This window comes from Burkholderia sp. AU18528, assembly GCF_002223215.2.
Lineage (GTDB): Bacteria > Pseudomonadota > Gammaproteobacteria > Burkholderiales > Burkholderiaceae > Burkholderia > Burkholderia semiarida.
The window spans coordinates 448,992-505,033 of sequence record NZ_NKFC02000005.1 but is presented as its reverse complement, the minus strand read 5'-3'; the positions used below and the strand labels follow the sequence as shown (position 1 = coordinate 505,033).

Annotated in this window: 52 protein-coding genes and 1 tRNA gene (2 of these 53 cut by a window edge); 28 read left to right on the top strand and 25 right to left on the bottom strand. The window is 67.5% G+C overall.

The features are described 5' to 3' along the window. Positions 1-528: the beginning of a galactonate dehydratase gene (dgoD, locus tag CFB52_RS13950; protein ID WP_059578798.1), read on the bottom strand. Its footprint begins 621 nt before the window's first position; the window shows 528 of its 1,149 coding nt (coding positions 1-528); its start codon is at positions 526-528; the stop codon falls past the left edge of the window. Between the two features lie 146 nt (positions 529-674). Between dgoD and CFB52_RS13945 the strand changes: the two genes are divergently transcribed. Beyond that, positions 675-1,358, top strand: coding sequence for a FadR/GntR family transcriptional regulator (locus tag CFB52_RS13945; protein WP_099316791.1), 684 nt, complete (start codon positions 675-677; stop codon positions 1,356-1,358). A gap of 34 nt (positions 1,359-1,392) precedes the next feature. Here CFB52_RS13945 and CFB52_RS13940 read toward each other — a convergent pair whose 3' ends face one another. Then, positions 1,393-1,638, bottom strand: a complete 246-nt coding sequence (locus tag CFB52_RS13940) for a DUF1272 domain-containing protein (RefSeq protein ID WP_059578642.1) — start codon at positions 1,636-1,638, stop codon at positions 1,393-1,395. Positions 1,639-1,779: 141 nt separating this feature from the next. Between CFB52_RS13940 and CFB52_RS13935 the strand changes: the two genes are divergently transcribed. Then, entirely contained in the window at positions 1,780-2,127 is a 348-nt protein-coding gene (locus CFB52_RS13935; protein ID WP_099316790.1) for a GFA family protein, read from the top strand. Positions 2,128-2,166: 39 nt separating this feature from the next. Here CFB52_RS13935 and CFB52_RS13930 read toward each other — a convergent pair whose 3' ends face one another. Further along, positions 2,167-5,274, bottom strand: a complete 3,108-nt coding sequence (locus tag CFB52_RS13930) for a transglycosylase domain-containing protein (RefSeq protein WP_099316789.1) — start codon at positions 5,272-5,274, stop codon at positions 2,167-2,169. 242 nt (positions 5,275-5,516) lie between these two features. Further along, positions 5,517-6,404: a LysR family transcriptional regulator gene (locus CFB52_RS13925; protein WP_059578634.1), complete on the bottom strand. Its 888-nt coding sequence runs from the start codon at positions 6,402-6,404 to the stop codon at positions 5,517-5,519. Positions 6,405-6,861: 457 nt separating this feature from the next. Between CFB52_RS13925 and CFB52_RS13920 the strand changes: the two genes are divergently transcribed. Continuing rightward, positions 6,862-7,146, top strand: coding sequence for a PAAR domain-containing protein (locus CFB52_RS13920; protein WP_059578632.1), 285 nt, complete (start codon positions 6,862-6,864; stop codon positions 7,144-7,146). A 58-nt stretch (positions 7,147-7,204) separates the two neighbouring features. Here CFB52_RS13920 and CFB52_RS13915 read toward each other — a convergent pair whose 3' ends face one another. Both CFB52_RS13915 and CFB52_RS13910 read right to left on the bottom strand, forming a co-directional pair. Then, the gene (locus tag CFB52_RS13915; protein ID WP_059578629.1) at positions 7,205-7,516 is read right to left on the bottom strand and encodes a cupin; all 312 of its coding nucleotides are present in this window, start codon (positions 7,514-7,516) and stop codon (positions 7,205-7,207) included. Between the two features lie 59 nt (positions 7,517-7,575). Beyond that, positions 7,576-8,259 (bottom strand): DJ-1/PfpI family protein, encoded by a 684-nt coding sequence (locus CFB52_RS13910; protein WP_059578626.1) that lies wholly within the window; start codon positions 8,257-8,259, stop codon positions 7,576-7,578. A gap of 115 nt (positions 8,260-8,374) precedes the next feature. On the opposite strand from CFB52_RS13910, the gene CFB52_RS13905 reads away from it, so the two are divergent. Together CFB52_RS13905 and CFB52_RS13900 are read left to right on the top strand one after the other, a co-directional pair. Further along, positions 8,375-9,349 (top strand): GlxA family transcriptional regulator, encoded by a 975-nt coding sequence (locus CFB52_RS13905; protein ID WP_059578624.1) that lies wholly within the window; start codon positions 8,375-8,377, stop codon positions 9,347-9,349. 175 nt (positions 9,350-9,524) lie between these two features. Continuing rightward, the gene (locus CFB52_RS13900) at positions 9,525-10,499 is read left to right on the top strand and encodes a LysR family transcriptional regulator (protein WP_059578621.1); all 975 of its coding nucleotides are present in this window, start codon (positions 9,525-9,527) and stop codon (positions 10,497-10,499) included. A 104-nt stretch (positions 10,500-10,603) separates the two neighbouring features. Here CFB52_RS13900 and CFB52_RS13895 read toward each other — a convergent pair. From CFB52_RS13895 to CFB52_RS13880, 4 genes are all read right to left on the bottom strand, one after another. After that, positions 10,604-10,680, bottom strand: a tRNA-Met gene (locus CFB52_RS13895). A 158-nt stretch (positions 10,681-10,838) separates the two neighbouring features. After that, positions 10,839-12,497, bottom strand: coding sequence for an MFS transporter (locus CFB52_RS13890; RefSeq protein ID WP_059643034.1), 1,659 nt, complete (start codon positions 12,495-12,497; stop codon positions 10,839-10,841). Positions 12,498-12,724: 227 nt separating this feature from the next. After that, positions 12,725-14,272: a sensor histidine kinase gene (locus tag CFB52_RS13885; RefSeq protein WP_099316788.1), complete on the bottom strand. Its 1,548-nt coding sequence runs from the start codon at positions 14,270-14,272 to the stop codon at positions 12,725-12,727. A gap of 17 nt (positions 14,273-14,289) precedes the next feature. Further along, positions 14,290-15,018, bottom strand: coding sequence for a response regulator transcription factor (locus tag CFB52_RS13880; RefSeq protein ID WP_059578609.1), 729 nt, complete (start codon positions 15,016-15,018; stop codon positions 14,290-14,292). 190 nt (positions 15,019-15,208) lie between these two features. On the opposite strand from CFB52_RS13880, the gene recA reads away from it, so the two are divergent. The 9 genes from recA (at position 15,209) to CFB52_RS13835 (ending at position 24,392) form a co-directional block, all read left to right on the top strand. After that, a complete protein-coding gene (recA, locus tag CFB52_RS13875) occupies positions 15,209-16,279 on the top strand; it encodes a recombinase RecA (RefSeq protein ID WP_059578606.1) in 1,071 nt (356 codons plus the stop codon). Further along, the gene (recX, locus tag CFB52_RS13870) at positions 16,279-17,160 is read left to right on the top strand and encodes a recombination regulator RecX (protein WP_059578603.1); all 882 of its coding nucleotides are present in this window, start codon (positions 16,279-16,281) and stop codon (positions 17,158-17,160) included. The genes recA and recX overlap by 1 nt, the downstream gene beginning before the upstream one ends. Before the next feature lie 146 nt (positions 17,161-17,306). Next, positions 17,307-17,915 carry a DUF2889 domain-containing protein gene (locus CFB52_RS13865; RefSeq protein WP_050014576.1) on the top strand — a complete coding sequence of 203 codons (609 nt, stop codon included), beginning with the start codon at positions 17,307-17,309 and terminating at the stop codon, positions 17,913-17,915. Positions 17,916-17,983: 68 nt separating this feature from the next. Then, positions 17,984-19,150, top strand: coding sequence for an ADP-forming succinate--CoA ligase subunit beta (gene sucC / locus CFB52_RS13860; protein ID WP_006477915.1), 1,167 nt, complete (start codon positions 17,984-17,986; stop codon positions 19,148-19,150). A 69-nt stretch (positions 19,151-19,219) separates the two neighbouring features. Next, on the top strand, positions 19,220-20,101 hold the full coding sequence (gene sucD, locus CFB52_RS13855; protein ID WP_006477916.1) for a succinate--CoA ligase subunit alpha: 882 nt from the start codon (positions 19,220-19,222) through the stop codon (positions 20,099-20,101). Positions 20,102-20,258: 157 nt separating this feature from the next. Next, complete coding sequence (locus CFB52_RS13850; protein ID WP_099316787.1) at positions 20,259-20,963, top strand: TerC family protein; 705 nt, start codon at positions 20,259-20,261, stop codon at positions 20,961-20,963. A gap of 95 nt (positions 20,964-21,058) precedes the next feature. Beyond that, positions 21,059-21,655, top strand: coding sequence for a pilin (locus CFB52_RS13845; RefSeq protein WP_060315093.1), 597 nt, complete (start codon positions 21,059-21,061; stop codon positions 21,653-21,655). Between the two features lie 155 nt (positions 21,656-21,810). Further along, the gene (locus CFB52_RS13840) at positions 21,811-23,589 is read left to right on the top strand and encodes a Wzy polymerase domain-containing protein (protein ID WP_099316786.1); all 1,779 of its coding nucleotides are present in this window, start codon (positions 21,811-21,813) and stop codon (positions 23,587-23,589) included. A 452-nt stretch (positions 23,590-24,041) separates the two neighbouring features. Next, positions 24,042-24,392: a TonB family protein gene (locus tag CFB52_RS13835; protein ID WP_099316964.1), complete on the top strand. Its 351-nt coding sequence runs from the start codon at positions 24,042-24,044 to the stop codon at positions 24,390-24,392. Between the two features lie 29 nt (positions 24,393-24,421). Here CFB52_RS13835 and CFB52_RS13830 read toward each other — a convergent pair whose 3' ends face one another. From CFB52_RS13830 to moaC, 5 genes are all read right to left on the bottom strand, one after another. Further along, positions 24,422-25,570: a glycosyl hydrolase gene (locus CFB52_RS13830; protein WP_099316963.1), complete on the bottom strand. Its 1,149-nt coding sequence runs from the start codon at positions 25,568-25,570 to the stop codon at positions 24,422-24,424. Between the two features lie 303 nt (positions 25,571-25,873). Further along, on the bottom strand, positions 25,874-27,109 hold the full coding sequence (locus tag CFB52_RS13825) for a WD40/YVTN/BNR-like repeat-containing protein (RefSeq protein ID WP_373680946.1): 1,236 nt from the start codon (positions 27,107-27,109) through the stop codon (positions 25,874-25,876). 1 nt (position 27,110) lies between these two features. Continuing rightward, positions 27,111-28,016, bottom strand: coding sequence for a hypothetical protein (locus tag CFB52_RS13820; protein WP_059643057.1), 906 nt, complete (start codon positions 28,014-28,016; stop codon positions 27,111-27,113). After that, positions 28,009-30,696, bottom strand: coding sequence for a type VI secretion system Vgr family protein (locus CFB52_RS13815; protein WP_099316785.1), 2,688 nt, complete (start codon positions 30,694-30,696; stop codon positions 28,009-28,011). The genes CFB52_RS13820 and CFB52_RS13815 overlap by 8 nt, the downstream gene beginning before the upstream one ends. Before the next feature lie 120 nt (positions 30,697-30,816). Further along, positions 30,817-31,305 (bottom strand): cyclic pyranopterin monophosphate synthase MoaC, encoded by a 489-nt coding sequence (gene moaC, locus CFB52_RS13810; RefSeq protein WP_059643063.1) that lies wholly within the window; start codon positions 31,303-31,305, stop codon positions 30,817-30,819. 271 nt (positions 31,306-31,576) lie between these two features. Between moaC and CFB52_RS13805 the strand changes: the two genes are divergently transcribed. Then, complete coding sequence (locus CFB52_RS13805; RefSeq protein ID WP_060011305.1) at positions 31,577-33,271, top strand: M48 family metalloprotease; 1,695 nt, start codon at positions 31,577-31,579, stop codon at positions 33,269-33,271. 39 nt (positions 33,272-33,310) lie between these two features. On the opposite strand, the gene CFB52_RS13800 is transcribed toward CFB52_RS13805, so the two are convergent. The 6 genes from CFB52_RS13800 to CFB52_RS13775 all read right to left on the bottom strand — a co-directional run bounded on the left by CFB52_RS13800 (position 33,311) and on the right by CFB52_RS13775 (position 37,870). Continuing rightward, a complete protein-coding gene (locus CFB52_RS13800; protein WP_099316784.1) occupies positions 33,311-33,898 on the bottom strand; it encodes a DUF2946 family protein in 588 nt (195 codons plus the stop codon). Further along, a complete protein-coding gene (locus tag CFB52_RS13795; RefSeq protein ID WP_099316783.1) occupies positions 33,891-34,928 on the bottom strand; it encodes a hydrolase in 1,038 nt (345 codons plus the stop codon). The genes CFB52_RS13800 and CFB52_RS13795 overlap by 8 nt, the downstream gene beginning before the upstream one ends. A gap of 33 nt (positions 34,929-34,961) precedes the next feature. Beyond that, positions 34,962-35,408, bottom strand: a complete 447-nt coding sequence (locus tag CFB52_RS13790) for a nuclear transport factor 2 family protein (RefSeq protein ID WP_006477934.1) — start codon at positions 35,406-35,408, stop codon at positions 34,962-34,964. A 115-nt stretch (positions 35,409-35,523) separates the two neighbouring features. Further along, the gene (gene waaF / locus CFB52_RS13785; RefSeq protein ID WP_059578574.1) at positions 35,524-36,561 is read right to left on the bottom strand and encodes a lipopolysaccharide heptosyltransferase II; all 1,038 of its coding nucleotides are present in this window, start codon (positions 36,559-36,561) and stop codon (positions 35,524-35,526) included. A 139-nt stretch (positions 36,562-36,700) separates the two neighbouring features. Continuing rightward, positions 36,701-36,895, bottom strand: a complete 195-nt coding sequence (locus tag CFB52_RS13780) for a zinc-finger domain-containing protein (RefSeq protein WP_006482499.1) — start codon at positions 36,893-36,895, stop codon at positions 36,701-36,703. Positions 36,896-36,946: 51 nt separating this feature from the next. Continuing rightward, the gene (locus CFB52_RS13775) at positions 36,947-37,870 is read right to left on the bottom strand and encodes a branched-chain amino acid transaminase (RefSeq protein WP_011546109.1); all 924 of its coding nucleotides are present in this window, start codon (positions 37,868-37,870) and stop codon (positions 36,947-36,949) included. 207 nt (positions 37,871-38,077) lie between these two features. On the opposite strand from CFB52_RS13775, the gene CFB52_RS13770 reads away from it, so the two are divergent. The 3 genes from CFB52_RS13770 (at position 38,078) to CFB52_RS13755 (ending at position 40,629) form a co-directional block, all read left to right on the top strand. Beyond that, positions 38,078-38,833 carry an AzlC family ABC transporter permease gene (locus CFB52_RS13770; RefSeq protein WP_099316782.1) on the top strand — a complete coding sequence of 252 codons (756 nt, stop codon included), beginning with the start codon at positions 38,078-38,080 and terminating at the stop codon, positions 38,831-38,833. Further along, on the top strand, positions 38,830-39,153 hold the full coding sequence (locus CFB52_RS13765) for an AzlD domain-containing protein (RefSeq protein WP_059578569.1): 324 nt from the start codon (positions 38,830-38,832) through the stop codon (positions 39,151-39,153). Before CFB52_RS13770 ends, CFB52_RS13765 begins: the two co-directional genes overlap by 4 nt. A gap of 279 nt (positions 39,154-39,432) precedes the next feature. Next, positions 39,433-40,629: a phosphoglycerate kinase gene (locus tag CFB52_RS13755; protein WP_006481732.1), complete on the top strand. Its 1,197-nt coding sequence runs from the start codon at positions 39,433-39,435 to the stop codon at positions 40,627-40,629. A gap of 154 nt (positions 40,630-40,783) precedes the next feature. Here CFB52_RS13755 and CFB52_RS35060 read toward each other — a convergent pair whose 3' ends face one another. Next, on the bottom strand, positions 40,784-40,912 hold the full coding sequence (locus CFB52_RS35060; RefSeq protein ID WP_023476234.1) for a hypothetical protein: 129 nt from the start codon (positions 40,910-40,912) through the stop codon (positions 40,784-40,786). Here CFB52_RS35060 and pyk point away from each other — a divergent pair. The 6 genes from pyk to CFB52_RS13725 all read left to right on the top strand — a co-directional run bounded on the left by pyk (position 40,911) and on the right by CFB52_RS13725 (position 48,043). Next, a complete protein-coding gene (pyk, locus tag CFB52_RS13750) occupies positions 40,911-42,347 on the top strand; it encodes a pyruvate kinase (protein ID WP_050014704.1) in 1,437 nt (478 codons plus the stop codon). The two genes, CFB52_RS35060 and pyk, sit on opposite strands and share 2 nt — an antisense overlap. Positions 42,348-42,664: 317 nt before the next feature. Beyond that, on the top strand, positions 42,665-43,729 hold the full coding sequence (gene fba / locus CFB52_RS13745; protein ID WP_059578563.1) for a class II fructose-bisphosphate aldolase: 1,065 nt from the start codon (positions 42,665-42,667) through the stop codon (positions 43,727-43,729). 233 nt (positions 43,730-43,962) lie between these two features. After that, on the top strand, positions 43,963-44,853 hold the full coding sequence (locus CFB52_RS13740; RefSeq protein ID WP_099316781.1) for a phosphoribosylaminoimidazolesuccinocarboxamide synthase: 891 nt from the start codon (positions 43,963-43,965) through the stop codon (positions 44,851-44,853). 342 nt (positions 44,854-45,195) lie between these two features. Next, entirely contained in the window at positions 45,196-45,717 is a 522-nt protein-coding gene (gene purE / locus CFB52_RS13735; protein ID WP_060315125.1) for a 5-(carboxyamino)imidazole ribonucleotide mutase, read from the top strand. An 89-nt stretch (positions 45,718-45,806) separates the two neighbouring features. Further along, a complete protein-coding gene (locus CFB52_RS13730) occupies positions 45,807-47,003 on the top strand; it encodes a 5-(carboxyamino)imidazole ribonucleotide synthase (RefSeq protein WP_099316780.1) in 1,197 nt (398 codons plus the stop codon). Positions 47,004-47,014: 11 nt separating this feature from the next. Further along, positions 47,015-48,043 carry an L-threonylcarbamoyladenylate synthase gene (locus CFB52_RS13725; protein WP_059643089.1) on the top strand — a complete coding sequence of 343 codons (1,029 nt, stop codon included), beginning with the start codon at positions 47,015-47,017 and terminating at the stop codon, positions 48,041-48,043. An 89-nt stretch (positions 48,044-48,132) separates the two neighbouring features. Here the strand turns inward: CFB52_RS13725 and CFB52_RS13720 are convergent, their stop codons facing one another. The 3 genes from CFB52_RS13720 to dacB form a co-directional block, all read right to left on the bottom strand. Next, on the bottom strand, positions 48,133-49,269 hold the full coding sequence (locus CFB52_RS13720; protein WP_059643092.1) for an SGNH/GDSL hydrolase family protein: 1,137 nt from the start codon (positions 49,267-49,269) through the stop codon (positions 48,133-48,135). Positions 49,270-49,364: 95 nt separating this feature from the next. Continuing rightward, entirely contained in the window at positions 49,365-50,279 is a 915-nt protein-coding gene (locus tag CFB52_RS13715) for a sterol desaturase family protein (RefSeq protein WP_059643095.1), read from the bottom strand. A 312-nt stretch (positions 50,280-50,591) separates the two neighbouring features. Next, positions 50,592-52,124 carry a D-alanyl-D-alanine carboxypeptidase/D-alanyl-D-alanine-endopeptidase gene (gene dacB, locus CFB52_RS13710; protein WP_099316779.1) on the bottom strand — a complete coding sequence of 511 codons (1,533 nt, stop codon included), beginning with the start codon at positions 52,122-52,124 and terminating at the stop codon, positions 50,592-50,594. Positions 52,125-52,310: 186 nt separating this feature from the next. Between dacB and CFB52_RS13705 the strand changes: the two genes are divergently transcribed. The 4 genes from CFB52_RS13705 to CFB52_RS13690 form a co-directional block, all read left to right on the top strand. Continuing rightward, positions 52,311-52,973 carry a response regulator gene (locus tag CFB52_RS13705; RefSeq protein ID WP_050014536.1) on the top strand — a complete coding sequence of 221 codons (663 nt, stop codon included), beginning with the start codon at positions 52,311-52,313 and terminating at the stop codon, positions 52,971-52,973. A 3-nt stretch (positions 52,974-52,976) separates the two neighbouring features. Beyond that, positions 52,977-54,323: an ATP-binding protein gene (locus CFB52_RS13700; protein WP_059578545.1), complete on the top strand. Its 1,347-nt coding sequence runs from the start codon at positions 52,977-52,979 to the stop codon at positions 54,321-54,323. A 118-nt stretch (positions 54,324-54,441) separates the two neighbouring features. Beyond that, complete coding sequence (locus CFB52_RS13695) at positions 54,442-55,923, top strand: DegQ family serine endoprotease (protein WP_059578544.1); 1,482 nt, start codon at positions 54,442-54,444, stop codon at positions 55,921-55,923. 103 nt (positions 55,924-56,026) lie between these two features. Next, on the top strand, positions 56,027-56,042 hold the 5' end (the start) of the coding sequence (locus tag CFB52_RS13690; RefSeq protein ID WP_059578541.1) for a carboxypeptidase-like regulatory domain-containing protein. The gene runs 422 nt beyond the window's last position; only the first 16 of its 438 coding nucleotides appear in the window; its start codon is at positions 56,027-56,029; the stop codon falls past the right edge of the window.

Here is a 56,042-nt window from a genome sequence, read left to right as displayed (position 1 = left end):
CGGGCCGACCGCGTCGCGCACCGCCGCGACGTTCGCGATCACCTGCTCGACCTTGTCGTAGGTGTCGACGATCTGCAGCTCCTCGGAGCCGTTCATCTTCACGGCCTTGAAGCCGCGCTCGACGACCGCGCGCGCATTGTTCGCGACGTCGCTCGGCCGGTCGCCGCCGATCCACGAATACACCTTGATGCGCTCGCGCACCTGGCCGCCGAGCAACGCATGCACCGGCACGCCGTGATGCTTGCCCTTGATGTCCCACAGCGCCTGGTCGACGCCCGCGATCGCGCTCATCATGATCGGGCCGCCGCGGTAGAAGCCCGCGCGGTACATCACCTGCCAGTGATCCTCGATCAGGAGCGGGTCGCGGCCGACGAGGTAGTCGGCCAGTTCCTGCACGGCGGCCTCGACCGTGTGCGCGCGGCCTTCGACGACCGGCTCGCCCCAGCCGACGACACCCTCGTCGGTTTCGATCTTGAGGAACAGCCAGCGCGGCGGGACGACGAAGGTTTCGAGGCGGGTGATTTTCACGATGCGAGTCTCCATGATTGACCGGCGCGACCGTTCGGGCGCGGCGCACGATCCGTGCTTTCGCGGTTATCCTAGCGTAGTCGAATAAAAAATAGTATTAATAGCATTAATGTGCAGATAGTGGGCAGCCCGCCCGACGGAGAACGATCATTCAACGCGACCTGCATGGACAGACGGCTTTCCGGCTCGCGACGGCGATCCTGCGCGGCGACTATCCGCCCGACTCGCTGCTGCCGAGGGAACCCGACCTGATGGAGATGTACGGCGTGAGCCGCACGGTGATGCGCGAGGCGCTGCGCACGCTGACGTCGAAGGGGCTCGTCGAATCGCGGCCGAAGGTCGGCACGCGCGTGCGGCCGCGCCAGGCGTGGAACCTGCTCGACGCCGACCTGCTCGACTGGTATGCGCGCGTCGCGCCGCCGCTCGCGTTCGCGCTGAAGCTGCAGGAAATGCGCGAGATGATCGAGCCGTACGCGGCCGCGCTCGCCGCCCGCGCGCATACGCCCGACGCGTTCGACGCGATCGAGGGCGCGGCGCGCGCGATGGCCGCCGCGCGCAACGTCGACGAATGGGTGCGCGCCGACCTGCGCTTTCACCTGAGCGTGCTGGAGGCCGGCGGCAACGAGCTGCTGGTGCCGCTCGGCGCGCTGATCGATCGCACGCTCGAGGCGCAACTGCAGTTGAATGCGCGCCGGGCGGACGTTTACAACGCGTCGCTGGCCGAGCATACGGCCGTCAGCGACGCGATCCGCGTGCGCGACGAGGACGGCGCGCGCCGCGCGATGGCGACGCTGCTCGCGGTGACGCGTGCGCGGATCGAGATGTCGTGACGGAAGCGGGGCGGGCGGCGCCGTTGCGGTGCCGTCAGGCGTTCGCGCAGCCGCCCGGCTTGTGGATGCGTTCCGTCGACGGCGGGTACTTCGCGAGCAGGCTCGCTGGCCGCCGCGGCCGCGCGACCAGGTCGCCGCCGCAGTTCGGGCACTGGCCTTTGAGCACGTCGTCGGCGCACGTCGCGCAAAAAGTACATTCGAACGTACAGATGCGCGCGTCCGTCGAATCCGGCGGCAGATCCTTGTCGCAACATTCGCAGCCGGGGCGCAGTTCAAGCATGACGGTCTCCTTGACGGGTGAGGGGGCGCCGCACATTGCGTGCGGCGCATGCGAGCGCTACTGTACGCGTTTGGATCGGCCCGGCCAACGGTGTCCCGCCCGGGCGCCGGCGCTGCGCACGGGCTGCACCGGGAGACGACCATGCTTTATCGCGGAAGCTGTCATTGTGGAGACGTGACGTTCGAGGCGGAAGGCGACCTGCAGGGCGTGATGGCGTGCAACTGCTCGATCTGCCGGCGCAAGGGCGCGCTGATGTGGTTCGTGCCGCGCGACCACATGAAGCTGCTGACGCCCGACGAAAATCTCGCGACCTACCTGTTCAACAAGCACGTGATCCGGCATCGCTTCTGCAAGCGTTGCGGGATTCACGCGTTCGGCGAGGGTGTCGATCCGAAGGGCACCGCGATGGCCGCGATCAACGTGCGCTGCATCGACGGCGTCGATCTCGACGCACTGCCCGTCACGCACTACGACGGCCGCGCGCACTGACCGGCGCGCCGGTGCGGGCGCCTGCGCGCGGCGATCGGGTCAGGACGGGTGCGCGGTCGTCGCGCCCGGCGCGGGCGTTTCCGCCTGCGGCGCCGGGCCCGCGGTGCGCGTGCCGGCGTCGGCCGGCCGTTCGATCAGCGGCGCGAGCGCCGGCGCCATCGACTTCAGCAGCTGCACGGCCATCGCGCTCGTGAAGTCGTAGCGCGCCGCGTATGGCTCGTGCGCGGTCGCCGTCAGCACGCCGAAGAACCGGTCGCCGATCGCGAACACGAAGGTGCCGCTGCGGTTGACCTTGCGCGATTCGATCAGCCGCGCGCCGCGCGCATACACGTTGAAGCGCTGGTCGCCCGTGCCCGTCTTGCCGTACACGTCGAGCGTCTTGCCGTCGGGCAGCGTGAGCCCGCTCGCGAGGCGGCGCGCGGTGCCGTTGAGCACGACGTCGCGCAGCAGCGTGTGCGCCACCTTGACGATCTCCGGCGGCAGTATCGGCTGAGGTTGCGCGGCCGCGCGCACGAAGCGCGTTTCGTACGGCGTGCCCTTCGCGAAATCGAGCCGCGTGATCGTCTCGGTCGGCGCCTTCTGGCCGCCGTTCACGATCAGGCCGATCAGTTTCGCGAGCGCGTCGGGCTGGTCGCCCGATGCGCCGATCGCGGCCGCATACGACGGCGTCACTTCCGCGAACGGATAGCCGAGCGCGCGCCACGACTTCGTGATCTCCGCGTACGCGCGCAGCTCGACCATGCGGCGGATGCGCCGGTCCTGCGTCGCGTGGTAGCGGGTCTTGTACAGCCACGAATACGTGTAGAAACGCGCGTCGCGACTGTCGCGCTGAACGTCCGCGAGCGACGCGGCGGGATGCGCGCGCAGGTAGTTGAGCGTCCACAGCGCGAGCGGATGCACGCTCGCGATATAGCCGCGGTCGTTCAGGTTGAAGCGGTCGATCGCGTATTTCGCGTAGAGCGCGGCGAGATCGTCGTCGGACAGCGTCGCGGCCGGCGTGCCCTTCAGTTGCGCGCGCATCCGCGCGGCGAACCACGCGAGCGATTCGTTCGGCGCGACGCTGCGCAGCACCGTCGCGAGCTTCGGCGGCGACTTGCGTACGTCGCGCAGCATCAGCGCGAGCGCGTCGTCGGGCGCCTTGCCCGCATAGCGCGTGTAGTAGCGCTTCACGTAGACCTGGCTTTCTCCGTCGACGAACTGCTGCAGGTAGTGCTGGCGCTGGGCGGGATCGTTCAGCCACGACGACGACGGTCCGGCCGCCTGCAGCGTCTCGTAGTGGACGATGTCGCGCATGAGCCGCACGAACACGAGGTTCACCGAGTGCTCGAACGCCGTGTGCAGCGTCATGATGCGGCCGTTGTCCGACTTCTCGAAGTTCGAGAACACCTGCGCGCCGCCGCCCGTGTAGAACACGTCCGGGCTCGCCGAGTACTTGCGTTCGACGGACGCATCGAGCATCGCCTGCAGCGAGCGGTCGCGCGTATGCGACAGGTAGTCGAGCGCCCAGCGCGACAGCCCGTCGATCGGATCGGGCTTCACGCGCGCCAGCTCCGCGTTCGACAGGTTCGCGTAGCGCGCATGCAGGTCGGAGACGATCTGCAGGTACGTGATCAACGTGCGCAGCTTCGCGGTCGAACCGAGGTTGATGCGGCCGCCGCGATTCACGTCGAACGGCTGGTTCACACTGTCGGTCTGCACGCGCAGCAGGTTCGCGCCGTTGCGATGCTCGTACAGCGTGAAGCTGTACGTCAGGTGCGACGGGTCGTCCTTCGGCGCGAGCATCTCGAAGCCGTACAGGCCGGCCGCCTGCGCGCCGTCGCGGGTCGACGCCTGCGCGAGCCGCTGGGCGACCGCCTGCTGCACGCCGTTGTCGAGCGTGCTGGTCGCTTCCAGGTCGAGCTGGTCGAGCTGGTACAGGTCGGCGATGCCGAGCGCCGACAGCAGCGACGCGCGCGCGGACGTGACGGCCTTGCGCGACACGAACGACTGCACGCGCGCGGCGGCGGGCGGCGCGCTGCGTTCGATCTGCGCGGCGAGCGCCGCATCGCGCAGCGCGGGCGAGATCACGCCGCCGTTCGACAGCAGCCGCAGGTAGCTGTCGGTCAGCTTCTGCAGCGCCGGATACCCGCGATTCAGGAAGTACGACGGCGCGCGCTGCGCGATCAGCAACGACAACACCTCGCGGAACGTCTTGCCCTGCTGGTCGACGTTGTCGCCGGTCGTCGGCGCGGACAGGATGCGGTTCACGTCGTTGAAGTCGCGGCCGTACCACGCGGCGAGACCGTCGCCGATACCGGTGATTTCGCCCACGTGCGGCCGGGCGGCGAGCGGCACCGAATTCAGGTAGCGCACGACGATCGAGCGGCGCGCGAGCATCGTCTGCGGGCCGTTCAGGTACGCGAGGATCGACGCGGACGCGATCTGCCGCAGTTTCTCCGGCGGCGTCGCGGTACGGCCGTCGGGCGAGTGGCGGAACTTCTCGATCTGCGTCGCGAGCGTGCTGCCACCCGGGCGCGCCTGGTGGTGGTTGACGACGTGCAGCGCCTGGTCGGCGAGCGCGCGGCTGAAGCGGCCCCAGTCGATCGCCGGGTTGCGGTTCGGCTGGTTCGGGTCGAGCAGGTAACGATCCTCGATGAACATCAGCGAATCGACGACCACGCGCGGCACCGTGTCGAAATCGGCGTACACGCGCTGCGGGAACACGGTCGCGAACAGCGGCGAGCCGGTCGAGTCGAACAGCATCAGCCCGGTCTGGTCTTTCTCTTCGTAAGGCAGGAACAGGCCATGATCGGCGAGCGCCAGCATCCGGTCGGAATCGCGCGCCTGCTTGCCGACGACGAAGCCGCGCGCGAGCAGCCGCTGCTGGAACGCGGGAATCATCGAATAGCCGAGGCGTTGATCGTACGGCCCGTTCGCGGGGAAACGGATGTGGTTGCTCGCGCCCGTTTCGACCGTGTAGCCGACGTCGCGGGTGAGCTCGGACAAATAGTGCGCCTGCAGGCGCGACGTCGCGATTTCGGTCATCACGAGCCTCACCACGACCGCGATCGCGATCACCAGCGCGGCCAGCAAGGACCACTTGATCCACGTCCAGACCGATGCAGCTCCGGTCACGCGCGGCAGGATGCGATTCAGCGGCCGATTCATGGCGGCGTCTCCCTGAAGGCGCGGGCTCCGGCCGCACCTCATTAAGGATTAGTGTAGTCCTCCGCAGCGGGCTGCCAAGGGTGGTTCACTACTGAGATGCAGCGGCGCAACACCCGTGCCCGCGCCGGGATCGTGCGCCGCGAGGCCGGGCCCGCGCGCGGGTGCGGCCTCGCGGTACACGTCGTCCCGCATCCGCGTTCGGAAGCCATCTGGCACCGAAAAGACCGTCGCGATCGCATCATTCAACTGACGAAATGTTCGACGAGGTGATCGATGAAAAGGCGGGATTTACGCGGAAAGTGCTTGCGGCTCGGGTATGCGACGTTCATCTGGAGCGCTTCGAGACGATAGTCGGCGAGCAGGGCCAGAAGCTGGCCATCATGAAGATCCGGTTCGGCGAGGAAGTCCGGCAGGACTGCGATGCCCATGCCGGCAAGCGCCCAGTTCCGGATCATGCCGAAATTGTTCGACGACGCGGCCTTGTTCGGGCGCACCGTGACACGCGTCTGGTCGTGCTCGAACGTCAGGTAATCGCTCGCGAAGTCGGCATGGAACACCAGGCATGCATGCGTGGCGAGATCGTGCGGATGGGCCGGCGAGCCGTGCCGGCTGACATATTGCGGCGACGCGCAGACGACGCGTTGGAATTGCATGAGCGGGCGCTTCACCAACGTGCTGTTGCCGATGTGCTGCGACAGCAGCAGCCCGATATCGAAGCCTTCCGACACGAGGTCGACATGGCGGTCGACGATCGTGACTTCCGGCACGATGTTGGGATGGCGTGCCTTGAACGCGTCGATCGCGGGCGCGAGCACGTGCATGCCGAACATGACCGGCGCGGCGATCTTCAGCGAACCGATCGGTTCCTGGTGCATCGACGCGATCGTTTCCTCGACGCGGTCGATTTCCTCGATCACGTGACGCATCTGCGCCAGGTAGAGGTGGCCGGCGTCGGTCAGCGACAGGCTGCGGGTCGTGCGATTCAGCAGGCGCGCGCCGAGCCGGTTCTCGATGCTCATGATCATGCGGGTGGCCGACGAATTGGAGATGTTCAGTTCGGTCGCGGCGCGCACGAAACTTTGTAGTTCGGCAACCTTGACAAATAGTCGCATTGGAAGGAGTTCGTCCATTTTTTTTGCCTAGAATCAGAAATTGTTTATTTAATTCTATCTTCCAATTTACTGTTCAGAGCGTCGGACGATGGAGGAAAAAAGTATTATGAAACTATAGGTTGATTTGATGGCTGGGAAGCCCGGAAAATATAGGGTTTCGGCGTTTTGTGAGCGCTGGTTTGCGTCCGGTTAAGGGTAATTTTTACAACCATTTTTAGTAATTGTACGAAAGTTCAGACGATTGTTTTTTTCACGTATTTGAGATATCGGGCGATTCGATTTTATCGAGATAAAGTATTTCCGGCGTTTTCGCGCCATCGTGCCAACGCACGGCCGCGACGAAGCAGCGGATCGAACCGTCGCATGCAATCGTGTCCGGGTGATATGCTCGCGGGACGCCCGCGACCGACGGGCGGTTTCACGATGCCCGTGCACGGCTGCGTTGCGCGGCGTTTCCGAGGGAAGAACCGACATCATGAGCCGCAAATTCATTCTGAAGGGCGACACGACCGATCACGGCGGCGTCGTGCTCGAAGGGATCGCCAATTCGTCGTTCGACGGGCGCGAACTCGCGTATCTCGGCGCATCCGTGTTCTGTGCGGCGTGCAAGTCGCCGGGCGTGATCGTGTCGGACGGCGGCGAGCGCACGATGACCGTGATGGGCAAGGTCGTCGCGCTCGAACACGACCTGTGCCAGTGCCAGTGCACGCCGCAGCCGAAACTGATCGCATCGCAGGCAACCGGGACGATCTCGGGCTGAGTCCCGCCGCCCGCAGGCGCTCGTCGTTCGCGCGGCATCGCGGCGCCGATACCGGCCGTCAGGCGCTGCCTTCGGTCTCGATCACGAGGATGCGCGCGGCGCCAAGCGGATGCGCAACATGTTCGGTGCCGACCGTCGCGTGGAATACGTCGCCCGTTTCGAGCACCGTCGCGTGCTCGACGCCTGCTTCGCGGTAGCGCATCTCGACGCGGCCATCGAGCACCGCGAACACTTCCTCGCCGTCGTTCACGTGCCAGCGATACGGCTGGTCGGTCCAGTGCAGCCGGACCGTGATGCCGTTCAGGTTCGCGATGTCGAGGGCGCCCCACGCGCGGTCCGCGGTGAATGCGGCACTCCGGATGATGTTCATCGATGTGTTCTCCGGCGCGTGTGTGCGCCGCTCTCCCGTGATTTTTCCGACATCCGCCTTCAGCGCGACGTGGCGCGCAGCGCCTGCTCGACGATCTGCTTGCGCTTCGCGAAGCCGGCCGCCGTACGTTCGGTGACGCGCGTCACGACCGCGGCCGGCGCGGTGTCGGGCGAGCCGGCGTCGAACGGCGGCGCGGGCGCATATTCGAGCTGAAGCTGGATCGCCTGCGCTTCTTCGTCGCCGACGAGCTCCGCGGCGATCGTCAGCGCGAAGTCGATGCCGGCCGTCACGCCGCCGCCCGTGACCAGGTTGCCGTCGCGCACGACGCGCTCGCGCACGGGTATCGCGCCCAGCGGTTCCAGCAGCGAGTGGAACCGCCAGTGCGTCGTCGCGCGTCGTCCGCGCAGCAGGCCGGCCACGCCGAGCAGCAGCGAGCCCGTGCAGACCGACGTCACGTAGCGCGCGGTGGCCGCACGCTGCTGCACGAACGCGATCGTTTCGGCATCGAGCAGCAATTCGTTGATGCCGATCCCGCCCGGGATGCAGATCACGTCGAGCGGCGGGCAGTCGTCGAACGTGCAGGTCGGCGCGAGCGCGAGGCCGCTGCTCGACGCGACCGCGTCGCGCGACTTCCACACCAGATGAACGGCCGCGTCCGGCAGTGACGCGAGCACGTCGTGCGGGCCGGTGAGGTCGAGTTGCTGGACGCCCGGAAAGACGAGAAGGCCGATGTGAAGTGTCATGCGAAGGCTCCGGAGAGGAAGGGAACGCGCCGTTCGGCACGGGATGGACAGATCGATTCTAGGCGCGTAGTGTTTGGCGAAATTGCCATATCACCCACGTTTTCAGCCAATCGCCATGCCTGCCGCCGCCCCGCGTTCGATCCTGATCTTCGCGTTTCCCCGTGCGCAGTTGCTCGATGTGACGGGGCCGCTGCAGGTGTTCGCGTCCGTCAACGAACTCGCGCTGGAGCGCGGGCAGCCGGCGCCGTATGCGCCGCGCGTCGTGGCCGTCGAAGCCGGGCCTGTCGAGACGTCGTCGGGCCTCGTCGTGATGGCCGAGTCGCTGCGCACCATCGCGCGCCACCCTGACACGCTGATCGTCGCCGGCGGCAAGGGTGTGCACGCGGCGTCGAAGGATGCGCGAGTGGTGCGCTGGGTGCGGCAGCAGGCCGGGCGCGCGCGGCGCGTGGCGTCGGTGTGCACCGGCGCGTTCCTGCTCGCCGAGGCCGGCCTGCTCGACGGGCGGCGCGCGGTCACGCACTGGGCGCGCTGCGACGAATTCGCGGCGCGCTACCCGAACGTGCGTGTCGAGCCGGACCCGATCTTCATCCGCGAAGGCGCGCTGTGGACGTCGGCCGGCGTGACGGCCGGCATCGATCTCGCGCTCGCGCTGGTCGAGGACGATCTCGGGCGGGCGACCGCGCTCGACGTCGCGCGCGAGCTCGTCGTGTTCCTGAAGCGTCCGGGTGGGCAGGCGCAATTCAGCACGATGCTGTCGATGCAGCGCACCGCCGACCGGTTCGGCGAGTTGCACGCGTGGATGGCCGAGCACCTGACGGCCGACCTGTCGGTGCCCGCGCTGGCCGAGCGCATGAGCATGAGCGAGCGCAGCTTCGTGCGCCACTATCGTGCGGAAACCGGCCGCACGCCCGCGCGCGCGGTCGAGCAGATCCGTGTCGAGGCCGCGCAACGCCTGCTCGGCGAGACGGCGTGGCCCGTCAAGCGGATCGCCGGGCGGTGCGGCTTCGGTTCCGAAGAGACGCTGCGGCGCAGTTTCGTGCGCGTGTTCGGCGTGTCGCCGCAGGGATATCGCGAGCGGTTCGTGCGGTAACGGTCCACCGATCATCGGGGCCGGAGCGGGTGGCGCCCGGAACTGAACGGAAATCGGTCGGTTTCCAGTCCGAAGTTTCGAAACTATTCAGGATCGGAGAACAATAGGCAGGGGCTTGTGCCGCGTCCGCCGCGCGCTCTATTCTGTTCCGTTGGCGATTCGAAGGGGGGGCAGCATGGACCGAATCCAGGCAATGGAAGTTTTTACCCGCGTGGTCGACGCGAACAGCTTCACGCGGGCGGCCGACACGCTCTCGATGCCGCGCGCGTCGGTGACGACCATCATCCAGAATCTCGAGGCGCTGCTCGGCGTGCGCCTGATGCACCGGACCACGCGCCGGCTGTCGCTGACGCCGGAGGGCGCCGCGTACTACGAGCATTGCATGAAGATCATCGCGGAGATCGCCGAGGCCGACGCGAGTTTCCAGGCGGGCAACCGCAAGCCGAGCGGCATGCTGCGCGTCCACATGCCCAGTTCGCTCGGGCGGCGTATCGTGCTGCCGTCGCTGTCGACCTTCCGGCAGCGCTATCCGGACATCACGCTCGAGCTGGGGCTGTCGGACCGCTACGTCGATCCGGTCGAGGAAGGCATCGACTGCATGATCCGGGTCGGGCCGCTCGAGGATTCGTCGATGGTCGCGCGGCGCATCGGGATGCTCAAGCGCGTGACGTGCGCGTCGCCCGATTACCTCGCGCGCCACGGCGAGCCGAACGAGATTGCCGATCTCGTCGAACATCAGGCGGTGAATTTTCGCGCGAGCCACGGCGCGCGGACGATTCCGTGGGTGTTCATGATCGACGGCAAGCCGTTCGAGGTGCGGATGAACGGCAGCGTCACGGTCAACGATTCGGATGCTTACGTGACGTGCGGGCTCGAAGGCTTCGGGATGATCCAGCCTACGTTGTTCATGGTGCTGCCGCACTTGCTCGACGGTTCGCTGGTCGAGGTGCTGCCGGACTGCAATCCGAAGCCGAAGCCGATCTCGATCGTGTATCCGCACAACCGGCATTTGTCGCAGAAGGTGCGTGTGTTCGCCGACTGGATCGCGGAGGTGTTCGAGGCGACGCCGGCGTTGGAGGGCGGGGAGAACTGGCGCGGGAAGGTGGGGGTGGAGGCGGCAGAGGCGCAGCGCGGAGCGGTGGTGGCGTAGTCGCGGCGCGCGGCCTGAAGGACGGGCAGCGCGCGGCACGGCGTGCGCTGGATGAAGCAATGAAAAAAGCCGCTGTTTCGAAAGAAACAGCGGCTTTTCGCATTTGGTGGCGAATCAGGGATTCGAACCCCGGACCTGCGGATTATGATTCCGTCGCTCTAACCGACTGAGCTAATTCGCCGAAGACTTGAATTATGTCGATCGGCCGGCTGGCTGTCAATACCTTTTTCCATCTTTCCCGAAAAAAGTTGCCGCCGTCCCGTGCCGGCCTCCATCACGGCAGGGAGCCGGCCACCGGAAGAAGCACCTCCGCCGGCCGTCCCCGCTTCACGCACGGCATCAATCCTGCGCGTAGATGTCCGAGTCCTTCGTCTCCTTGACGAACAGCAGGCCGATCACGAACGTGGCCAGCGCGATCACGATCGGATACCAGAGCCCCGAGTAGATGTTGCCCTTCGCCGCGACGATCGCGAACGCGGTCGCCGGCAGGAAGCCGCCGAACCAGCCGTTACCGATGTGATAGGGCAGCGACATCGACGTGTAGCGGATCCGCGTCGGGAACATCTCGACCAGCATCGCGGCGATCGGGCCGTAGACCATCGTCACGAAGATCACGAGGATCGTCAGGATCACGATGGTCATCGGCCAGTTGAGCTGCGCCGGGTCGGCCTTGGCCGGGTAGCCGGCCCCCTTCAGCGTCGACGCGAGCGTCTTGTCGAACGCCGCGCCCTGCGCCTTCGCGTCGGCCGCCTTGCCGTCGTAGGTCTGGATCACCGTGTCGCCGACCTTGATCTGGGCCAGCGCACCGGCCGGCGCCGCGACGTTCTCGTAGTTCAGGCCGGCCTTGGCGAGCGCGCTCTTCGCGATGTCGCACGAGCTGGTGAACTTCGACGTGCCCACCGGATTGAACTGGAACGAGCAGGTGGCCGGATCGGCGACGACCGTGATCGGCGCCTTCTGCGTCGCGAGTTCGAGCTGCGGGTTCGCGTAGTGCGTGAGCGCCTTGAACAGCGGGAAGTAGGTCAGCGCGGCGATCAGGCAGCCCGCGAGGATGATCGGCTTGCGGCCGATCTTGTCCGACAGCGAACCGAAGAACAGGAAGAACGGCGTGCCGATCAGCAGCGCGATCGCGATCAGGATGTTCGCGCTGGCGCCGTCGACCTTCAGCGTCTGCGTGAGGAAGAACAGCGCGTAGAACTGGCCCGTGTACCACACGACGGCCTGGCCGGCCGTCAGGCCGATGAGCGCGAGGATCACGATCTTCAGGTTCTTCCACTGGCCGAACGCCTCGGTCAGCGGCGCCTTCGACGTCTTGCCTTCCGCCTTGATGCGCAGGAACACCGGCGATTCGTTCAACTGCAACCGGATCCACACCGACACCCCGAGCAGCAGGATCGACGCGACGAACGGCACGCGCCAGCCCCAGTTGCCGAACGCTTCCTCGCCGACGAACGTGCGTACGCCGAGGATCACGAGCAGCGACAGGAACAGGCCGAGCGTGGCCGTCGTCTGGATCCACGCGGTGTAGAAGCCGCGCCGGTTGGCCGGCGCATGCTCGGCGACGTAGGTCGCCGCGCCGCCGTACTCGCCGCCGAGCGCGAGGCCCTGCAACAGCCGCATCGCGATGAAGATCACCGGCGCGGCGATGCCGATCGACGCGTACCCGGGCAGGAAGCCGACCACGAACGTCGACACGCCCATGATCACGATCGTCACGAGGAACGTGTGCTTGCGGCCGACGAGATCGCCGAGCCGGCCGAACACGATCGCGCCGAACGGCCGCACCGCGAAGCCGGCCGCGAAGCCGAGCAGCGTGAAGATGAACGCGGCGGTCGGATTGACGCCGGAGAAGAAGCTCTTGCTGATGTAGGCCGCGAGCGAGCCGGCCAGGTAAAAGTCGTACCACTCGAACACGGTGCCGAGCGACGACGCGAAGATCACCTTCTTCTCTTCGCCCGTCATCGGCGAGTGCGAAATTTGCCCGCCTAACGTTGCCATGAATCGTCTCCAAGTCCCTTGATATAGATGTGCGGCCGCCTTGGGAGGGGCGGGCCTGTCGACGATTATTGGCACGGAAACTTACGGCGTACTGACTCGCGCGTACAAAACGACTGCACGTTAACCCGTGGCGAACCGGCCGCTTCGCGTGTCGATCGTGATGCGAACGTCCGTTAAAACGCCGGTTTCGGCATATTCGCACCCAGCCGCGGCGGCGCGCGTCAGGGTTAATCCGGGGTGGTGTCGGTCAGCGGCAGGCTGATGCGCACCAGCGTGCCGGCGAGGCGCGGCGTGTGCTGGTAGACGTGATCGTCGAGCGTCAGCGTGCCGCCGTGCTGCGTGGCGATCTCGCGCACGATCGCGAGCCCGAGGCCGCTGCCGTCGCCTTCGCGGCCGAGGATCCGGTAGAAGCGCTCGACGACGCGCTCGCGTTCGCCGGCCGGGATGCCGGGGCCCGTATCCTCGACTTCGAGATGCACGAGCCGCGCTGCGCGCTCCGCGCGCACGCGCACGGTGATGCGGCCGCCTTCGGGCGTGTAGCGGATCGCGTTGTCGACGAGGTTGCCGAGCATCTCGCGCAGCATCACCGGATTGCCGTCGACGTCGAGCGGCGCGTCGTCGTCCGGGCCTTCGTAACCGAGATCCATGCGTTTCGCGAGCGCGGCCTGCACCCAGTCGCGCACGGTGCGCCGCGCGAGCGAACCGATCTCGACCGGCTCGAACGTGAGCCCGCTCGCGCGGTTCTCGGCGCGCGCGAGCGCGAGGAGTTGCGTGACGAGCCGCGCGGCCTGCTCGGAGCTCGTCGCGATCTGCTCGAGCGAGCGCTGCACGTCGGGCGGCACCGGATGGCGCAGCGCGAATTCGGCCTGCGTGCGCAGGCCCGCGAGCGGCGTCTTCATCTGGTGCGCGGCGTCGGCGATGAAGCGTTTCTGCAGCGCCATGTTCTGTTCGAGCCGCGCGAGCAGGTCGTTGAACGACGTGACGAGCGGCTCGATCTCGGGCGGCGCGCGCTGCGCCTCGACGGGCGACAGGTCGTCGGGCCGGCGCGCGCGGATGTGTGCCTGCAGCGCGTTGAGCGGCGCGAGCCCGCGCGACAGCCCGAACCAGACGAGCAGGATCGCGAGCGGCAGGATCACGAATTGCGGCAGGATCACGCCCTTGATGATGTCGTTCGCGAGCGCGTTGCGCTTGTCGAGCGTCTCGCCGACCTGCACGAGCACGGGCTGCGCGCCGCTCGCCTGCGGCAGCGCGACGGTCGTGTACGCGACGCGCACGTCGTTGCCGCGCAGCAGGTCGTCGCGGAACACGACGACGCCCGGCGGCGGGCGGTCCTCGTCGCGCGGCAGCGGCATGTCGGCTTCGCCCGCGACCAGCTCGCCGCGTGTGCCGAGCACCTGGAAGTAGACGCTGTCGATGTTGTCCGCGCGCAGGAAGTCGCGCGTCTGCTCCGGCAGCGTCAGCTCGGCGACGCCGTTGACCGGATGGATCTGCCGCGCGAGCACGTACGCGTTGGTCTCCAGCGCGCGGTCGAACGGGCTGTTCGCGATCGTCTTCGCGACGAGATAGGTGACGGCGATGCTCATCGGCCACAGCAGCAGCAGCGGTGCGAGCATCCAGTCGAGGATTTCGCCGAACAGCGAGCGCGGGCGCGGCGTTTCGGTCGATTCGGTTTCGTCGGGCGGCGCGAACGGGTTCTCGTAGCGCGCGTCGCGCGCCTCGTCGGCGGCCGACGACGGCGCGCCGGTCGGGTGACGGGAATGGGCCGGCGTGGCCATCGCGGCGCCGCCCGGCGTCAGCGCAGCGGCGTGCCGGCCGCCGCGGGCTGGGGCGCCGCCGGGTCGGCCGGCGTCGCGGGCGCGACCTTCTCGAGGCAATAGCCGAGGCCGCGCACGGTCGAGATCCGCACGCCGCTCGGTTCGATCTTCTTGCGCAGCCGGTGCACGTAGACTTCGATCGCGTTGTTGCTGACTTCCTCGCCCCATTCGCACAGGTGATCGACGAGCTGTTCCTTCGACACGAGGCGGCCGATCCGCTGCAGCAGCACCTCGAGCAGGCCGAGTTCGCGCGCCGAGAGATCGAGCACGTGATCGTTCGCATACGCGATGCGGCCGACCTGGTCGAACGCGAGCGAGCCGTGGCGCACGACGGTCGGCCCGCCGCCCGCGCCGCGCCGGGTCAGCGCGCGCACGCGCGCCTCGAGCTCGTTGAGCGCGAACGGCTTGGCCATGTAGTCGTCGGCGCCGAGGTCGAGCCCCTTCACGCGCTCGTCGACGCTGTCGGCGGCGGTCAGGATCAGCACGGGGAGATTGGAATTGCGTGCGCGCAGGCGCTTGAGCACGTCGAGCCCGGACATTTTCGGCAGCCCGAGATCGAGGATCAGCAGGTCGAAAGTCTGCATCGACAGCGCGGTATCGGCGTCGACGCCGCTCTTCACGTGATCGACGGCATAGCCCGATTGGCGGAGTGACCGGGTGAGGCCGTCCGCGAGTATGCTGTCGTCTTCGGCGATGAGAATTCGCATGTTGCTGACCGATGGCCGGCGAGGCGTTCGTGCCGGCGCGGCTGTCTCCGAAGTTATCCGTGTACAACGCAGCCTGCATTGCGGGCTTGCATAAAACACTGTTTTTTTATACAGTGTCTGCATTCGTGGGCGGCGCTTGAAAGCGGGCGCGCCTCTAACAGACGCTGCTCATCATAGCAAAGGACGATTCATGGAAGATAGCAAGAAGGGCTCCGGGATGACCGCCGAGAAGAGCAAGGCGCTGGCGGCCGCACTCGCGCAGATCGAGAAGCAGTTCGGCAAAGGCTCGATCATGCGCATGGGCGACGGCGAAGCGGCCGAGGATATCCAGGTCGTCTCCACGGGCTCGCTGGGTCTCGATATCGCACTGGGCGTCGGCGGCCTGCCGCGCGGCCGGGTGGTCGAGATCTACGGTCCGGAATCGTCCGGTAAAACCACGCTCACGCTGCAGGTCATCGCCGAGCTGCAGAAGCTGGGCGGCACCGCGGCGTTCATCGACGCCGAGCACGCGCTCGACGTCCAATATGCCGCGAAGCTCGGCGTGAACGTGCCGGAGCTGCTGATCTCGCAGCCGGACACCGGCGAGCAGGCGCTCGAAATCACCGACGCGCTGGTGCGCTCGGGCTCGATCGACATGATCGTCATCGACTCCGTCGCGGCGCTCGTGCCGAAGGCCGAAATCGAAGGCGAGATGGGCGATTCGCTGCCGGGTCTGCAGGCTCGCCTGATGTCGCAGGCGCTGCGCAAGCTGACCGGCACGATCAAGCGCACGAACTGCCTCGTGATCTTCATCAACCAGATCCGGATGAAGATCGGCGTGATGTTCGGCAACCCGGAAACCACGACGGGCGGCAACGCGCTGAAGTTCTACTCGTCGGTGCGTCTCGATATCCGCCGGATCGGCTCGATCAAGAAGAACGACGAGGTGATCGGCAACGAAACCCGCGTGAAGGTCGTCAAGAACAAGGTATCGCCGCCGTTCCGCGAAGCGATCTTCGACATCCTGTACGGCGAAGGCATTTCGCGCCAGGGCGAGATCATCGATCTCGGCGTGCAGGCGAAGATCGTCGACAAGGCGGGCGCCTGGTACAGCTACAACGGCGAGAAGATCGGCCAGGGCAAGGACAACGCGCGTGAATTCCTGCGCGAAAATCCGGAAATCGCGCGCGAGATCGAGAACCGCATCCGCGAATCGCTCGGTGTCGTCGCGATGCCCGATGGCGTAGTCAACGAAGCCGAGGCGATGGACGAAGAAGAGTGATGGTTGCGCGCCGAGGTCAGGCTGGCGAGCCGGCGGAGCACGACACGCCCGAAACGGCGGGTCGCTCCGGGCGGCGAGCCGGATCCTCGGGCGCCGACCGGCGGGGCGCAGGCGGCAACGCCGCGAACCGCACCGCGACGAGGGCATCCGACGATGCCCTCGTTTCGTTTGAGATTGCCGCACCGGACGACCCGTTCGACGACGATGAGTCGTTCGACGCGCACGACCGCTCCCGCCGTCGCGTGTCCGGTGTCCGCTTCCCGGGCGATCGCGTCCCGGACGATCGCGCAGCCGATGCGCCCGCGACGGAAGATGTCTATACGCGCAGCAGCCAGCATCCGCGCCGCATACGTCGCACTGCCGGCGCATCTTCCCGCGGCGCTGCTTCGAGCGACGCGTCGGGCGTAGGCGAGCGCAAGCCGTCGAAACCGCCGCGGTCGTTGAAGGGCCGTGCGCTCGGTTATCTGTCAAGGCGCGAATACAGCCGCGCGGAGCTTGCGCGCAAGCTCGCCCCCTACGTCGGCGAAGACGAGTCCGTCGAACCGGTGCTCGATGCGCTGGAACAGGAAGGCTGGCTGTCCGACGCGCGCTTCGCCGAGAGTCTCGTGCATCGCCGCGCGTCGCGCGTCGGCGTCGCGCGCATCGTCAGCGAACTGAAGCGCCATGCGGTCGGCGACAGCCTCGTCGAAGCGGTGAATGCCCAATTGCGCGAGACCGAGTTGACGCGCGCGCAGGCCGTGTGGCGCAAGAAATTCGGTGCGCTGCCGCAAACGCCCGCCGAGCGCGCGAAGCAGGCGCGCTTCCTTGCCGCGCGCGGCTTCTCGAGCGCGACCATCGTGAAGTTGCTGAAGGTCGGCGACGATTTCCCGCTCGACGACTGAGCCGCCCGGTCGCGCGCGGGGCGCGCGATTTTGCTGCATCGCAACCGCTTCCGGACAGGCGGGAATACCCGCCGTCGAGGCCGGATGTCTCAAATACCCAATATGCTAAAATCCACGGGTTTTCCTCTTCGGCCTCAACCTCCAGCATGCCGCTATCCGAGCCCGTGCCCCGTCAGTTGCGACATCGACGCGCAATCCGAGCGGAAGCCTACGAGCGCGGCGACGGCTTGTGGGACATCGAAGCCTGCCTGACCGACCACAAGCCGCGCGATGTCGCGCTTGCGTCGGGCATCCGGCCCCAGGGCCTGCCGATCCACGAACTCTGGCTACGCGTGACCATCGATCGTGACCTCAATGTCGTCGACGCCGAAGCGTCTTCGGAATGGGTTCCCTATCCCGGTCACTGTCAATCCGCTTCTCCCGCCTATCGGGCCCTCATCGGGCTCAACCTCTTCCGCAATTTCCGCCGCAACGCGAACCGGCTGCTCGCCGGCGTCGCCGGCTGTTCCCATCTCACCGAACTGTGCGCCGTGCTGCCGACGGCCGCGATCCAGGCGTTCGCCGGTGATGTGTGGAACGTGCGCGAGGAGGGCGGCGAAGGGCCGGACCATGACGGCGTGCACGCCGAACCGCCTTTCCAGCTCGGCCGCTGCCGGGCGCTGCGATTCGACGGCGAGGTCGTGCGGCAGTACTACCCGCGCTGGTACGGCCCGATTCGGCCGGATCTGCCCGGTGAAGGCAGCACGAAGGAATGAACGGAAATCATTCGAAGAAGCGTCTTAAGCGACTTTTCATCCAACTCTCAGACTGAAGGGAATCACGCATGAAGATTCACGAGTACCAGGGTAAGGAAATCCTGCGGAAATTCGGAGTCGCGGTACCGCGCGGCAAGCCGGCGTTCTCGGTTGACGAGGCCGTCAAGGTGGCGGAAGAGCTCGGCGGCCCGGTATGGGTCGTGAAGGCTCAGATTCACGCGGGCGGCCGTGGCAAGGGCGGCGGCGTGAAGGTGGCGAAGTCGATCGAACAGGTGCGCGAATACGCGAACCAGATCCTCGGCATGCAGCTCGTCACGCACCAGACGGGCCCCGAAGGCCAGAAGGTCAACCGTCTGATGATCGAGGAAGGCGCCGACATCAAGCAGGAACTGTATGTCAGCCTCGTCGTCGACCGCATCTCGCAGAAGATCGTGCTGATGGGTTCGAGCGAAGGCGGCATGGACATCGAGGAAGTCGCCGAAAAGCACCCGGAACTGATCCACAAGGTCATCGTCGAGCCGTCGACGGGCCTGCTGGACGCGCAGGCCGACGACCTCGCCGCGAAGATCGGCGTGCCGGCTGCGTCGATTCCGCAAGCGCGCGCGATCCTGCAAGGCCTGTACAAGGCATTCTGGGAAACCGACGCTTCGCTGGCTGAAATCAACCCGCTGAACGTCTCCGGCGACGGCAAGGTCACCGCACTCGACGCGAAGTTCAACTTCGATTCGAACGCGCTGTTCCGTCACCCGGAAATCGTCGCGTACCGCGATCTGGACGAAGAAGATCCGGCTGAAATCGAAGCGTCGAAGTTCGACCTCGCGTACATCTCGCTCGACGGCAACATCGGCTGCCTCGTGAACGGCGCGGGCCTCGCGATGGCGACGATGGACACCATCAAGCTGTTCGGCGGCGAGCCGGCGAACTTCCTGGACGTCGGCGGTGGCGCGACGACCGAGAAGGTCACGGAAGCGTTCAAGCTGATGCTGAAGAACCCGGACCTGAAGGCGATCCTCGTGAACATCTTCGGCGGCATCATGCGCTGCGACGTGATCGCGGAAGGCGTGATCGCCGGTTCGAAGGCCGTGAACCTGAACGTGCCGCTCGTCGTGCGCATGAAGGGCACGAACGAGGACCTCGGCAAGAAGATGCTGGCCGATTCGGGCCTGCCGATCATCTCGGCCGACAGCATGGAAGAAGCCGCGCAGAAGGTCGTCGCGGCTGCCGCAGGCAAGTAAGCACGCGCTAATGAACACGTATGGCGGCGCGGCTTGCACGCGACGCCCATCGAACAGAGGTCAAAATACATGTCGATTCTGATCAACAAGGACACGAAGGTCATCACGCAGGGCATTACCGGCAAGACCGGTCAGTTCCATACGCGCGCCTGCCGTGAATACGCAAACGGCCGCGAAGCATTCGTCGCGGGCGTGAACCCGAAGAAGGCCGGCGAAGATTTCGAAGGCATTCCGATCTACGCGAGCGTCAAGGAAGCGAAGGCGGAAACCGGCGCGACCGTGTCGGTCATCTACGTGCCGCCGGCAGGCGCGGCCGCTGCGATCTGGGAAGCGGTCGAAGCCGACCTCGATCTCGCGATCTGCATCACGGAAGGCATCCCCGTGCGCGACATGATCGAAGTGAAGGACCGCATGCGTCGCGAAGGCCGCAAGACGCTGCTGCTCGGGCCGAACTGCCCGGGCACGATCACGCCGGACGAGCTGAAGATCGGCATCATGCCGGGTCACATCCACCGCAAGGGCCGCATCGGCGTCGTGTCGCGTTCGGGCACGCTGACGTACGAAGCGGTTGCGCAGCTGACGGCACTCGGCCTCGGCCAGTCGTCGGCAGTCGGTATCGGCGGCGACCCGATCAACGGCCTGAAGCACATCGACGTGATGAAGATGTTCAACGACGATCCGGATACGGATGCGGTCGTGATGATCGGCGAAATCGGCGGTCCGGACGAAGCCAATGCCGCCGAGTGGATCAAGGACAACATGAAGAAGCCGGTCGTCGGCTTCATCGCGGGCGTCACGGCGCCTCCGGGCAAGCGCATGGGCCACGCCGGCGCGCTGATCTCGGGCGGTGCGGATACGGCCGAAGCGAAGCTGGAAATCATGGAAGCGTGCGGCATCACCGTCACGCGCAACCCGTCGGAAATGGGCCGTCTGCTGAAGAAGGCGCTGTAATTGTTTCCGTTGGGCTCGTCCTGCAGAAAACGCCGGCTTTGCCGGCGTTTTTTGTTATGCTCCCGCAATGAATTCGTAAGCACCGGGCATGCGTCATGCATGTGCCGGCGATGAACCGGGTCGCCCGCGAGGCGGCCGTTGTCCTTTCCTCACCTCCATGCTCGAATTCCTGACCTCGCTGCACTGGGGCGCCATTCTCCAGATCGTCATCATCGATATCCTGCTCGGCGGCGACAACGCGGTCGTGATCGCGCTTGCGTGCCGCAACCTGCCGGCGAACCAGCGGCTGCGCGGCGTCGTCTGGGGCACCGCGGGGGCGATCCTGCTGCGTGTCGCGCTGATCACGTTCGCGGTCGCGCTGCTCGACGTACCGTTCCTGAAATTCGGCGGCGGGCTGTTGCTGCTGTGGATCGGCATCAAACTGATGGCGCCGGCCGCCGACGCGCACGACAACATCAAACCGGCCGACCGGCTGTGGGATGCCGTGAAGACGATCGTGATCGCCGATGCGGTCATGAGCCTCGACAACGTGATCGCGATCGCCGGCGCGGCCGAGCAGGCCGACCCGTCGCACCGGCTCGCGCTCGTGATCTTCGGGCTCGTCGTCAGCGTGCCGATCATCGTCTGGGGCAGCACGCTGGTGCTGAAGCTGCTCGACCGTTTCCCGGTCGTCGTGGCGCTCGGCGCCGGGCTGCTCGGCTGGATCGCGGGCGGGCTGATCGTGAACGACCCGGTCGGCGACCGCTGGCCGGTGCTCGATACGCCACCGGTGGTCTATGGCGCGAGCATCGCCGGCGCCCTGTTCGTCGTGGCGATCGGTTACGCGCTCAGGAAGCGTCGCGGCGTGACGCACGCGCCCTGACTGGCCATCCGGCCGACTGTCGGCTTCGCGGCCCGCTGGCTACGATCGAGACGCCTGCCTGTATCGGCAGGCGTTTTTCGTTTCCGGAGCCTGTCATGTTCGAAGCTTTTTCCGTTTCCCTGTTTCGTCGCATTGCCGCCGACCTGCGGCGCGCGAACCGGCCGTCGCCGCGCTGGCGACCGGCTGGCTTCACGCTGATCGAACTGATGATCGTGCTGGCGATCGTCGGCGTCGTCGCCGCCTATGCAATTCCCGCGTACCAGGATTACCTCGCGCGGTCGCGCGTCGGCGAGGGCCTTGCGCTCGCGTCGTCGGCGCGGCTCGCGGTCGCCGACAACGCGGCGAGCGGCGCGAGCCTCGATGGCGGCTACAGCCCGCCTGCCGCGACCCGCAACGTCGAATCGGTTGCGATCGACGGCGCCACCGGCCAGATCACGGTCGCGTTTACCCCCCGCGTCGCCGCGGCCGGCGCGAATACGCTGGTGCTCGTGCCGTCGGCGCCGGACAAGGCCGATGCGCCCACCGCGCGCGTACCGCTCAAAAAGGGGGCGATACAGGCGGGCGCGATCGCGTGGGAATGTTTCGCCGCCGGCAAGGAGGCATCGTCGCTGCCCGCGCCGGGAGCGGGGCCGTTGCCGGGTAACGCCGCGACGCTGCCCGCGAAATATGCGCCCGCGGAGTGCCGTGCGTAGCGCCGCCGCCGGTATGGAAGGGCGGTGGCCCGTGCGCAAAGCCGGCCGCCGCGTGTCCGATGCGGCGGCGGCCGCGCCGCGGTTCATCGCGCGTGCGCCGCACAGAGCGGGGAAAGTTTTGTATAGTGCGCCGGTTGCTGACACCCGGTTCGCTCATGCCTTCTACCTTTTCCCGTTCGTTGTCGCTCGTTGCGCTGGCTGTCGCCCTGATCGTGCCGTATGCGATCACGAATCACACGTATCCGATCCCGACCTTCTATTCCGAGTTTTCCGCGCTCGTGCTGTATCTGTTGCTGGGCGTATCGGTCGTGCTGCTCGCGCGCACGGGCCGGCCGGTCAAGCCGTTCGCGGCGCCGGCTGCGTTCGTCGTGCCGATTGGCTTCGCGGTGGTGCTGATCGCGCAACTGGCGCTGATCCCGCTCAAGGTGCCGTCGATGAACTGGCTGGCGCTCGGTTATCTGGCCGCGGCGCTCGTCGCGATGCAGGCCGGCTACGCGCTCGCGCGCGACGGGATCGCGGAAACCGTGTCGCGGATGATGGCCGGTGCGCTGCTCGTCGGCGGCGTGTTCGCGGTCGGCACGCAGATCGTGCAGTTGTTCCACCTCGAGTCGGCTGTCTCGCCGTTCGTCGTGGTGTACAACATCGCGGTCGACCGCCGTCCGTACGGCAACATGGCGCAGGCGAACCATCTGGCCACCTATATCGCGTTCGCGATGGCGGGCGCGCTGTATCTGGTGCAGACCCGCCGGCTCGCGGTGTGGGCATGGCTCGCGCTGTCGATCGTGCTGTCGGTCGGCCTCGCGCTGACGGTGTCGCGCGGGCCGTGGCTGCAGGTCGCGGTGATGGTCGTCGCGGGGTTCTGGATGGCGTGGGTCGAATCGCGCCGCACGCAGGGCAATGCGCGTGCGTGGCTGATCCCGGTCGTGCTCGCCGTTGCATTCATCGCGGTGAACGTCGCGGTGCGCTGGGCCAACGTGCACTACCACCTGAATCTCGCGGAGTCGGCAGCCGACCGGATGCGCGACGCCGGGCAGATCGCGCCGCGCCTCGCGCTGTGGAAGTACGGGCTCGCGATGTTCCGCGAGCATCCGCTGCTCGGGGTCGGCTGGGGCGAATTCCCGTCGCACCAGTTTGCGCTCGCGCGCACGCTCGGCGGCGTCGAGATCGCGAACAACTCGCACGACATCTTCATCGATCTGCTCGCGAAGTCTGGTCTGGTCGGCCTCGGCGTGCTCGCCGTCACGCTCGTCGCGTGGTTCGTGCGCGCGGTGCGGGCGCCGCAGTCGAGCATGCGCGTGTTCGGTTTCGCGCTGATCGGCATCCTGCTGATGCATGCGCTGGTCGAGTATCCGCAGCAATACATGTTCTTCCTGCTGCCGGCGATGTTCGTGATCGGGCTGCTCGACGTGAAGCCGCTGCGCATCCTGCCGGGGCGCGCGGCATTCGGGCTGTTCGCGGTGCTGTCGTTCGGTGGCGTGCTGGCGGCGGTGCCGGTGCTGCGTGACTACCAGCGCGCGGAAGTGCTCTATTACGGCAGCAGCCCGGCCGCGCAGTATCGCGATGCGCCGTCGCGGCTGTTCGGCGCGTGGGGCGATTACGGTGCGGCGACGCTGCTCACCATTTCGTCGGAGAACCTGCCGCTCAAGCTCGCCGCGCACGAGCGCGCGATCGCGCTGCTGCCGGGCGAGACGGTGCTGCGCCGCTACGCGGTGCTGCAGGCGCTGGCCGGCCGCGAAGCCGACGCGCTCGATACCGTCGCGCGCCTGCATGTGTTTGCAAAGGAATTGAAGGACTGGCCGCAACAGCTGGCCGCGTTGTACAAGCTGTGCGATGACGAGCCCACGCTGAAGACGTTCCGGGCCGCACTGGCAGCAAAGTACGGGGAAGCGCCGGCCGACGCGGGCGACGACTCGGACGACGACGATTCGGATTGACCGGCTGCGCGTGCCGGCACGGGGAATACCGGCGTCTATCGGTTGCGATGAAGGCGGATCGACGTCGGGCCCCGCGGCCCGGTGCACGCGCAACGCGCCACGCCGGTCGGGTATCGATTACATCGCGGATCGCGTGGATTCCGCTCGAATGGGCGGCGATTCGCGTCAACCATTGTCAAATCGCCGCCGTTGACCGGGTGGCGCGTGCACAATGCGCGAAAGCGCTCGCATGAAAGCGGCGCGGGGCTAACCGGTGCGAGCGTAGAAAACGCCCGCGGCTATCCGGGACATTCCACGAACAGGATCGCGGTCGAGCGTCGCTCGGCCGTGCGGCCGTAACGGGGCGCCGGTCCGATGGCCGCGGCGCGGTGCAACACACGCGGCGCGGCCGGGGAAGGCTTCCGTCGCGCGGCGCGCGTGCCCAGACCAGTACTCAAGAACGATATTCGACCATGGCTATCCGCTCGACCTACCTGATCCTGCCCGCCGTCACGATGCTGTTTTCCGGCTGCGCGATGCTGACGTCGTCGCAGGAAAGCAAGCTGACCTGCCACATTCCGCGCGCGGTCTATCCGGATACCGCGAAGCCGCTCACGCGCCAGGCGACCGTGCTGGTGCGCGCATTGATGACGGCGTCCGGCGAAGCGCAGAACGTGACCGTGACGACGAGCAGCCGCAATGCGGCGGCCGATCGCGCGGCCGTCGAGGCGATGACGCACGCGAGTTGCACGCAGACGGGCGCGACCGCGAATCCGTTCCTGCTCACGCAACCGTTCGTGTTCGAGCCGTCACGTGGCCAGTGAGGCGAGGCACCGTGGCAGACGGCGCGCGCTCAGAAGGTTCGCTTCTTGAGCGTATAGCCGTGCAGCCGGTACAGCGTGTTGGTCTGCGCGTCGAAGTAGGCGCCATGTGCGGTCTTGTCGATCGTTTTATTCCAAGACTTGCCGGCGTCGGTGCTGCTGAACGTCAGGTCGATCGGGGCGCCGCCGCCGGTACCGCCGCTTCCGGAGTTCGGATCGGTTGCGTAAACGAGCAGGAGGCCGTCGCGACCGACGCTCATACCGTCGAGCGTGAGCTTCTCGTCGAACGTGCGCAGTTGCTGCACGGCCTCGGGATGGTCGGTCGTCCACGTGGAAATGGCGCCCGTCCGGCGGCCATTGTCGTGAGCCTCTCCATTTTGCGACTTGTCGAGACGCGACAGTATGTACACCGAATAACGTGATCCCGATTCCGGTGTGGTCGGCGTGGTGTCGAGCGCAGTGATGACCTGGCCTGGCAGCACGGTATCCGTCACGAATGCGTGCCGCCCCCAGTCGAGCCGGGCGACCACGCTGTGAGCCGGTGCGTCGGCAGTCTGTGCGACAGCGTAGGCGATCCGCAGAACCCCGTCCGGGCCGAGGCTGATTTCATTGAAATCCTGGCGCGTTTCGCTTTCGACGTGTGCATCGGCCGGCACGTCGACCGCTTGCCACGTGTTTCCGCCGTCCGAAGTCCGCCATATGCGGGGGCCCCAGCCGGCCGCGTAGCCGCGCTGCGGATCGAGAAAGAGCAGGCGGCCGATGTTCTGGCTGGCGGGCCATCGAAGTTGCGACCAGGTCTGGCCGCCATCGGTCGATTTCCACAGCTTGGTGGTTTGTGGCGCGTCGCCGCCTTGCGCCTCGGGAGCCTTGTAGTTCATCCATGACGTGCTGATGAACTGAACGATCCAGTCTGGCGAGTACCACCAGGCGGCATTCTGGCCGACCTGTTGGAATTGGCGCTTCATCCCGCCGTCGATTGTGCCGCGGAAGAAGCTGATCGTCATGCGGTTCAGCAACTCGCCGGTGTCGTTCATCCATGCTTCGGTCGGCTCGGGCCGCTGCGGCTCGTTCGATTCCGGCTGAGGCTTGAACGTTACTACGGGATTGGCGAGCTTGACGCTCATCACGTCATTGCCCTTGATGCGGAAACTGTTGCCGCCGTATGGCGTGTCGTCCCGCATGAAGTGCGTCGAAATCGCCTCCCGATCCGTCGTGGAGCGGATATAACTGAATGTCACCACGGCCAGGACGGCGAGGCTCACGACGAACCCTATCCGGCGAGTGTGTGTTTGCATCTCATTGGATATGCGGTTACCCCGAGACACGACCGACTCGGCAGGACCGGTATCTGACGGCTCGGGCAGGCGTCGCGTCGCGATCGTGCGGCCGGGCCCCGCATTGCTCGGTCATTTCGGATCGGCCGCAGGCCGCGGAGCCGACGCCCGAATCGCGACGGGAGCCCCGCGGTCATCGCATCGGAACGGTCAGAACTGCCGCTTCTTGAGCGTATAGGCGACCAGTGAATACAGCGTGTTCGTTTGGGCATCGAAATATCCGCCCTGAGTCAGTTTCTCCCTGCTCGAGTTCCAGGTCTTTCCCGCGTCGCTGCTGACGAACGTGAGATCGAGCGGTGTGCCGTTGCGGCTGGAGTCGGTTGCGTAGACGAGCAGCAATCCGTCCCGGCCGACGCTCAGGCTATCGAGCGTCAGTCTGTCGTCAAACGTATGCAACTGCTGAACCTGCTCGGGTGCACTGTTCGTCCAGGTAGAAATGGCGCCGACGCGTTGTCCTTTGTCGGCGGGATCGCCGGAATTGCGCGGTTCACCGAGGCGCGACAACGCGTAAAGCGCATAGCGATTCGACGCGGTTGGAGACGAGGACAGGTTGACGACCACCTGTTCGGGCAAAACGGCATCCAGCGCGAACTCGGATTGTTCCCAGCCGAGCCGATAGACAACGCTTCCGGCGGCAGCTTGCTCGGTTTTCCCGACGTGGTATGCCACGCGCAAGGTACCGTCCGGGCCAAGGTCGATGCCGTCAAAGGTGCGGCGGGGTTTGCCGGATTCCGCGGCACCCGGTGGCAGTGCGATTTCCCGCCACGACTGACCACCGTCGGACGTGCGCCACACGTGCGGGCCCCAACCGATCGCATAACCGCGCTGCGGATCAAGAAACAGCAGGCGGCCGATGTTCCGGTCTTCGGGCCACGCGAGCTGCACCCAGTCGCGTCCGCCGTTGGACGACTTCCAGAGCTTGGTCACTTGCGGCGTCAGTCCATCGGCAGGCTGAGGCGACTTGTAGTCCATCCAGCCGGTGCTGATGAATTCGACCGTCCAGTCCTTGGCGTGCCACCAGGCGGCGGTCTGGCCCACCTGCTTGAAATGGCGCGTCATGTCGCCGTTCACCGGGCCGCGCCAGAATTCGACCGACGTCCGGTTCAGCGTTTCGCGACTGTCGTTCATCCAGGCTTCGGCCGGCTCCGCTTTTTCCTTGTCCCTCCATTCCGCGTAAGGCTTGAACGTGATTTCAGGATCGCTGATCTTCAGCGTGATCGCCTCGTTTCCCGATATCACGAAGTCGCCCCCGCCGTATGGCTTGCTGTTCTTCATGAAAGTGTTGGAAACGACCTGCCAGTCATTCGACATATATGAGAACCCGACAATCAAGACAATGAGCACGACTGCCGCAACCAGCGACAGCTTCACGGATTTTTTCGTCATTTCATTTCGGCATCAGTTTTTCGATTGCCTGTGCAACAGGGTCGATGACATGTTCGTTGACGGCATCACCGGCCTTTTTTGCATATTCCACGGTATTGTCGACGTATTGCTTGCCCACGCCGACACCACTGTCGAATGCCTGGGAGAACGTCCTCACATCGCCCCATTCCTGGGCGTTAGGTTGCTTGAGGATATAGTACATGTCGACAGGCCCGAGCCCGGCCAGACCGCCGTCGAGATAGGCGAGAGGGTGGGTCTTGAACGCGTATGTCTTGAAGGTGTCGTCGTCCAGTTCGAGCGAGTACTGCGGCACGTTCATCGAGCAGCTTCCGCTGTTCGGCTTCTTGCCCCGGATCGAAATGGTGTCGCCGCGCATGTTCTGCTGCAAACCTTGTTCCAGGTAATGCTGCAGGAACCAGCGTGCGCTCGCAAGCCACGCCTTGCCCTTGTCGCTCAATTGCGGGAGCAGGTATTTACCGTAATTCGAGCAGTAGTAGTAACCGTAACTCACGTAATATCCAGGCGGCTTATGCCCGCACCCGATATGACGCATCATGAAATTGCCGTGGCGGGACCAGTCGGAATCGGTGCTTTCGGCTTGTATCAGGTTCTCCCGCCGATGCAGCAGGTCACGGGCAACTTTCGTGTCTTTCCACGGATCCCATGACGTCGCGAATTTCTTGACGGTCGCCCAAATACTCGACGTGCTGACCTTTTCGACCGTTTCCCAGTATTCGCCATGCAGTGGCCGGTAGTAGTACGGACAGGTTCCAATAATGGAATCCGCCGCCGGCGTCACATGCTTGTCGCAGATGTTGATCTGCACCTTCGGCCGATCCTGGTATCCCGTCGGGGTGAGCATCGCCGCACCTGTCCCGAGCACCTTGTCGTGTTGTCCGTCAGCCATTCGATTTCCCCAGAAACTTGACGACGACGTCGTGCGGCACGTGGCTCTGCGTGAGCCCGGTTTCGCCTGCCGCGTTGGTGACGCCCTCCGAGATCAGCTTGCCGTTCGAGAACATCTGGTACCGCGTGTTCGCGACCGGAATGTCGGTGCCGGCCCAGTGCGCGATGAACGCCTGGTCGTAGTTGCCGCTGGAGTTCGGCAGCGTCGGCATCGTTTGCGACAGGTGGGTGGGGCCGCTGAACGCATGCTGCGCGCCCTTGATGTCGATCTTGCCGGGCGCGTGCACCTCGATGTTGCCGTCCGCGATGCGGATATAAGCGCCGCCGGACGTCAGCAGGATTTCTTTCGCCGCGGCGCCCTCGACCGATTGCGTGACGGCGATCAGCTTCAGCGCCTTCTGCGCGGTCAGCTCGATGTTGTCCGCCTGCGCCTGCACTTCGACCTTGCCCTTGCCGGCGAACAGCTTCATCCCCGCGTTCTGCGCGAACAGGCTGATCCGGTCGAGGACGCTGGCGATCACCGATTTGCCGGCGGCGACGTGCGTGCTTTGCCCGCTGACGAGGTTGATGTGCTGGTCCGCGGCAAATTGCGCGGATTGCTGCGTGGACAGCCCGATGCCGGCCGGGCTGCCGAACAGCATCACGGGCTCCTTGAACGCATTGGCCGAGCCGGTTCCGCCACCTGCGGTCCTGCCGCCGGCGCTGCTGCCGCCCACGCTGTGCTGCGTCGCATCGCTGAACTGCTTCAGCGCCGTGTGGCCGGCGTCGAGCGATTCGCCCTGATGCTGCGCGCTGACCTGCGACATGGCGTCGATCAGCCCTTGCGCGCGCACGAGCTGCTCCCGCGTCTCGTCGACGTCGAGCGGCTGGCTTGCCGCCTGCTTCGGATGCGTCGTCACATACAGCCCGCGGTTCGCGCGCACCGCGCCGTATGCGTCGGAACGCAGGTCGAAGCCGCTGCCGAGATAGCTGCCGCGGTTGTTGCCCGTGTGGTCGATCAGGTAGCCGAGGTGCAAGTGCGTGTTGGCCTGGCTGCTGTACAGGTGCACGCGGTTCTGTGCGGTCGCGTCGTCGAGCACCAGCTGGTTGTAGCCGGCGCCCGCATATTCCTTTGACCGGTATCCGGACAGGAGCCCGTTGCTGTGCCATTGCGGACGCGTCGCGCCGTTGTAGACCTTGCCGACGACGATCGGGCGATCGCAGTCGCCGCCGAGGAAATCGACCAGCACTTCCTCGCCGGCGCGGTGCGGGTGAACGGCGCCGTAGCCATTGCCCGAATCGGACGCCGTGGCGCGCAGCCAGCACGACGCCTTTTCGTCGCCGTCGTTCACGCGGTCCCAGTGGAATCGGACCTTGACCCGGTTGAGCTCGTCCGTGTGAACCTCTTCGCCCTGCGGGGCGACGACGATCGCCGATTGCAGGTGCATCGGCGGCTTCGCATGCTCGAACGGGCTGCGGAACGGCACCGTCGTGCGCTGCGCTTCGATGCGGATCTGAAAGAAGCCCTCGCTGCCGTCGGGATGCCGCACGCGCGACAGGTCGTTATCGGTTTCCCGCATGAGGCGGCCGATCTCGGCCTGCAGGCTGTGCGGGAAAACGGCCGACTCGTCGGCCACGGGCAGGTTGTTGACGATGACCCACGTCGTCTCGATCACGGCGAATTCGCGTTGACCGGCATCGTCCTTGTCGTGTTCGGGATGATCGGCGAACTCGAACGTGCGTCCCGCATCCATGCGTCGCACGCCGCCGACACCGTGAAAGCGCTTGGCGTGCGATTCCTGTTCTTCCATCCAGATCTTCGACAGATGGTCGCCGCGCGACTGTTCGGGATACGTGTACGCACCCGTGTATTCGTAGACTTCGAGTTGCCCCGGCAGGTCGCCCTGGTTCGCGATCGTCGGCGTGTGAGTGGCCTTCGGATTCGACGCGGTGGGCGGCTGCTTGTAGTCGAACGTGCGCGTAGTGCGCGCGACGCTTCGCAGCGTGCGCGTACCGGCGAACTGGACGAGCGTGTCGGCTTCGTCGCCCGCGCCCGCGTGATGAAAGCGCACGGTTCGCGGCGACAGCGCGGGCAACGCATCGAGGCGATCGACGATGACGAGCCGGTGCGACTTGCCGTCGTCGTCCTGTTCCCAGAAACCGTACAGGCCTTCCGATTCCATCAGGCGATGGACGAAATTCCAGTCGTCCTCGTATTGCATGCAGAACGAGCGCGACGGCAGCGGCTGGTAGAGCTTGAACGTGAAGCGGCCCTTGGCCTGCGGGTGCTGGTTCAACACGTCGGCGATGATGTCGTCTGCCGACCGGTCCTGCCAGATCCGCTGATCGCGGCGGAATTTCAGGAAGTGCAGGAACGACGCAAAAACGACCTGAAAGTGCGTGAGGCCGCTGTCCGATCCGAGCCGTCGGACCGCATGCACGTAGCCGTGGTGTGGCGCGTACGATTGGTCGGCCTGCTGGATCCACAGCGTCACCGGCTGCGCGATCAGTTTCTTGAGTTCGACGTCGTCGGATACCGACACGGTATCGACGGTGAACTCGAAATGGCGTCCGAGCCGCGACCGGCCCGTGACCCGCTGCGGCAACAGGACGTCAGGGCCGAGCGGGGTATCCAGCTTGACGAGGCGCTCGTGCTGGACCGGTCCGGCCAGCAACGCGCTTCTTGACGCTTGCGAATTCATCACCAGGGCTCGCTTTGTTGTGCTGTTTTGCTGGTTCGCACGCTCTCTCGTGCGGAATCCGGTAATTGTATGAGATAAACGGCTTTATCTCGAATTTGCGGGCCGGCCGCGCCCGGCCGTTCAGCCCGCCGCGTCTTCCGCCTTCCAGTCCCCCGACTTCCCGCCGCGTTTCTCCCGCACGCTCACGTCGGTGATCACCATTCCGCGATCGACGGCCTTGCACATGTCGTAGACGGTCAGCAGCCCGACCTGGACGGCCGTCAGCGCTTCCATCTCGACGCCGGTCCGGCCGAACGTCTCGACCTGCACGACGCAATGCACGGCCGGCAGCGCGTCGTCGAGTTCGAAGTCGACGGCCACGCGCGTGAGCGCGAGCGGGTGGCACAGCGGGATGAGGTCGGCCGTGCGTTTGGCACCCTGGATCGCCGCGATGCGCGCGACGCCGAGCACGTCGCCTTTCTTGGCCTTGCCGTCGCGGATCAGCGCGAACGTGGCCGGCAGCATCCGGATCGTGCCGCGCGCGATCGCGATGCGCCGGGTTTCCTGCTTGTCGCCGACGTCGACCATGTGCGCATGGCCGGCGGCATCGAAATGGGTGAGTCCTGACATGTCTTCCTCTTGTGAGAACGGAGTGCGCGCGCACGTCCGTCGATCGCTGCTTCGCGATCGGCCGGGTACCGGAACCCATGCCGACGCGGCGAACCGATCCAGCCTCGCGACGGGCGCCTATCATAGCAGCGGCGTCTGCGTCGCCGGGGGCGCAGATGACGCACGCGCGGCACGGGACAGTCGTCGCGGCGCCGGTACAATGACCCGAATATTCAGACCAAACGCCGCGATGCGCACCGCTCGCGCGGGACGGCGTCGTTTTCATCCTGCCATGCGTGTCAAACAGTTGCTTGCCGTGTCGCTGTCGGCGGCGCTCGCGCTGCCGCCGGGCGGCCATGCTCAGAGCGCATCCGCGCCACCGCTCGAGCCGGCGGCCGGCGGCGGGACGTCGATTTCCACCGTGCCGTCCGGCATCGCGACCGGCGTGTTCGGTACATACGGCGGCGCGGAGAGCCGATTCTCGGGCGCGGCCGGTGCGTCGGCGCCCGTCGCGAGCTTGCGCGCGCCGCTGCGTGCACTGGAGCTGCCCGATCTCGGCGATGGCTCCGGCGGTTCGCTGACGCCGCGAGCCGAGCGCCGGCTCGGCGAGCGCGTGATGCGCGAAGTGCGGCGCGATCCCGACTATCTCGACGACTGGCTCGTGCGCGACTACCTGAACGCGATGGCGGCGCGGCTCGCGGCCGCGGCGGCCGCGCGCTACATCGGCGGCTACACGCCGGACTTCGACCTGTTCGCGGTACGCGATCCGCAGATCAACGCGTTCTCGATGCCGGGCGGCTTCATCGGGATCAACAGCGGGCTGGTGGTGACGACGCAGACGGAATCGGAGCTCGCATCGGTGGTCGGCCACGAGATGGGCCACGTGCTGCAGCGGCACATCGCCCGGATGATCGGCGCGAACGAGAAGACCGGCTACACGGCGCTCGCGACGATGCTGCTCGGCGTGCTGGCCGGCGTGCTCGCGCGCAGCGGCGATCTCGGCAGCGCGATCGCGATGGGCGGGCAGGCGTATGCGGTCGACAACCAGTTGCGCTTCTCGCGGTCGGCCGAGCGGGAGGCCGATCGCGTCGGCTTCCAGCTGCTTGCGGGGGCCGGCTACGACCCGTACGGGATGCCGGGCTTCTTCGAGCGGCTCGACCGCGCGTCGATGGGCGATGCGGGCGTGCCGGCCTATGCGCGCACGCACCCGCTGACCGGCGAGCGGATTGCCGACATGGAAGATCGCGCGCGCCGCGCGCCGTACCGGCAGCCGCGCCAGTCGGCCGAATACGGGTTCGTGCGTGCGCGTCTTCGCGTGCTGCAGAACCGGGCGCCGACCGACATCTCGGCCGAGGCGCGGCGGATGCAGCTCGAGATCGACGATCGCACCGCGCCGAACGTCGCGGCGAACTGGTACGGCATCGCGCTCGCGAACACGCTGCTCGGCCAGTACGACACGGCGGACAAGGCGCTCGCGTCGGCGCGCGGCGCGTTCGACGCGCGCGAGCGGCGCGACGACGATCCGGCGACGAGTTCGCCGAGCCTCGACGTGCTGGCCGCCGACATCGCCCGCCGCGCGGGCCGCACCGACGACGCGGTGCGGCTCTCGGCGCTCGCGCAGCGGCGCTGGCCGGCGTCGCACGCGGCGATCGTCGCGCACCTGCAGGCGCTGCTCGCCGCGCGCCGTTTCGCCGAAGCGCAGACGCTCGCCCGGGCGCAAGCGAAGGCCGACCCCGAACAGCCGGACTGGTGGGATTACCTCGCGAAGGCGAGCGACGGCAAGGGCGACGTGCTCGCGCGGCGCCGGGCGCTGGCGGAGAAACTGGCGCTCGACGGCGCGTGGCCGTCGGCGATCCGGCAACTGAAGGAAGCGCGCGATGCGAAGGACGTGTCGTTCTACGAGCAGTCGATCATCGGCGCGCGGCTGCTGGAATTCGAGGCGCGCTACAAGGAAGAGCGCGACGACGAGAAGAACGGCCGCGGGTAGCGGCCGCCACGGGGCGAACGCCGACGGCGCCGCGGCGGGTCAGTTGCCGCTGCCGGCGGCGTCGCGTGCGTGGCGCGCCGGGCTCGCGACGTAGCCGAACCGCGCGGGCACGTCGGCGCAGGCGATGCTGCCGAGCGGCAGCGTGCGGCCGTCGCGCCAGCGCAGCACGGGCGGCTCGGCATCGAAATCCGCGTGATCGGCGAATAGCCCGAGATCGTGATCGTGCAGCGCCGCGATGCGCGGGGGTGTGCCGGCCTCGCGAAACAGCACGCCGCCGCCGTCGTCGAGCCAGGCTGCGTCCGGTTCGAACGGGGCGCCCGTCTGGTCGGTGAGCGCGAGCTGCCCGTCGCGTTCGGCGAGCCGCACGATCCACGGCGTATAGGCGAGCTCGACGTACACGCGCTGCGGCCCGTTCTGGAAGAACCACTGGCCCTGCGGGTCGCATGCGTAGTTGCGGCCGATGAACGCGTTCAGCGCCGCATGCCGGACCGGCGAGCCGAGCTCGCCGGCCGCCTGCGCCGCGTCGTCGCGCAGCCGCCATGTGCCGCGCCGGTCGAGCAGCAGCCAGCCGGTGCAATGCGGCACGTTTGGCCATTTGGCGAGCGCCTGCCTGACGATGTCATCCATGGTCGACGAATTTCGAGCAATAACCGAACACCCGCGCCGACAGCCAGTCGAGGCGGCCGGGGAACGGGCCGGTCATGAAGCCCGCATGGCCGCCGTGCGCGGGCTGGTCGAGCTCGACGGCCGGCGACACGTCGGCGGCGCTCGGCAGCGCGGACTCGGGCAGGAACGGATCGTTGCGCGCGTTGAGCAGCAGCGTGGGCACGTCGATCGCGCGCAGCAGCGGGCGGGTCGTGGCCTGTGTCCAGTAGTCGTCCGCGTTCGCGAAGCCGTGCAGCGGTGCGGTCACGACTTCGTCGAAGTCGCGCATCGTCACGGCCCGCAGCATCGCGTCGCGGTCGAACAGCCCCGGATACTGCTCGAGCTTCGCGAGTCCCTTGCGTTTCAGCGTCTTCAGGAAGCTGCGCGTGTAGACCATCGCGAACCCCTGCGACAGCGCGCGGCCGCCCGCGTGCACGTCGATCGGCGTCGAGATCGCGGCGGCGGCGCGCACGATCGACGTGTCGCTGCGATGCTCGCCGAGCCAGCGCAGCAGCACGTTGCCGCCGAGCGATACGCCGGCCGCGACCAGCGGCCCGCGATGCTGCCCGGCGAGCCGGCGCAGGATCCAGTCGACCTCGGCGCTGTCCGCGAGATGGTAGAAGCGCGGCTGGCGGTTGATCTCGCCGCTGCAACTGCGAAAGTGCGGGACGACGGCGTGCCAGCCCTTCGCGCGCGCGGCGGCCATCATCGCGAGCGCGTAGTGCGAGCCGGAGCTGCCTTCGAGGCCGTGGAACAGCACGAACAGCGGCGCGTCGGGCGCCGGCGCCGCGCTGTCGAGGTGCGCGACCCAGTCGAGATCGATGAAGTCGTGGTCGGGCGTTTCCCATCGCTCTCGCCGGTAGGCGACAACCGGACGCCGCGCGAACAGCGCGGGCACGATGGTTTGCACATGGCTGTTGGGTAGCCAGCGCGGTGCGCGATAGCGCAGTGTGTCGTCGGCGGGGGCCGGGGCCCCGGTCAGCGGCGAGGTGGGCGGAGAAGCCGTACTCATGATCGCCCCGCTAATGCGTTGCTTCGTTTTTCGTCAGTGCAGCGGACCCTGCCCGTGACGGATCTTCGCGGCGAATTGTCCGGCCGCCTGTTCGGGAATCGGGCTCGCGTGGATGTGCGCGATCCGCCACTCGCCACGTTCGTGGATCATCACGTACGTCGCGAAAACCATGTCGGGTTCGGCCGTCAGGTCGGCCTGCTGATGCGCTTCGGCGATCGTATAGACGACCGTGCCGAGGCTGTCGTACACGCGGATGTCGAGCGGCTCGATCGTGACCGGGCGCGTCGCGAGCCGGTTGGCGAGCCCGCCGCGGATCTGGTCGAGGCCGTGCAGATGCTCGCCGTCCGCCCAGACGCAGCTGGCGAAATCCTCGTCGATCCACAACGCCAGCAGCGCGTCGAGATTGGCATCCGCGACGGCCTGGTAGTAGGCGTTCAGCGTATCGGCAGCGGCTTCGAAGAGGCGGGCAAAACGTGGCATCGGGGTTGTCTCTCGCGCGCGTCGCGCGCCGTATTCAGCGCGGCGGCCCGGATGGAGCCGCCGCACACCGGTGAATCGGATTGCCCGGCGCGCCGTGCGGCGCTGCCGGCCAGGGTCAGCGCTGCCCGACGAGCATGCCGCGCAAATCGCCGAATACCTGCTCGGGACCGAGTTCGCGCAGGCACTTCAGGTGGCCGAGCGGGCACTCGCGTTCGAAGCAGGGACTGCATTCGAGATGTAACCATTGTACCTTCGCCAGGTCCGACAGCGGAGGGGTATGGCGCGGATCGGTCGATCCGTACAACGCGACGAGCGGCCGGCGCAACGCGGCCGCGACGTGCATCAGCCCCGAATCGTTGGTGACGACGGCGTTCGCGCGCGCGATCAGCGCGCACGCCTCGGACAACGACGTCTGCCCGCACAGGTTGCGCACGTTCGGCGCGTGGTCGGCGATCGCCTGCGCGGCCGCGGCGTCCTTCTGCGAGCCGAGCGCGACGATCTGCGTATACGGGAACGATTGATGGACGATGGTCGCGAGCGACGCGAAGTGCTCGGGCGGCCAGCGCTTGGCCGGGCCGTATTCGGCGCCCGGGCAGAACACGACGAGCGGCTTGCGTGTATCGAGATTGAAACGTGCGGACACGCGCGCCGTCTCGTTCAGGTCGGCGTCGAGGCGCGGCGCGGGCAGGGTTTTCATCGACTCGGGCAGCTTCGCGCCCGGCGCGTACGCGAGCGCCGCGTAGTGCGTGGTCATCGGCGGCCGCTCGCCCGACTTGTCGGGGTTCGCGTGCCGCACGTTCAGCAGCCCGTAGCGGTGCTCGCCCGTATAGCCGATCCGCAGCGGGATGTTCGCGAGCCACGGGATCACCGCGGACTTCAGCGAATTCGGCAGCACGTACGCCGCGTCGTAGCCGACGTCGCGCAGGTCGCTCGCGAGCTGCCAGCGGCGCAGCAGCTGCAGCTTGCCGTGCGCGAGATCGGTCGCGTGGACATCGTGGATCTCGGGCATCCGCTCGAGCACGGGCGCGACCCACGACGGTGCGACGGCATCGATCGCGATGCGGGGATGGAGTTTCTTCAGCAGCGCAAAAAGCGGCTGCGCCATCAATGCGTCACCGATCCAGTTCGGTGCGATAACCAGCGCTCGACGCATCAGGTCGACTTCCGATGTCGTAATGAAGCACGGCGCGCGGGCGCCGCGTTCGGGTTGCCAGAATGGGAAAGGGCGGCGCGCCGGGCGTCCGGCTGCGCCGCCTTGCGGGTCGGCGGGCCGTGAGGCCCGGCGCCGGGGCTCAGTGGCCCTTGACGACCTCGCCGTCGCGCAGCTTGTAGCGCGTGCCGCAGTACGGGCAGCGCGCCTCGCCGTGCGACACGTCGATGAACACGCGCGGGTGCGCGTTCCAGCGCGTCATGGCCGGGTTCGGGCAGTAGGCGGGGAGATCCTTGGCCGTCAGCTCGACCAGCGGCATTTCCTTGATTTCGCTCATGAGACTTTCTCTTGTCACTCTTTGTGTGGGGCGGTCGGTGGCGCGGCGCGCTCAGACCTTCGTCAGCCAGTGCGCGTACTTCGCGTTCTTGCCAGACACGATATCGAAAAACGCCGACTGGAGCTTTTCCGTGACGGGGCCGCGCGCGCCGCTGCCGATCGTGCGGTTGTCGAGCTCGCGGATCGGCGTGACTTCGGCGGCCGTGCCGGTGAAGAACGCCTCGTCGGCCGTGTAGACTTCGTCGCGCGTGATGCGCTTCTCGATGACCTCGATGCCGGCGTCCTTCGCGAGCGTGATGACCGTGTCGCGCGTGATGCCGTCGAGGCACGACGATAGATCCGGCGTGTACAGCTTGCCGTTGTTCACGAGGAAGAAGTTCTCGCCGGAGCCTTCGGACACGTAGCCGTCGACGTCGAGCAGCAGCGCTTCGTCGTAGCCGTCGGCCGTTGCTTCCTGGTTCGCGAGGATCGAGTTCACGTACCAGCCCGACGCCTTCGCGCGCACCATCGACACGTTCACGTGGTGGCGCGTGAACGACGACGTCTTCACGCGGATGCCCTTCGCGAGGCCGTCCTCGCCGAGGTACGCGCCCCACGGCCACGCGGCGATCGCGACGTGGATCGTGTTGCCCTTCGCGGCCACGCCGAGCTTTTCGGAGCCGACCCAGATGATCGGGCGCAGGTAGCACGACTCGAGCCGGTTCTCGCGCACGACCGCGAGTTGCGCGGCTTCGAGCGTTTCGCGGTCGAACGGCACGTCCATCTGGAAGATCTTCGCCGAATTCAGCAGACGTTTGGTGTGCTCGCGCAGGCGGAAGATCGCGGTGCCGCCGTCGGCCGTCTTGTACGCACGCACGCCCTCGAAGACGCCCATGCCGTAGTGCAGCGTGTGGGTGAGGACGTGGATCTTGGCGTCGCGCCAGTCGATCAGCTTGCCGTCCATCCAGATCTTGCCGTCGCGGTCGGCCATTGACATACGATTCTCCTGGAAGCGGTGATGTGCTGCGGGTGGTGTGCAGCGTTGAGCCGGAAAGACGCTTATTTTAGCGTCATTTGGGGGCGATCCGGTCGGACGGCGCGGAGCCGGCGCTATAATCGTCCGGTACCGATTCCAATAACGACGGGCCGCACCGGCAGGAGGCGCCGGCGTCCCGACGAACCGCCCGCCGCGGCCCGCTTTCCCATGCTCGCTCGATTGTCCGCCACCGACCGCTTCGCGCTGATTCAGGGCGCGCGCGACTATTCCCCGACACTGATGGCGATCCTGTCCTGGGGGCTCGTCACCGGCATCGCGATGAGCAAGTCCGTGATGACGCTCGGGCAGGCGAGCGCGATGTCGCTGTTCGTCTACGCGGGCTCGTCGCAGCTCGCCGTGCTGCCGCTCCTCGCGGCGAAGCTTCCGATCTGGACCGTGCTGCTCACGGCCGCGATGGTCAACCTGCGCTTCGTGATCTTCAGCGCCGGGCTGGCGCCCCATTTCTCCTACCTGCCGCTGTGGCGGCGTCTCGCGATCGGCTATTTCAACGGCGACGTGATCTACCTGCTGTTCCAGAAACAGGGCTTCGCGTACGGCCGCGTGCCGGGCAAGGAAGCGTATTTCTGGGGGATGGCGCTCGCGAGCTGGGCGTCGTGGCAGGTGTCGTCGCTCGCCGGGATCCTGCTCGCGAGCGTCTTTCCCGCGAGCTGGGGGCTGGAACTGGCCGGCACGCTCGCGCTGATTCCGATCATGGTGTCGGCGGTCGCGAACCGCTCGACGCTCGCGGCCGTCGCGGTCGCGGGCATCGTGTCGCTGATCGCGTTCGACCTGCCGTACCGGCTCGCGCTGCCGCTTGCGGTGCTCGCCGCGCTCGCGGCCGGCTGCACGGCCGACTTCTTCGTCGAGCGGGCCGACTGGCGGCGCATCCGTACCGAAACCGTGCACGAAAAGGAAGTCGAATGAGCGCGACCGAGATCTGGATCGTCATCGTCGGGATGACGATCGTCACGGCCGTCACGCGCGCGCTGTTCCTGATCGGCGGCGAGCGCACCGTGCTGCCCGAACGCGCGCAGCGCGCGCTGCGCTACGCGCCGGCCGCCGCGCTGGTCGCCGTCGTGCTGCCCGATGTGCTCGAAACGCCGGCCGGGCTGTCATTCGCGCTGTCCAACCATCCGTTCTACGCGGCGCTCGCCGGCCTCGGCTGGTTTCTGTGGCGGCGCAGCATGCTCGGCACGATCGTCGTCGGGATGCTCGTGTTCACCCTCCTGCGCCTGATCTTCTGATGGGCCGCCGTTCCGGTTCGGCGCGTGCCGTCCGGCTGCGCGCATGCATTGTTGCGTTGCAGCAATGCGTCGCTGCCGGCGCGTCATCCCAAATAGGCGGAATTCGCCGCCGCACGGGTCAGTCTACCGGGTGGATCGGCTAGAATGCCCGTTCGAGATTTTGACCCGTGCGCGTCATGCGAACCGCCAGCCACGGCCGCATCCGGCGCCCTTTCGCGGCAGCCCGCGCACGTCCAGCGTGAACCCCTTTTCCCCATCCACTACTTCAATCTGTTCAACATGAGCCAAGTCAAGCGTCTTACCGACCTGATCGCCGCCGGCCAGCTCGCCGGCAAGCGGGTGTTCATCCGCGCCGACCTGAACGTCCCGCAGGACGATCACGGCAACATCACCGAGGACACGCGCGTGCGTGCGTCCGTGCCGGCCATCCAGGCCGCGCTCGACGCCGGCGCGGCCGTGATGGTCACGTCGCACCTCGGCCGTCCGACCGAAGGCGAATTCAAGCCGGAAGACTCGCTCGCGCCGGTCGCGAAGCGTCTCGCCGAACTGCTCGGCCGCGACGTGCCGCTGGTGTCGAACTGGGTCGAGAACGGCGTGAACGTCGCGCCGGGCCAGGTCGTGCTGCTCGAGAACTGCCGCGTGAACAAGGGCGAGAAGAAGAATTCGGACGAGCTCGCGCAGAAGATGGCGAAGCTCTGCGACGTGTACGTGAACGACGCGTTCGGCACCGCGCACCGCGCGGAAGCGACCACGCACGGGATCGCGAAGTACGCGCCCGTCGCCTGCGCGGGCCCGCTGCTGGCCGCCGAACTCGACGCGCTCGGCAAGGCGCTCGGCAACCCGGCGCGCCCGCTGGTGGCGATCGTCGCGGGTTCGAAGGTGTCGACCAAGCTGACCATCCTGAAGTCGCTGGCCGGCAAGGTCGACCAGCTGATCGTCGGCGGCGGCATCGCGAACACGTTCATGCTTGCGGCCGGCCTGTCGATCGGCAAGTCGCTCGCGGAAGCCGATCTCGTCGCCGAGGCGAAGGCGATCATCGACGAAGCGCGCGAGCGCGGCGCGTCGGTGCCGATCCCGACCGACGTCGTGACGGCCAAGGAATTCTCGCCGACGGCCGCGGCCACGGTGAAGCAGGTCGCCGACATCGAAGCGGACGACATGATCCTCGACATCGGCCCGGATACGGCCAAGGCGCTCGCGAGCCAGCTCGAGAAGGCCGGCACGATCGTGTGGAACGGCCCGGTCGGCGTGTTCGAGTTCGACCAGTTCGGCAACGGCACCAAGACGCTCGCCGAAGCGATCGCCAAATCGTCCGCGTTCTCGATCGCGGGCGGCGGCGACACGCTCGCGGCCATCGCGAAGTACGGCATCCACGACCAGGTCAGCTACATCTCGACGGGCGGCGGCGCCTTCCTCGAGTTCCTCGAGGGGAAGAAGCTGCCGGCGGTGGAAGTGCTCGAAACGCGGGCGGCCTGAGCGTGGCGGCGCGCGCAGGGGTGAAGGCCGCGCGCTCCGCGAAAGCGGAGCAGCCGGCCGGCGCGGGCAAGCGCACACGCGCGCCCGCGCGGGCGAACACCGCCCCGCGCGCACCGGCGGCCGCCGGCGACGCGGCCGTGCAGCACCACGAGATTCAGAACAAAGCGATGCCGGGCGCCAGCACCGGCACGCTCCCCGGAGCGGCGGCCGCTGGGCCTGCCGCTTCCGGCTCTCGCAGCGTTTCACCCAGCGCATCCACCTTGATCCAGATGAGGAGTTTCATGCAGCGCGCCACCAAGATAGTCGCCACGATCGGCCCGGCTTCCAGTTCGCCGGAGATTCTGCTGCAGATGATGCAGGCGGGCCTCGACGTCGTGCGGCTCAATTTTTCGCACGGCACGGCCGACGATCACCGCCAGCGCGCCGAAATGGTGCGCGAGGCCGCCCGCAAGGTTGGCCGCGAGATCGCGATCATGGCCGACCTCCAGGGCCCGAAGATCCGCGTCGGCAAGTTCGAGAACGGCAAGACCACGCTCGTGCCGGGGCAGCCGTTCATCCTCGATGCGGGCTGCGAACTCGGCAACGACGAGCGCGTCGGCCTCGACTACAAGGAGCTGCCGCGCGATCTGAAGCCGGGCGACCTGCTGCTGCTGAACGACGGCCTGATCGTGCTGACCGTCGAGCGCGTGCTCGGCGACGAGATCCACACGATCGTCAAGGTGGGCGGCGAGCTGTCGAACAACAAGGGGATCAACCGCCAGGGCGGCGGCCTGTCGGCGCCGGCGCTGACCGCGAAGGACATGGAAGACATCCGCACCGCGATGTCGCTCGGCGCGGACCTCGTCGCGGTGTCGTTCCCGAAGAACGCGACCGACATGGAAATGGCGCGCCAGCTCGCGAACATCGCGGGCGCGCCGTACGGCATCAAGCCGAAGATGATCGCGAAGATCGAGCGCGCGGAGGCGATCCCGGCGCTGCAGAGCATCCTCGACGCATCCGACGGCATCATGGTCGCGCGCGGCGATCTCGCGGTGGAAGTGGGCAATGCGGCCGTGCCGGCGCTGCAGAAGCGGATGATCCGGATGGCGCGCGAGTCGAACAAGCTCGTGATCACCGCGACGCAGATGATGGAATCGATGATCTACGCGCCGGTGCCGACCCGCGCGGAAGTGTCCGACGTCGCGAACGCGGTGCTCGACGGCACGGATGCGGTGATGCTGTCGGCCGAGACGGCCGCCGGCAAGTACCCGGTCGTCACGATCGAGACGATGGCGGCCGTGTGCGTCGAGGCGGAAAAGTCGGAAGAAGTCGAGTTGGACAAGGATTTCCTCGACCGCACGTTCACGCGGATCGACCAGTCGATCGCGATGGGCGCGCTGTTCACCGCGTACCACCTGGGCGCGAAGGCGATCATCGCGCTGACCGAATCGGGCGCGACCGCGCTGTGGATGTCGCGTCACTACACGCACGTGCCGATCTTCGCGCTGACGCCGCGCGTCGGCAGCGAGCGCACGATGGCGCTGTACCGCAACGTGACGCCGCTGCACGTCGACTTCAACAGCGACCGCGATTCGGCGCTGCAGGCGGCGCTCGAGATCGTCGTCAAGCAGGGTTACGTGCAGCACGGCGACATGGTCGTGCTGACCGTCGGCGAGCCGATGGGGCAGGCGGGCGGCACCAACACGCTGAAGATCGTGCGGGTCGGCGAGCACTATTGAGCGCCGGCTGAGCCTTCTCGAGCCGGCCCGCGAGCCGGCGGCCGGGTCGTCAGGAATCGAACTGGCACCGTTTTTTTACGCGTAAGCCGCGCGGGGTCCGAAGCCCCGCGCGGCTTTTTTTCTCCTTTTTGGCCGGATTGTGCCGTGCGAACGTAACAAATTGCGAGCGGGGGCCACCGGGCGGTCGGAATCGGAGGCGCTTCGCGATAAAATGCGGCTATTCGACGCTCAGCCGCGCCGCGCCGTTCCGGTTCAGCCGGGAGCGAGCGCCGCGCCGGCGTCAGGGCGCACCGGTTTTCATTCCAAGGAGTTCCACAATGCCTCTCGTATCAATGCGTCAATTGCTGGACCACGCGGCAGAGCACGGTTACGGCCTGCCGGCCTTCAACGTGAACAATCTGGAGCAGGTTCAGGCGATCATGGCGGCGGCGGACCAGGTCGGCGCGCCCGTGATCATGCAGGCATCGGCCGGCGCGCGTAAGTATGCGGGCGAGCCGTTTCTGCGCCACCTGATCGAAGCAGCGGTCGAATCGTATCCGCACATCCCGGTCGTGATGCACCAGGATCACGGCCAGTCGCCGGCGGTCTGCATGGCCGCGATCCGCAGCGGCTTCACGAGCGTGATGATGGACGGTTCGCTCGAAGCCGACGGCAAGACGGTCGCGTCGTACGAGTACAACGTCGACGTGTCGCGCAAGGTCGTCGAGATGGCGCACTCGATCGGCGTGACGGTCGAGGCCGAGCTCGGCGTGCTCGGCTCGCTCGAGACGATGAAGGGCGACAAGGAAGACGGCCACGGCGCGGAAGGCACGATGACCCGCGAGCAGCTGCTGACCGATCCGGAGCAGGCCGCCGACTTCGTGAAGCTCACGCAGTGCGATGCGCTCGCGATCGCGATCGGTACGTCGCACGGCGCGTACAAGTTCACGAAGAAGCCGACGGGCGACATCCTGTCGATCCAGCGCATCAAGGAAATTCACGCGCGCATCCCGAACACGCACCTCGTGATGCACGGTTCGTCGTCGGTGCCGCAGGAGCTGCTGGCCGAGATCCGCGAATTCGGCGGCGACATGAAGGAAACCTACGGCGTGCCGGTCGAGGAAATCCAGGAAGGCATCAAGCACGGCGTGCGCAAGATCAACATCGACACCGACCTGCGTCTCGCGATCACCGGCGCGATTCGCCGCTACCTGTTCGAGAACCCGGGCAAGTTCGATCCGCGCGACTACCTGAAGCCCGCGCGCGAAGCGGCGAAGAAGGTCTGCGTCGACCGTTACCTCGCGTTCGGCTGCGAAGGCCAGGCCGCGAAGATCAAGCCGGTGTCGCTCGACAAGATCGCCGAGCAGTACAAGTCGGGCGCGCTCGCGCAGGTCGTGCGCTGAGACTGTAGTACGATTGCCCCGCCCGGTTCTGCCGCCGGGCATGGGCTGGCCGCCTGGCTGGCCGGATCCGATCCGGCCCCGGCAGCCGTTCCGTCCGGCCGAACGAGGGCCGGCCGGCAGCCGCCCGGGCGCTGCGCCCGCCGGTTCGCCGACGTATTGCAAGACCGCCGTTCCCGCCTGCCGCGGGGAACGGCGTTTCCCTTTTTGTTTGGCTCCTTATCTGCGAAAAGACGATGTCTACCCTTTACGAATCCACGCTCCGCTCGCTGCCGCTCCTCGGTCGCGGCAAGGTTCGCGACAACTACGCGGTCGGCAACGACAAGCTCCTGATCGTCACGACCGATCGCCTGTCGGCCTTCGACGTGGTGATGGGCGAGCCGATTCCGAACAAGGGCCGCGTGCTGAACCAGATGGCCAACTTCTGGTTCGACAAGCTCGCGCACATCGTGCCGAACCACCTGACGGGCGACGCGCCGGAAGCGGTCGTCGCGGCCGACGAGGTCGACCAGGTGAAGGGCCGCGGCGTGGTCGTCAAGCGCCTCGAGCCGATCATGATCGAAGCGGTCGTGCGCGGCTACCTGGCCGGCAGCGGCTGGAAGGAATACCAGGCGTCGGGCGCCGTGTGCGGCGTGCAGCTGCCGGAAGGCCTGCAGAACGCGCAGAAGCTGCCCGAGCCGATCTTCACGCCGGCCGCGAAGGCCGAGATGGGCGAGCACGACGAGAACATCACGTTCGAGGAAACCGAGCGCCGCATCGGCACCGAGCTTGCCGCGACGATTCGCGACATCTCGATCCGCCTGTACAAGGAAGCGGCCGACTACGCGGCGACGCGCGGCATCATCATCGCCGACACGAAGTTCGAATTCGGCCTCGACAACCACGGCAAGCTGTACCTGATGGACGAAGTGCTGACCGCCGATTCGTCGCGCTTCTGGCCGGCCGACCAGTACCAGGTCGGCACCAATCCGCCGTCGTTCGACAAGCAGTTCGTGCGTGACTGGCTCGAGGCGCAGCCGTGGGGCAAGACGGCGCCGGCGCCGGCGCTGCCGGCCGACGTCGTCGAGAAGACGGCCGCGAAGTACCAGGAAGCGCTCGAGCGCATCACGGGCCAGTCGCTCGCCTGACCAGAGCTCTGCATGGGACCGGAGTAAGTGCTAAAGCACTAACTCCGGTCGACCGCCACGGGACTGGAGTAAGCGCTGAAGCGCCAACTCCAGCCAACCGCGGCATGGGACCGGAGTAAGTGCTAAAGCACTAACTCCGGTCGACCGCCACGGGACTGGAGTAAGCGCTGAAGCGCCAACTCCAGCCAGCCGCGGCATGGGACCGGAGTAAGTGCTAAAGCACTAACTCCGGTCGACCGCCACGGGACTGGAGTAAGCGCTGAAGCGCCAACTCCAGCCAACCGCGGCATGGGACCGGAGTAAGTGCTAAAGCACTAACTCCGGTCGACAGGAACACACGAAATGAATGAAAAGCAAACCGCCCACACGCACAGCGCGCCGCTCGTCGGCGTGCTGATGGGTTCCAGTTCCGACTGGGACGTGATGAAGCATGCGGTCGCCATCCTGCAGGAATTCGGCGTGCCGTACGAAGCGAAGGTCGTGTCCGCGCACCGGATGCCCGACGAGATGTTCGACTATGCGGAGAAGGCGCGCGAGCGCGGGCTGCGCGCGATCATCGCGGGCGCCGGCGGCGCCGCGCACCTGCCCGGCATGCTCGCCGCGAAAACCACGGTGCCCGTGCTCGGCGTGCCGGTCGCGAGCAAGTACCTGAAGGGTGTCGATTCGCTGCACTCGATCGTGCAGATGCCGAAGGGCGTGCCGGTCGCGACGTTCGCGATCGGCGAGGCCGGCGCCGCGAATGCCGCATTGTTCGCGGTGTCGATCCTGTCCGGTAATTCGGTCGACTACGCGAACCGGCTCGCCGCGTTCCGCGTGCGCCAGAACGAAGCCGCGCATGCGATGGTGCTGCCGCCGCTGGAATGACGGCATGGCGCGCGGCCGCATGACGCGGCCCGCGCCGGATTTTCCCCACTGCGGCGGGCATCCGCGTTCCGCCGCGACCGACCACTGACATGACCGCAACTCCTGATTCCGTTTCCCCGATCCTGCCCGGCGCGTGGCTGGGCATGGTCGGCGGCGGCCAGCTCGGCCGCATGTTCTGCTTTGCCGCCCAGTCGATGGGCTATCGCGTCGCCGTGCTCGACCCCGATCCGGCGAGCCCCGCGGGCGCGGTCGCCGATCGGCACCTGCGCGCGGCGTACGACGACGAAGCCGCGCTCGCCGAACTGGCCGGCCTGTGCGAGGCCGTATCGACGGAATTCGAGAACGTGCCGGCCGCGAGCCTCGATTTCCTCGCGCGCACGACGTTCGTCGCGCCGGCCGGCCGCTGTGTCGCCGTCGCGCAGGACCGGATCGCGGAGAAGCGTTTCATCGAGGCGTCGGGCGTGCCGGTCGCGCCGCACGTCGTGATCGAATCGGCGGCGGCGCTCGCCGCGCTCGACGATGCCGCGCTCGGCGCCGTGCTGCCGGGCATCCTGAAGACAGCCCGCCTGGGTTACGACGGCAAGGGCCAGGTGCGCGTCGCCACCGCGCAGGAAGCACGCGACGCGCATGCCGTGCTCGGCGGCGTGCCGTGCGTGCTGGAGAAGCGCCTGCCGCTGAAATACGAAGTGTCGGCGCTGATCGCGCGCGGCGCGGACGGCCGTTCGGCCGCGTTCCCGCTCGCGCAGAACGTGCATCACAACGGCATCCTCGCGCTGACGGTCGTGCCGGCGCCGGCCGCCGATGCGGCGCGCGTCGAGGAAGCGCAGCAGGCGGCCATCCGGATCGCCGATACGCTCGGCTACGTCGGCGTGCTGTGCGTCGAATTCTTCGTGCTGGAGGACGGCTCGTTCGTCGCGAACGAAATGGCGCCGCGCCCGCACAACTCCGGCCACTACACGGTCGATGCGTGCGCGACGAGCCAGTTCGAGCAGCAGGTGCGCGCGATGACGCGCATGCCGCTCGGCAATCCGCGCCAGCATTCGCCGGCCGCGATGCTGAACATTCTCGGCGACGTGTGGTTCCCCGACGGCGCGGCGGCCGAGGCCGTCACGCCGCCGTGGGACACGGTCGCCGCGATGCCGGCCGCGCACCTGCACCTGTACGGCAAGGAAGAAGCGCGCGTCGGCCGCAAGATGGGCCACGTGAACTTCACGGCCGAGACGCGCGACGAAGCCGTCGCCGCCGCCCACGCGTGCGCGCAACTGCTGCGCGTGCCGCTCGACTGAGGCGCGGGCCGATGTCCATCGATCTCCCAAAGCACGTGACGCCCGCGCAGATCGACGCGGCCGCCGCGTTGCTCGACGCGGGCCAGCTCGTCGCGTTTCCGACCGAAACCGTGTACGGGCTCGGCGGCGACGCGGCGAATCCCGAAGCCGTCGCGCGCATCTATGCGGCGAAGGGGCGGCCCGCGAACCATCCGGTGATCGTCCATCTGCCGCCCGGCGGCGATCCCGGCTACTGGGCCGACGGTCTGCCGGCCGACGCGCAGGCGCTGATCGATGCATTCTGGCCGGGGCCGCTCACGCTGATCCTGAAGCGTCACGCGCGCATTCCCGACGCCGTCAGCGGCGGCCAGGATTCGGTCGGGCTGCGCTGCCCGTCGCATCCGGTCGCGCAGGCGCTGCTGGCCGCGTTCAGCGCGCGGCGCGGCGGCCACGGCGGCGTGGCCGCACCGTCCGCGAACCGGTTCGGCCACGTGAGCCCGACGACCGCGCAACACGTGCGCGACGAATTCGGCGACACCGTGCACGTGCTCGACGGCGGCGCGTCCGACGTCGGCATCGAGTCGACGATTCTCGACCTGTCGCGCGGTTTCCCGGCGCTGCTGCGTCCGGGCCACGTGACGCCGCAACAGATCGCCGACGTGCTCGGCCGCGCGCCGACACTGCCGGACGGCAGCGATGCGACCGCACCACGCGCGTCCGGCACGCTGAAAGCGCATTACGCGCCGCGCACGCCGCTCGCGCTGCTGCCGTTCGACGCGCTCGAGCCGCTGCTCGCGGCCGCGCAAACCGACGGCGAACGCGTCGCGCTCGTCGCGCGTGCGTCACGGGCAGGGCACTGGGCGCAGGCCGACGGCGTGCATTTCATCGCGGCGCCGGAAGATCCGCAGGCCTATGCACGCGAGCTGTACGGGATGCTGCGGGCGCTCGATCGCGCGCAGGTCGCGCGCATCCTCGTCGAGAAGCTGCCCGAGACCGTCGAATGGATCGCGGTCAACGATCGCCTCGGCCGCGCGGCGGCGGCGTTCGAAGCGCGCGACTGACGCATCCGTCCTCATCCGTCCGCACCAACGAAAAACGCCCGACCGGCGAACCCGGTCGGGCGTTTGCGTTGGGGCGCGTGGCCGGCGGCTTACTTGCCGACGCCCGCCTTCGCGATCTGCTGTTCGACGTACTGCGCGAACAGCGCATGCAGGCGCGTCGTCGGGTGGACCGTGTCGGCGAACATGTAGGTCTGGTCCGCATTCGCGACCGTGTAGTTCTGCGGCGAGCAGAACAGCGACGAGCCGAACGCGGTCGCGTTCGCGACGCCGTACTGCGTGGCGGCCTGGACCATCGCCTTCAGGTTGCACGCGGTGTCGGTATTCGACACGCTGAAGCCGTTCGCCTGGAAGTTGGCCGCGATGCCGTCCTGCCACGTGAACGAATCGACCACCGCGACCTTCGTCGGGTCGACCTTCAGCGCGGCGAGCGTACCGGCCAGCGTCTTGTTGAACAGCCCCGACAGTTGCGTGAACGCGGCCTGCGTGCCGCCCTGCAGCGCGAGCGGCGTGCCGCCGATGTCCGGCACGTTCGCGACGAACACGTGCGTGGCGCCCGCCGCGACGATCTGCTGGACGATCCCGCCGAGTTGCTGCGCGGCCAGGCCGATCGCCTGGGCCGCGGCGAGCTGCGCGGCCGGCGTGTTGCCTTGCGCCTGCGCGACCTGCGCCTGGTAGAAGATGTCGTTCGCGCCGCCGTTGATCAGCACGATCTGGCCGGCGTTGAAGCTGCCGTGCTGCGTCAGGTACTGCTTGACCTGGTCGGCGATCGGCGTGGTGGTCGCCTGCGCGTAGTCGGAGTTCGGCACGCTGGCGTCCGCATGGCCGATGCCCGGCTGCAGCGTCACGCGCGAGCCGCCCTGCGCGTAGCCGAGGCCGCCGGTGGCCTGCAGCGGGATGCCGAAGCCGCCCTGGTTCGCGGGCTGCAGCGTGTCGCCGTAATATTGCGCGACGTTCTGCGTCCATACCTGGCCCGGGTTGGTCGTGAAGCGGCCGCCGCCGAAGCCGAGCTTGATCTGCGAGTAGGTGCCGACGTCGGACAGGCTGTCGCCGAACGACACGATCTGCATCTTCACGCCCGACGGCGGCGTGTTCGACGCGCTGCTGTTGTTGTCGTCGCCGCCGCCGCACGCGGCGAGCAGCGCGAGCGCGGCGCCGGCGATCGCGATCTGCGCGGTGCGCAGCATGCGCTGACGCGTGCGGGAAGGTGCGTGCTGTTGTGTCTGCATCGTTCTATCTCCTCGTAGATATGGCCTGATGTGTTTCTCATCTGCCGCGTGCCTGCTCGGTTCCGGGCTGCGCGGCGGCCGTTGGCTGAAACGGTTTATCGGTCGCGCACGGCCGCTGTCGGCACGGTGCGCGGATCCTGGTTCGCGGCCTCGGCAATCTGCGCATGATAAGCGCTCGCCCATTCGGGCGGGCCGAAAATCGCGCGCAGCTTGTTGCGCCATCCGCCGACGCGCCACGCGTCGGACGCCATCGACACCCACTCGTGGAACGTCGCGACGAACGGGTTGTTCGAGCCGAGCCGCTCGACGATCCCGTACCGCGGCGGATCGTCGGGCGTTTCCTCGACATAGCTGCCGAACAGGCGATCCCAGATCACCAGGACGCCTGCGTAATTGCGGTCGATGTAGCGGGGATTGCGCGCGTGGTGCGCGCGGTGGATCGACGGCGTGTTCAGCACGTATTCGAGCCAGCCGAGCTTGCCGATCGCCTGCGTGTGCACGAAGAACTGGAACGCGAGGTTGATCAGCACGATGCCGACGACCTGTTGCGGCGGAAAGCCGGCGAACGCGAGCGGCAGCCAGAACAGCCACATGCCCGCGACCGGATACATCAGGCTCTGGCGGAAGGCGGTCGAGAAGTTCATCCGTTCGGACGAGTGGTGCACGACGTGCGCGGCCCACAGCCAGCGCACGCGATGGCTCGCGCGATGAAACACGTAGTAGAGGAAGTCCTGCGCGACGAACAGCACCGCGAACGACAGCCAGCCGTCGTGCCACGTGTAGACGCGATAGTGCCGGTAGCAGTACGCATAGACGGGAATCACGAACAGCCACGCGAGCTTGTCGGCGGCCTGGTGCATCAGCGCGAGCGCCGCGTTGCACAGCGTGTCGCGCCATGCATAGATGCGGTCCTGCGCACGGGTGCGGGCGAGGTGCCAGGCCTCCCACGCGATGCAGAGCAGGAAGACGGGCGCCAGCGCGAGCAGAAGCAATTCGACGTCGAATCGCATGGGCGTGTCTCCTTCGTTCCCCTGCAAGCCTTGAGGCCGGGCGTATGGCCCGTTGTAGATATCGTCAGGCCAACAGCCTACGCAATCGCCACGCGCTAGGCGAGGGGGCAGCGTAGAGGGTTCCCTCTGAGGACAGGGTTTCTACGGAATCCGTACTGCACGGGGCCCGGCGGTACGGCCCCGTTTTGCGGGACACGGCGCGCGCGCGGGGTATCGCGCGAGGGTGGCGGGGGCGTTTCAAACCGCGCGGGGCGCGGCGTGGGTCGCCCGGGCCGCCCTGTCGGGACGGCCCGATGCACGATGCGCGGATCGTCAGTGCGCGCCCGCGTAGATCCACTCGAGCAGCGAGTCGTGCGCGGCGCGCGCGGCTTCCGCGTGATCGTCGTTGATGAAACTGACGACGACGTAGCTCTGCCCGTCCGCCCCGGCGACGTAGCCGGCGATCGCGCGCACGTCGCGCAGCGTGCCGGTCTTGATGTGCGCGTTGCCGAGCACGCCCGCGTTGGTGAGGCGGTTCTTCATCGTGCCGTCGATGCCGGCGATCGGCAGCGAATCGACGAACGCCTGCGCGACCGGGCTCGCGTTCGCGGCCTGGAGCAGCGCGGCGAGCGACAGCGCGCTCACGTGCTCTTCGCGCGACAGCCCCGAACCGTTCTCGAGCACGAGGTCGGGCATCGCGATGCCGTTCTTCTGCAGGAACGCCTGGATCGCGCGGCTCGACTGCTCGGGCGTCGCGGGCGGCTTGCCGCTGACCGCCCCGATCGTCAGGAACAGGTTGCGCGCCATCACGTTGTTGCTGAACTTGTTGATGTCGTAGACGATGCTGCCGAGCACCGGGCCGTGATGCACGGCGAGCGGCCGCGCGCTGGTCGGCACCTTGCCTTCGCTCACCGGCCCCGCGATCGTGCCGCCGTCCTGCTGCCACAGCGCGAGGAAGCCGCGCGCGAAGAACGTCGTGTGATCGAGGATCGCGAGGTTGGTCGTGTGCGCGCCGCAGCGCAGCGGGTAGTCGCCGGCGAACGACGCGGTCATGATCCCGCCGCCGGCCGTCAGCGTCGGGCGCGCGGCCGCGGCGGCCGCGCTGCACGAGCCGGCGCCTTCGACGAGCCGGTTGTCGATCGACAGGTCGGCGAGCGGCGGCAGCACGTCGACGGCGACCTTGCCGTCGTCGCCCGGCGTGACCGTGAACGACACGGCCTTGAACGCGTACAGCAGCGGATCGGGGCCGACGTTGTACGGCGCGCTCGCATCGTCGTCGAACGACGGCAGGTCGCGCGTCGACGCCGCGAAATAGCTCTTGTCGAGCACGAGGCCGCCGGCCACGCGCTTCACGCCGGCCTTGCGCAGCTTGTCGACGAGGTCGATCAGCTCCTCGGGCACGAGCTTCGGATCGCCGGTGCCCTTGATGTACAGGTTGCCCTGCAGCGTGCCGTCGGGATCGACCGTGCCGTCCGTGTACGCGGTGGTGCGCCAGCGGTAGTCGGGGCCGAGGATCGACAGGCCCGAGAAGGTCGTCACGAGCTTCATCGTCGAGGCCGGCATCATCGGCCGGCTCGCATTCCACGCGATCAGCGGCTGCGGATCGCCGACGCGCTCGACCACGACGCTCATCGCCGACGCCGGCACCTTCGCGCGCTGCAGCGCGACGAGCACGGACGCAGGCAGGCCGGCCGCGCGCGCGGCGGGCGACACGACGGCGGTCTTGCGCGCTTCCTTGTGGGATTTCTTGCGGGCCTGCGCGGACGGCGCGAACGCGAGGGCCGTGCAGGTGGCGACGACGGCGGCCGCGCGCAGGCAGACGCGGGCGCGCGGGGCGAACCGGGCGGAAAGATCGGAAATCGGCATGGGCGAATACGGGAAAAGCAGGGGCTCGGGCAGGGCGCGCGCGGGCGCCGAAGCGCACATTGTAGAGACAAGTCGGGGCAGGTCCCTTGCAATCCGCCTTACTGTTGCATTGCACGGTGCCGCGCGCGCGATTCGCGGCGCTACAATGGTCGCCGTGTTTGATTCGCCCCATGGATGCCTGTCGCGATGCGGATTCTGCTTGTCGAAGATGATCGAATGATTGCCGAGGGCGTGCGCAAGGCGCTGCGCTCGGACGGCTTTGCGGTCGACTGGGTGCAGGACGGCGACGCGGCGCTCACGGCGCTCGGCGGCGAGACGTACGACCTGCTGCTGCTCGATCTCGGCCTGCCGAAGCGCGACGGCATCGACGTGCTGCGCACGCTGCGCGGGCGCGGGCTGGCGCTGCCGGTGCTGATCGTCACCGCGCGCGATGCGGTCGCCGATCGCGTGAAGGGGCTCGACGCCGGCGCCGACGACTATCTCGTCAAGCCGTTCGACCTCGACGAGCTGGGCGCGCGGATGCGCGCGCTGATCCGCCGTCAGGCCGGGCGCAGCGAGTCGCTGATCCGCCACGGCGCGCTGACGCTCGATCCGGCTGCGCATCAGGTGACGCTCGACGGCGCGCCCGTCGCGCTGTCGGCGCGCGAGTTCGCGCTGCTCGAGGCGCTGCTCGCGCGGCCGGGCGCGGTGCTGTCGAAGAGCCAGCTCGAGGAGAAGATGTACGGCTGGGGCGAGGAGATCGGCAGCAACACGGTCGAGGTCTATATCCACGCGCTGCGCAAGAAGCTCGGCTCGGACCTGATCCGCAACGTGCGCGGGCTCGGCTACATGGTCGTCAAGGAAAGCTGACGCGTGCGGTCGATTCGTCATCAATTGCTGATCTGGCTGCTCGCGATCGTCGTCGCGGGCGTGGGCATGGCGGGCTGGCTCATCTACCGGCAGGCGCTCGCCGAGGCGAACGAACTGTTCGACTACCAGTTGCAGGAAATCGCCGCGGCGCTGCCGTCGGAGCCGTTCTCGCAGGTGTTCGGCTCGCGTACCAACGGCGACGAAGGCATCGTGATCCAGATCTGGAATCGCAACGGCGTGCTGATGTACTTCTCGCATCCGCGCGCGCCGATCGCGCCGCGCGCGGAGCTCGGCTTTTCGACCGAGCGCACCGATCGCGGCGAATGGCGCGTGTACGGCGCGATCGTCGGCGACAACGTCGTGCAGCTCGCGCAGCCGCTGTCGGTGCGCAACCGGCTGGCGGCCAACGTCGCGCTGCGCACGCTGTGGCCGCTGATCGTGCTGCTGCCGTTCCTCGGCGCGGCCGTGTGGATGATCGTCGGCCGCGGGCTCGCACCGCTCGGCCGCGTGACGCGCGCGGTCGAGGCGCGCCGGCCGGAAGCGCTCGACCCGCTGCCCGACGCGCGCCTGCCGCTCGAGGTGCAGCCGCTCGTGCGGGCGCTGAACGGGCTGCTCGCGCGGCTGTCGGCGGCGCTCGACACGCAGAAGGCGTTCGTCGCCGACGCCGCGCACGAGTTGCGCACGCCGCTCGCGGCCGTGCAGATCCAGGCGCAGCTCGTCGCCCGCGCGAAGGACGATGCGTCGCGCGGCGAGGCGATCGCGGATCTCCAGGACGGCGTGTCGCGCGCGACGCGTCTCACCGAGCAACTGCTCGCGCTCGCGCGCGCGGAGCCGGACGGCGCGACGATGCGCGAGCCGGTCGACCTGCAGGCGCTGCTTACCGAGTGCGTGGCCGCGCATGCGCCGCTCGCGCAGCGGCACGACATCGATCTCGGCTTCGAGGAAACGTGCGCGGCGAGCGTCGTCGCGGACGTCGGCGCGCTGCGCGTGATGTTCGGCAACCTGCTCGACAACGCGGTGAAGTACACGCCGGACGGCGGCCGCATCGACGTATCGCTGACGCGCGACGCGGCCGGCCGCGCGTGCGTGCAGATCGCCGACAGCGGGCCGGGCATTCCGGCCGACGAGCGCGAGCGCGTGTTCGACCGCTTCTATCGCGACAGCACGGCGCGGGCACGCACCGACGTGTCGGGCAGCGGGCTCGGGCTCGCGATCGTCAAGCGCGTGGCGGCGCAGCAGGGCGCGACGGTGTCGCTCGGCGATGCGGCCGCGGGCGGCCTGCTCGTCAGCGTCGTGTTCCGCGACGCCGAGATGTCGACCCAGGCGCCGCAGCCTTCCGAATCCGCCTGAAGGGCGAGCCCGGCCGCCGGTAGCCGCGCGGCAGCCGCTTAAGCCTCGCTTAAGGCTGATTAAGCCTCCTTTAAGTCAGGGTCGTTACGCTGCGTCCTAACAACGAGGAGGTCCTACGATGAACACCCGATTCCTTGCGCGCGGCACCGTCGCGGTCGCCGTGGCGGCCGCCCTGTCGGCAGGCTATTTCGCCGGCACCCGCCGCGCCGATCCGCAGATCATCACGCCCGCGCAGGCCGCCATGATGCCGGCCGAAGCCGCCGCCAAGACCGGCATCCCCGATTTCTCCGGGCTCGTCGAAACCTACGGCCCGGCGGTCGTGAACATCAGCGCGAAGCATGTCGTGAAGCAGGTCGCGCGGCGCGCGCCGCAGCCGCAGCTGCCGATCGATCCGAGCGACCCGTTCTACCAGTTCTTCAAGCACTTCTACGGCCAGGTGCCGGGCATGGGCGGCGACGCGCAGCCGGACGACCAGCCGAGCGCGAGCCTCGGGTCGGGCTTCATCGTCAGTTCCGACGGATACATCCTGACCAACGCGCACGTGATCGACGGCGCGAACGTCGTCACGGTCAAGCTGACCGACAAGCGCGAATACAAGGCGAAGGTCGTCGGCGCCGACAAGCAGTCCGACGTCGCCGTGCTGAAGATCGACGCGAGCGGCCTGCCGACCGTGAAGATCGGCGACCCGGCGCAGAGCAAGGTCGGCCAGTGGGTCGTCGCGATCGGCTCGCCGTACGGCTTCGACAACACGGTCACGTCGGGCATCATCAGCGCGAAGTCGCGCGCGCTGCCCGACGAGAACTACACGCCGTTCATCCAGACCGACGTGCCGGTGAACCCCGGCAACTCGGGCGGCCCGCTGTTCAACCTGCAGGGCGAGGTGATCGGCATCAACTCGATGATCTACTCGCAGACGGGCGGCTTCCAGGGCCTGTCGTTCGCGATTCCGATCAACGAGGCGATCAAGGTGAAGGACGAGCTCGTGAAGACGGGCCACGTGAGCCGCGGCCGTCTCGGCGTCGCCGTGCAGGGGCTGAACCAGACGCTCGCGAGCTCGTTCGGGCTGCAGAAGCCGGACGGCGCGCTCGTCAGCTCGGTCGACGCCAACGGCCCGGCCGCGAAGGCCGGCCTGCAGCCGGGCGACGTGATCCTGTCGGTCAACGGTTCGCCGGTCGCCGATTCGACGTCGCTGCCCGCGCAGATCGCGAACCTGAAGCCGGGTTCGAAGGCCGACCTGCAGATTTGGCGCGACAAGTCGAAGAAGTCGATCAGCGTGACGCTCGGCGCGATGGCCGATGCGAAGCTCGCATCGAACGACGGCGGGCCGGTCGAGCAGGGCCGCCTGGGTGTCGCGGTGCGTCCGCTGTCGCCGCAGGAGCGCAGCGCGGACAACCTGTCGCACGGGCTGATCGTGCAGCAGGCCGGCGGGCCGGCCGCGAACGCGGGCATCCAGCCCGGCGACGTGATCCTCGCGGTGAACGGCCGCCCGGTCACGAGCCCCGAGCAGTTGCGTGACGCGGTGAAGGGCGCGGGCAACAGTCTTGCTCTGCTGATCCAGCGCGATAATGCACAGATCTTCGTGCCGGTCGACCTGAGCTGACCGGCAGCGGCCGCGGCCGGCCAGCCCGGCTGCGGCGGGCGCCGCCGCCGTGCGATCGCGTGACGCTGCGCCCAGTATGTGTTCCGACCCCAAGGAGAGAGCCATGCAAAATCTACGCA

Excerpts from the sequence above, each read along its gene's own strand:
- CFB52_RS13865 (WP_050014576.1), top strand. The coding sequence starts at position 17,307 with ATGCCGCTATCCGAGCCCGTGCCCCGTCAGTTGCGACATCGACGCGCA.
- CFB52_RS13840 (WP_099316786.1), top strand. The coding sequence starts at position 21,811 with ATGCCTTCTACCTTTTCCCGTTCGTTGTCGCTCGTTGCGCTGGCTGTC.
- CFB52_RS13780 (WP_006482499.1), bottom strand. The coding sequence starts at position 36,895 with ATGAGCGAAATCAAGGAAATGCCGCTGGTCGAGCTGACGGCCAAGGAT.
- purE (WP_060315125.1), top strand. The coding sequence starts at position 45,196 with ATGAATGAAAAGCAAACCGCCCACACGCACAGCGCGCCGCTCGTCGGC.
- CFB52_RS13765 (WP_059578569.1), top strand. The coding sequence starts at position 38,830 with ATGAGCGCGACCGAGATCTGGATCGTCATCGTCGGGATGACGATCGTC.
- CFB52_RS13800 (WP_099316784.1), bottom strand. The coding sequence starts at position 33,898 with ATGGATGACATCGTCAGGCAGGCGCTCGCCAAATGGCCAAACGTGCCG.
- CFB52_RS13940 (WP_059578642.1), bottom strand. The coding sequence starts at position 1,638 with ATGCTTGAACTGCGCCCCGGCTGCGAATGTTGCGACAAGGATCTGCCG.
- waaF (WP_059578574.1), bottom strand. The coding sequence starts at position 36,561 with ATGCGTCGAGCGCTGGTTATCGCACCGAACTGGATCGGTGACGCATTG.
- sucD (WP_006477916.1), top strand. The coding sequence starts at position 19,220 with ATGTCGATTCTGATCAACAAGGACACGAAGGTCATCACGCAGGGCATT.
- CFB52_RS13905 (WP_059578624.1), top strand. The coding sequence starts at position 8,375 with ATGCCTGCCGCCGCCCCGCGTTCGATCCTGATCTTCGCGTTTCCCCGT.
- CFB52_RS13755 (WP_006481732.1), top strand. The coding sequence starts at position 39,433 with ATGAGCCAAGTCAAGCGTCTTACCGACCTGATCGCCGCCGGCCAGCTC.
- CFB52_RS13820 (WP_059643057.1), bottom strand. The coding sequence starts at position 28,016 with ATGGCTGACGGACAACACGACAAGGTGCTCGGGACAGGTGCGGCGATG.
- CFB52_RS13720 (WP_059643092.1), bottom strand. The coding sequence starts at position 49,269 with ATGCAGACACAACAGCACGCACCTTCCCGCACGCGTCAGCGCATGCTG.
- CFB52_RS13695 (WP_059578544.1), top strand. The coding sequence starts at position 54,442 with ATGAACACCCGATTCCTTGCGCGCGGCACCGTCGCGGTCGCCGTGGCG.
- sucC (WP_006477915.1), top strand. The coding sequence starts at position 17,984 with ATGAAGATTCACGAGTACCAGGGTAAGGAAATCCTGCGGAAATTCGGA.
- CFB52_RS13920 (WP_059578632.1), top strand. The coding sequence starts at position 6,862 with ATGAGCCGCAAATTCATTCTGAAGGGCGACACGACCGATCACGGCGGC.
- CFB52_RS13915 (WP_059578629.1), bottom strand. The coding sequence starts at position 7,516 with ATGAACATCATCCGGAGTGCCGCATTCACCGCGGACCGCGCGTGGGGC.
- CFB52_RS13835 (WP_099316964.1), top strand. The coding sequence starts at position 24,042 with ATGGCTATCCGCTCGACCTACCTGATCCTGCCCGCCGTCACGATGCTG.
- CFB52_RS13845 (WP_060315093.1), top strand. The coding sequence starts at position 21,059 with ATGTTCGAAGCTTTTTCCGTTTCCCTGTTTCGTCGCATTGCCGCCGAC.
- CFB52_RS13925 (WP_059578634.1), bottom strand. The coding sequence starts at position 6,404 with ATGGACGAACTCCTTCCAATGCGACTATTTGTCAAGGTTGCCGAACTA.
- CFB52_RS13900 (WP_059578621.1), top strand. The coding sequence starts at position 9,525 with ATGGACCGAATCCAGGCAATGGAAGTTTTTACCCGCGTGGTCGACGCG.
- dacB (WP_099316779.1), bottom strand. The coding sequence starts at position 52,124 with ATGCCGATTTCCGATCTTTCCGCCCGGTTCGCCCCGCGCGCCCGCGTC.
- CFB52_RS13790 (WP_006477934.1), bottom strand. The coding sequence starts at position 35,408 with ATGCCACGTTTTGCCCGCCTCTTCGAAGCCGCTGCCGATACGCTGAAC.
- fba (WP_059578563.1), top strand. The coding sequence starts at position 42,665 with ATGCCTCTCGTATCAATGCGTCAATTGCTGGACCACGCGGCAGAGCAC.
- CFB52_RS13815 (WP_099316785.1), bottom strand. The coding sequence starts at position 30,696 with ATGAATTCGCAAGCGTCAAGAAGCGCGTTGCTGGCCGGACCGGTCCAG.
- CFB52_RS13890 (WP_059643034.1), bottom strand. The coding sequence starts at position 12,497 with ATGGCAACGTTAGGCGGGCAAATTTCGCACTCGCCGATGACGGGCGAA.
- CFB52_RS13910 (WP_059578626.1), bottom strand. The coding sequence starts at position 8,259 with ATGACACTTCACATCGGCCTTCTCGTCTTTCCGGGCGTCCAGCAACTC.
- CFB52_RS13795 (WP_099316783.1), bottom strand. The coding sequence starts at position 34,928 with ATGAGTACGGCTTCTCCGCCCACCTCGCCGCTGACCGGGGCCCCGGCC.
- CFB52_RS13770 (WP_099316782.1), top strand. The coding sequence starts at position 38,078 with ATGCTCGCTCGATTGTCCGCCACCGACCGCTTCGCGCTGATTCAGGGC.
- recX (WP_059578603.1), top strand. The coding sequence starts at position 16,279 with ATGGTTGCGCGCCGAGGTCAGGCTGGCGAGCCGGCGGAGCACGACACG.
- CFB52_RS13885 (WP_099316788.1), bottom strand. The coding sequence starts at position 14,272 with ATGGCCACGCCGGCCCATTCCCGTCACCCGACCGGCGCGCCGTCGTCG.
- CFB52_RS13725 (WP_059643089.1), top strand. The coding sequence starts at position 47,015 with ATGTCCATCGATCTCCCAAAGCACGTGACGCCCGCGCAGATCGACGCG.
- moaC (WP_059643063.1), bottom strand. The coding sequence starts at position 31,305 with ATGTCAGGACTCACCCATTTCGATGCCGCCGGCCATGCGCACATGGTC.
- pyk (WP_050014704.1), top strand. The coding sequence starts at position 40,911 with ATGCAGCGCGCCACCAAGATAGTCGCCACGATCGGCCCGGCTTCCAGT.
- CFB52_RS35060 (WP_023476234.1), bottom strand. The coding sequence starts at position 40,912 with ATGAAACTCCTCATCTGGATCAAGGTGGATGCGCTGGGTGAAACGCTG.
- CFB52_RS13825 (WP_373680946.1), bottom strand. The coding sequence starts at position 27,109 with ATGACGAAAAAATCCGTGAAGCTGTCGCTGGTTGCGGCAGTCGTGCTC.
- CFB52_RS13740 (WP_099316781.1), top strand. The coding sequence starts at position 43,963 with ATGTCTACCCTTTACGAATCCACGCTCCGCTCGCTGCCGCTCCTCGGT.
- recA (WP_059578606.1), top strand. The coding sequence starts at position 15,209 with ATGGAAGATAGCAAGAAGGGCTCCGGGATGACCGCCGAGAAGAGCAAG.
- CFB52_RS13730 (WP_099316780.1), top strand. The coding sequence starts at position 45,807 with ATGACCGCAACTCCTGATTCCGTTTCCCCGATCCTGCCCGGCGCGTGG.
- CFB52_RS13880 (WP_059578609.1), bottom strand. The coding sequence starts at position 15,018 with ATGCGAATTCTCATCGCCGAAGACGACAGCATACTCGCGGACGGCCTC.
- CFB52_RS13935 (WP_099316790.1), top strand. The coding sequence starts at position 1,780 with ATGCTTTATCGCGGAAGCTGTCATTGTGGAGACGTGACGTTCGAGGCG.
- CFB52_RS13775 (WP_011546109.1), bottom strand. The coding sequence starts at position 37,870 with ATGTCAATGGCCGACCGCGACGGCAAGATCTGGATGGACGGCAAGCTG.
- CFB52_RS13715 (WP_059643095.1), bottom strand. The coding sequence starts at position 50,279 with ATGCGATTCGACGTCGAATTGCTTCTGCTCGCGCTGGCGCCCGTCTTC.
- CFB52_RS13830 (WP_099316963.1), bottom strand. The coding sequence starts at position 25,570 with ATGCGGGACGACACGCCATACGGCGGCAACAGTTTCCGCATCAAGGGC.
- CFB52_RS13930 (WP_099316789.1), bottom strand. The coding sequence starts at position 5,274 with ATGAATCGGCCGCTGAATCGCATCCTGCCGCGCGTGACCGGAGCTGCA.
- CFB52_RS13850 (WP_099316787.1), top strand. The coding sequence starts at position 20,259 with ATGCTCGAATTCCTGACCTCGCTGCACTGGGGCGCCATTCTCCAGATC.
- CFB52_RS13805 (WP_060011305.1), top strand. The coding sequence starts at position 31,577 with ATGCGTGTCAAACAGTTGCTTGCCGTGTCGCTGTCGGCGGCGCTCGCG.
- CFB52_RS13705 (WP_050014536.1), top strand. The coding sequence starts at position 52,311 with ATGCGGATTCTGCTTGTCGAAGATGATCGAATGATTGCCGAGGGCGTG.